This window comes from Terriglobales bacterium, assembly GCA_035567895.1.
GTDB lineage: Bacteria > Acidobacteriota > Terriglobia > Terriglobales > Acidobacteriaceae > Gp1-AA112.
Genome location: DATMPC010000058.1, coordinates 1 through 57,671, shown reverse-complemented (window position 1 = coordinate 57,671; position 57,671 = coordinate 1). Strand labels below are relative to the sequence as shown.

Below are 57,671 nucleotides of genomic sequence, written 5' to 3'. Positions count from 1 at the left end.
TAGCGGGCTGCCGTTCAGGGCTCCGCCAGCGTTGGGCAAGTTCAGTACGTCCTGGGAGTTGAAGTTGTTACTTAGCGAAGAGGAAGACGTCTCAACTGCTGCTCCGGCGGCAACAACTTCAACGACCTCTGTCGCTGCCCCCACCTGCAACTGCGCGTCGGCTGTATTGTCACGGTCCGCAAGCACGACAACGTCTTTCCGCACAAATCCGCGGAAACCCTGCGCCTCGACGCTGACCGAATATTTTCCCGGGAGCAGGCTGGGAACATTCCAGGTTCCGGCTGATGAGGTAACTGTATTGGAGACGACTCCGGTCTCCTGATTCGCAATCTTTATCTTCGCATTTGCGATGGTCGCGCCTTGTTGGTCCAGAACCTGTCCACGTAGTGTTCCGGTTGTGCTTTGTCCCAAAGCGATACTCGTCAGCAGCAACGATACGCAAGCAAGAACTGCGGAAGAATAGAGATATTGCCTGGAATTTCTGTTTCGCATCTTAAGTCGATTCACTTCGAACCTCCGTTTTTTCAACACCAACGCAATGCTGGAGACCAGCAAATAAAAGCAAGCTGAGGAGCCAGTAACCTCAGGATCTTGTTCATCAGCATTCCCATTTGGGGGATTGTGTCAGGACTATTCGACACGTGAAAGACATGTGACGGACGTGTATCGGACAAAAAGCGACAATCGTTTTCGGGAGCACCTTCGAAAACAGATCTGAAGAGAGGAGAAATTAGAACAAATCTGGGTTAGCGGCAATTCGACTGGCGGAGACGTCGTGTTCTGTTTCTTGAACGCTCAGCAACGCGAGGATGGCGATGTCTTTTTTTGTCCGGTAAAGGTCCAACGCATGTCTTTCGCCCATTTGCGGTCACTGCAACAATCGCTTTCAAGGAGAGGGATTTCGAATGTCCAATTCTGCAACCGCACTTCTTGTCGTTGACGTGCAGGAATCATTCCGTCATCGTCCCTACTGGCGCGACTCTGAGCTACCTTTCTTCGTTGAGTGCCTGCGATCTTTGATCGCCGGGGCCCAGTCCCGCAAAATCCCAGTCGTCCAGATTTTTCACGTCGAGGATTCCGGACCATTCTCTCTGGAGTCGGGTTACGTCGTTCCATTACGGGATTTGTCGTTCAAGCCGGATGCGGTTTTCAAAAAGCGCTGCCACAGCGCCCTCATTGGCAGCGGACTCGATGTCTGGCTTACCCAACATGGCATCCGGCGTGTCATCGTCTGCGGCATTCGGACGGAACAATGCTGCGAGACAACCACACGCCATGCTTCCGATCTGGGATATGAAGTTGACTACGTCACGGATGCAACATTGACATTCCCGATGACTGACCGCCACGGCAGAGAGTGGACGCCGGAGCAAATCAAATCAAGAACTGAACTGGTTCTGGAGACGCGCTTCGCACGAATAACCACTGTTGAAGAGGCGCTTGCGGCAGCATGAGACAACTTGTAGTCTCATTCAATGGATTAGCACCGCTCCCATCTAGTTGGTCGGAAATGTCCGGTGCAAACGTTATGAAGGAGTCGTTAATGCCGCCGACGAAAACCGCAGTATTCGGCGGTAAGGATGAAAGGCTCCTCCACCATGCCGCCCCAGCTTCGGGTTCTGATCAACCTCGCCGCATCCCGGTCTTCGTCGTAGTCCCACCACGCCTGCTTTTGCTCGATATCGCTGGTCCACTTGAAGTCTTGCGCCAAGCCAACCGCGTACAAAGCTCTGTACGTTTCGAGGTACGTTACATCGGGCCAACCTCTTCACTGCGAACTTCGATTGGCATCACTCTGGCAGGAATCGAACCGCTGCCCGCGGAATTGCCACCGCAGTCGTGGGTCGTGCTTGCCGGCGATGTCGAGCACATAATGCTGTGCGGAGGGGCACCTGGTCCGGGAAAGTCAGCCGATGATGAAGCGGCGGAAAGAGCCATCGTGACGTGGTTGAAAACCACCGTCCGTCCCGGCCATAAGTTGGTCTCTATCTGCACTGGAGCGTTGATCGCTGCCCGCGCTGGTCTTCTTGACGGATACTCCTGTACCACTCACTACCTGAGTTACGATGAGCTCCGTGCGATCACCCCGCGGGCTCGAATTCTGGAAAATCGTCTCTATGTTGAAGACGGTGCGCGGTACTCGAGCGCCGGCATCACTGCCGGCATCGACCTTATGCTGCACCTCGTTCATCAATCCACGGGACAATCCTCCGCAGTCGCAGTCGCGCGCTATCTCGTTGTCTATTTGCGCCGCAGTGGTTCCGACCCACAGCTCTCGCCCTGGCTGGAAGGTCGCAATCACATTCATCCGGCTGTACATCGTGTGCAGGATGCGATCGCCGCAGATCTTACCAAGCCCTGGAGTCTGAGGGCGCTCGCGCGCATCGCGGGCGCCAGCGACCGCCATCTTTCGCGCCTCTTCCACGAACACGTCGGGATGAGCATTCCCGAATACAGCAACCGTCTACGAGTGGCCTACGCACAGCAACTGCTTCGCGAGACCAGGTTCGACATGGAGCGCGTCGCCGAACAATCCGGATTCAGTTCGACGCGCCAGCTTCGCCGCGCCTGGGAAAGGATCCACAAAACGCCGCCACGCGAAGCTCGCATTCACTGGCACGCCAAGGCGGTTTCGACCCGCAACAATCACAATCCTGGCGTTTAGATCACTGTTGCGCAGCGGTGCATGTATTTCCTTTAGTTCGAGCCTTGGCGACCAACTGGTTCGATAGTTTTTTGCTTATCGATGGGAGAGGCAATCTGCTGCGCCGGCCATCATGGTCGTATGACGGGCCACTCGGAAACCAGCTGCGATCGTTCTGCATTAGTACAGCGGTCTGAAATGCGGGTGGTTCAGGGTGGTTAGAACACCTGGGTTTCGCGCAGTAGGCAGGGCGCGGACCTCTGTGTGGCACGTTTTAGGACCCAGACCTGAGAGATCAGATTTTCATTTTGGAGAATTTGAAGGTCGATGCGCTGACCTGGAATCAACAGTCCAAAATTGTGCTCGTAACTGCTTGAAAGACTTGGCTGCCCCCCAGGGATTCGAACCCCGATATGCTGATCCAGAGTCAGCTGTCCTACCATTGAACGAGGGGGCAGTGTCTTAGAACGACGAACTGCCGGAAACGGGATCAAGCCATCCCGTTCGGATGGAGCTATTCTGTTGATTCTATGATGCGTTCCTGGGCCGGTCAAATGGCTACTGCAAAGGGCGGCCATCGCCTGAATCTGCGCTCGAACTCTTTACCCGCACTACCACAATCTTCGAGAACCCTTCCTTGAATGAAGGCGGACGAAGCTTCTCGGCCATGCGGCGCATTACATCTTCCTGAACACTGCGCTCGCGGCGGCGGTTGCGTTCCAGGCAGACCTCGAGTGGAACGTCGAAGAACAGTGCCTGCACTTCGTAGCCGAAGCTGCGGGCCATCTTGATCCATTGACGGCGCTCGTGCGGAGAGAGGTTCGTCGCATCGACATAGTTCCATGGCATCTTGGCGATGAGGCGCGCACGCAATAGTGACCGCAAGGTGGAGAAAACCAACCCTTGATAGCGCTGCTCGGTAATGTCGTCGAACAGGATGCTTCGCAATAAGTCGCTCGAAAGAGGAGTGACGCCGCGGCGTTTGAACCACGTTGTTTTGCCCGATCCGGGAAGCCCAATTGCCAACACCACCACTCCCCGCGGCGCTCGTCTCTCCTGCGGCATTGCTGCCTGGCCGGGGCCGGCAGTCGGGACTGTGGGCTGTCGGAGAATCTCGTCAGCAGATGCTGGTGGAATCGATGGCGACTCGGGCTGAGTAACGATCTGCATGCGATCGTCCGAAAAGGATCGCGATTCAGTCCGTACAGTGGGCTTGTTTTCCGCACTTGACTCCGGTCCTGTGTAGTAGGAAGGTTGGAGGGGAGCCGGCTGATCGGCGGTCACCGGCGGCTTTTCCTGACCCACTTTGCCCGTGGATTCCGACTCGTTCTTTGCCTTCTTGCCTCTGCGGCGCATTTTATCGCGCACCCAATTGCGCATTCGAGGCTTGTAACACAATTTGCTGCGACGAGCAAACGGTGTGAATCCTTTTCACCACGGAGACACCGAGGACACGGAGGAAGTCATTGCAAAAAATGTATTGGGTTTACATCCTTCTACGGGTACCTTCGTGTCCTTTGTGGTTAGGGGTGTTCGTCTCGCCTCGTGTTCTTTGCCTCCTTGCGGAAATGAGTTTTGCGCCATTTCTCTTTGTGATTTACGATTTTTGTTTCATCTGTACATGCGATCTCAGCAAGAGCTGATCGCGGCGTCTTCATTCCACAATCAATCGCGTTCGCGTGCTCCGGCAGCGAACACTCGGAGAATTAATGGCAATTAAAGTTGGTATCAATGGATTCGGACGCATCGGTCGAAACGTCGTCCGGACCGCACTCAACCATCCAAATATTGAATTCGTTGCACTCAACGACCTCACAGACGCCAAAACGCTGGCGCACCTGCTGAAGTACGACTCCGTTCTCGGCAATCTTAAAGAGGATGTAAGCGCTACTGACAATACCATCAGCATCGGCAATAAGAAGATCAAGGTCTTTGCGGAAAAAGATCCGGCGAACCTCAACTGGGAGTCGGTAGGAGCACAGATAGTCGTAGAATCGACCGGCAGATTTACCGAAGCAGAAGCGGCGCGCAAGCATCTACGTGGAAGTGTGAAGAAGGTCATCATCTCGGCTCCGGCGAAAAATGAAGACATCACCATTGTGTTGGGCGTGAACGAAAGCAAATACGATCCGGCGAAGCATCACATCGTCTCCAACGCCTCCTGCACCACAAACTGCCTGGCTCCGCTGGCCAAGGTTGTGCACGACAAGTTCACGATTCAGAGCGGCACGATGACCACGATCCACTCCTACACCAACGATCAGGTGATCCTGGATTTCCCGCACAAGGACCTGCGTCGAGCTCGCGCCGCGGCACTGTCGATGATTCCAACGTCGACTGGAGCCGCCAAGGCTCTTCATCTTGTGATTCCGGAACTCAAAGGCAAGCTTGACGGCTTTGCCATGCGTGTACCGACTCCAATCGTGTCGGTTGTCGATCTGGTCGTGTTCACAGAAAAGAAGACCACGCCTGAAGAGGTGAACGCGGCGATGAAGGAAGCGGCGTCTGGGTCGCTAAAGGGTATCCTTGGAGTCGAAGATGGAGAGCTCGTGTCGTCTGACTTCCGCGGCGATTCCCGCTCTTCGATCGTCGATTCTCCGATGACGCGCGTGGTGAATGGCAATTGCGTCAAAGTAATTTCCTGGTACGACAATGAATGGGGGTACTCCTGCCGTGTCCGCGACCTCATTGAGTTCATGGCCAAGAAAGGTTTATAGACCGGAGCCAGTTATGCATAAGCTCTCGATCAAAGATCTGCCGCTTCGAGACAAACGAGTCTTCGTGCGCGTCGACTTCAACGTACCTCTTTCCGAAGAAGGACGTGTCACCGACGATACGAGAATTCGCGAGACTCTTCCCACATTGGAATACGCGATTCGCAATCGCGCTAAGCTGATCCTGGCATCGCACCTTGGACGTCCCAAGGGAAAGCCGAATGCCAAGATGAGTCTGAAGCCGGTTGCGGAGCGTCTGCGGATGCTGCTCGACAACGTCCTGGAGAGTAGCTGCAACGTCGGCTTCTCTCCGGACTGCGTGGGAATCGAGGCGGAGGAGCTTTCAACACGCCTCGAGAGCGGACAAACTCTGCTGCTCGAGAACCTGCGCTTCCATCCAGAAGAGGAAGCCAACGACGAGAGCTTCGCTCGTGCACTCGCCAAGCTGGCCGATTACTACGTAAATGACGCCTTCGGTGCCGCACACCGCGCACACGCATCCACCGCGGGCATCACGAAGTTCGTCGGCAAATCCGCGGCCGGATTCCTGATGCTGAAGGAACTCGACTATCTCGGGCAAGCCTTGCACGATCCCAAGCGTCCATTCATTGCGATCCTGGGTGGCGCGAAGGTCTCCGACAAGATCGGAGTGATTCGCAATCTGATGGGCAAAGTAGATGCGTTGCTCATTGGCGGAGCTATGGCCTACACCTTCCAGAAGGCTCAGGGACGCGATGTAGGCAAATCGCTGGTTGAGCACGACAAGCTCGGACTAGCAAACGAACTGCTGCATGAAGCCAATGAGCGCGGCGTCGCATTTCTACTTCCAATCGATGACGTCGTCGCCATGAAGATCGAGAACGACATACCCACCAAGACGATTGATAGCGATCAGCCGATTCCCGACGGCTACATGGGGCTGGACATAGGTCCTAAAACCATCAAGCTCTACGCGGAGCAAATCGCTGATGCCGGGACAATCGTCTGGAATGGTCCGATGGGGGTCTTTGAAACGCCCTCGTTCGCTCTGGGCACAAAGAAAATCGCACAAGCGATCGCTCGGAATGAAGACGCTACTTCGATCGTGGGCGGTGGAGATTCAGTCGCTGCCGTCCACCAGGCCGGCGTTGCTGACAAAATTTCACATATTTCTACGGGCGGAGGAGCATCGCTTGAGTTTCTCGAGGGCAAGAAGCTGCCGGGAGTTGAAGCACTCAACAACAAGTAACTATTGCTTCATGATGCGAGGATCGAGCTGGGCGGGTAAGTTTGATGCCAGCTTTTCGCTCAATAACTCTGCTGGCAGCACTTCATTCAGAGCCCATTCGATACGGTTTACGGCTTGTCCAATCGCGGTGACCGTTTTCGCATCGGATTGTTCGTCGGAGTAGAGGGAAATCACCTGAAGCGCATTGCGGATGTGGTGGTTCATCTCGGAGATCGTGTGCAGGCGTTCGCGAACGAATTCGCGGCGTTCGCGATCAAGGCGCCTGGCCTGCCAGAAGAAGGCACCAGCGACGATGCCGGTGAGCGAATTGGAAATTGCCATGAGGTCGTAGCGCGGAACGCCTTCGCGCAGTAGCAATCGATCGAATAGCAGTCCTACAACCGAAACGACGGATGCAGCGACGATAATCGTTGCCCAAGATCTGAACGTAGAGTCTTCCCCGGAACGATCACTCATCTTGAACCCAAAAATCGAGGAGAAATTGACGCGCATTCGATTCTAGCCCATGCGAAGAAAACTAATTGCAGCCAACTGGAAGATGTACAAGACGCCGGACGACGCACGAGCCTTCGTGCGTGAATTCAAGCCGCTGATTGCCGGGCATGACCGCGACGACGTAGCGCTTTGCCCTCCTTTTATTAGTATCCCCGCAACGCTGGAGGCCGTCGCCGGAACCCAGATTGAAGTGGGTGCCCAGAATATGCACTGGGAAAAGCAGGGCGCATTTACCGGGGAAGTTTCCGCCGAGATGCTGAGGTCCGTAGGCTGCAAACAGGTAATCATCGGCCACTCCGAACGAAGGCAGTATTTCGGCGAAACCGACATCGGAGTGAATCGGAAGCTCAGAGGCGCCCTGGCTGATGGTTTGAAAGGCATCGTCTGCGTCGGTGAACTGTTTGAAGAGCGCGAGTCCGGATTAACTGAGAATATCCTGCGACGCCAAGTCGGCGCAGCTCTACGTGAGATCTCCGGCGGGGACGTGGACAAGTTCTGCCTCGCTTACGAGCCGGTCTGGGCGATCGGCACCGGAAAAACTGCCACGCCTGAGATTGCCGCAAACGCTCATATCTTTATTCGTGGCGAAGCGGCAAAGGCGATCGGGTCAGACGCAGCCAAGAAACTGCGCATCATTTACGGCGGCAGCGTCAAACCTGAGAACGCCCACGCGCTCATGTCGCAGGAGGAAATTGATGGCGCCCTCGTAGGCGGAGCCAGCCTCGATCCAGAGTCGTTTGCCGCGATCGTAAAGTGGTAATGCCTTTGAGTCTGCGCGGCTCGAGGGCTTCCAAGCCTCTGCTATACTTCACGTAGCCTCGCGTCACCAGTGTGCGGAAGTGGTGAAATTGGCAGACACACCATCTTGAGGGGGTGGCGCCGAAAGGCATGGGGGTTCAAGTCCCCCCTTCCGCACCATAAATTCTGTCCCACCTTGCGGGATCCGCGCGGTAAACACCTCTCAGCCCTCAGGGATCGGCAATGATGGGAACATAAAGGCTTCGTTTAGAAAAATGATCTATCTGATTGTAGCTATTCACATTTTGGTTTGCATTTTCTTGGTCATTGTCGTGCTTCTGCAGAGCGGCAAGAGTGCCGACGTAGCAGCGGCCTTCGGTGGAATGGGTTCGCAGACTGCGTTTGGCCCGCGGTCAGCGGCTAACGTTCTAACCAAGGCGACCACGTGGTCGGCCGTGATCTTTATGGTCACCTCGATTACGCTCTCAGTGATGATGAGCCGAAGAACTGGCAATTCCGTGATGCAAGGTGTAAAGCCAGCTAGTCAGACTACGGCTCCGGCACAACCCGGAGCTCCGGCTAAGGGATCGAATACCGAACCTCAGCCTGTAACGAAGTAATTCCTCCTTTAGGATGGATTAAGTTCGCTTGTGAAAGCCTCCTCTCGGAGGCTTTCAGCTTTTTGAGGAGTGCGCTGTGATTCACGAAATCTTTCCTGTGGGAATGTTGGGATGCAATTGTTCGGTCATCGCCGACGAGAACACACGGGAAGCGTTGGTCATCGATCCTGGTGATGAGATCGACCGCATTTTAGAAATTCTCAAACGGCATCAGCTCAAGCTCAAACAGATTATCGTCACGCACGCCCATATCGACCACGTCGGCGGCGCGATGAAGCTGAAACGCGCAACCAATGCGCCAATCCTTCTGAACAAGAATGATTATGCGCTGCTAAAGATGCTGGACGTACAGGCGGCGTGGATTGGCACGCCACCTCCAGGCGCAGTAGAGATAGATCAAAGCCTGGAAGATCAAGAAACGATTCAGTGTGGCGCAATCCATGCCGTTGCCATGCATACACCCGGACATACGGAGGGAAGTACGTGCCTCTACTTCCCTTCTGAGCAAAAGCTCATAGCGGGCGATACCCTGTTTGCCGGCAGCATCGGACGCACAGATTTACCCGGTGGTTCGTTCAACAAGATCATTACTTCGCTGCACGATAGAGTGCTGGCTTTGCCGGATGAGACGGTCGTGGTTCCCGGTCACGGCCCTTTGACGACGATTGGCGAGGAACGGCAAAGCAATCCGTTTCTTGTAAAGCGCTAGTCGAAGTCAGCGCTGCGCCTAGCCGCCTTCGCGCCTTCTTTTCCCAAAGAGGTACGCGTGGATTTCGGCAGGTGTGCTGTGGTTCGTTTTCGTTTTGCTGCGTTGGCCGCCTTCTTGATATGCCAGTCTTACTGGTGCTTTTGTTTTGCTGCTGGCGATAGTTGTCTCCGATCAGTGGCGGCTTGAAATATTGAACTGCGCATTCATGAGCCTCGGCTTTCTCTTTCGAGGAGAACGTACCGAGATTGCGCCGTTTACCCGTCTTGGGATTCTTCTTTCGAGAGTACAGGCGATACTCTCCGGATTTCAGTTCGCGGATCATAGTTCGTAAGATTCTTCAGTTTTGAATTACGTGGTTTGGATTCCGTGGTTCCGTCCCCCCTCGGCCGAGGAACGTCAAAAGTCCGGCCGAGGGCGGCCGGAACCACGTTAAAGCTCCAAACTAAGCCACGATCTCCAGAACCGACAGGATTCCTTTTCGGAATTCTTCTTCGGGCGTAATCAGGCTCACGACAAGGTATCCGTCCCTCTGGAAGTCGTAGAAGTGGCCCGGATGGACAACAACTCCAGCGCGGCGTATTAGTTCGATTGCCACGTCTTCGTCGGACTCTCTCGCCGGGATCCGCAGCACGGCATACCACCCACCTTCCACCTTAAGCCGCTGGATACCTGCGGCCGACTTGAGCTGCTCATCGAGGAATTTTAGGTTGGCGCGTGTACGCTTCGCTAATTGCGGTTGAACTTGATGCCGCTGCGTGAGCAATTCCCTTAGCGCGAGCTGAATCGGCGCGTTTACGGAAAGATAGGTGTCGGCAATCATCTGAAGTCGGGCATGAGCCTGGGTGCGCAACTCAGCTGGGCCGTTTACAACAATCCACGCCAGCTTCATCTGCGGCAAACAGGAGATCTTGGACAATCCACTCAATGCAAACGACAGACACTCGCTCGAAAAGGCCGCGCTGACGTCAGCAACACCTTCGACCTCGTAATCCAGAAACACCTCATCAGAGATCAGAGCGAGATTGCGCGCCCGACAAAGAGTGGCGAGCTGCTCCAGCTCCCGGCGGCGAACAAATGATCCTGTGGGGTTGTTCGGATTAACCAACAAGATCGCCCGCGTTCGCGCTGTTATTGCCTTTTGCAATCCAGCTATGTCGATGTGCCACCCGTGGTCATAGAAGAGTTCGTAGGAACGGAGCTGCACATCCTCTATGTCTGCCAGAAACTCGAATAGCGGATAGCTTGGCTGTGGTGCGAGCACCTCGTCGCCGGGATCACACAGCAGCCGAAAGAGAAAGGAGTAGCCCTCGCTCGTACTTGTAGTAAGAAAGATTTGCTCGGGCGAAATTATGGGTGCGTTCGCGCGCAGCTTGCTCGCGTTGTAGTAGTCCGCGACGGCACTTCGCGCAGAGCGTAAACCTTGGGGATCCGGGTCGTAATTGAGTGATTCAACATGCGCAAGCGCGGACAAAATCGCTACTGAGTTAAGTTCGAAATTGCAATGCGTCGGATTAGATGCCGTGAGATCAATCAATCCTGTCCCCTCAGCACCCGCCTTACTCAGAGCAGCCGAATAGCGATTTTCTGCGAGCCTCCATCCCGTTCTGCGCGCAAACATGCGCGTTCACTGTAACAAATCGTGATTCAACGTGGATCGGTTTCTCAGCTCTTCATAACGCGAGCGAGGCGAAAAACGAAGAGCCACAGCCGAGCGTGGCTGTGCCACATTTCTAATTGGACTATTGGGCTGAGGCTCCCAAAGCGCTGCGCGCAGGCAATTGGATGATCACGGATTGGCTTAGTACCAGCACAATTCCCAAAATCTGCCATCCCCGGAGTCCCTCCCCCACGAAGCTCCCCGCAAGCACACTCGCAAACACGGGCTCCAGACAACTGGTGACAATCGCGCTGGTCGGATCCAGCAATCGCAATCCGCCAAGATACAGCGCGAACGGAATCAACATCGAGACCATTGCGAATCCGAAAAGGAACAACCATTCTCGGCTGGAGTAGTGCTGGGATAGGACTCTCCACGGTGGATTCACGATCAACCAGAAGATTGTCGCGGCCAGCAATGTGTAGAAGAGCACCAACCAACGCGAAGATCGCGCGAGTAGATCAGACCCGATCACGTTGTAAAACGAATAGGAGAACGCTGCGCCCAAGGCTGCGAGAATACCGATCGTGCTACTTCGGAACTGAGCTTGAGCACCGGTAAGCGCCACAAGTCCACATCCGAGGAAGGCGAGTATTACGGCAACGCTCCGCAGCCAAGTAGCTCGATCTCTCCCCACCATAACGCTGTATGCGTAAACCCATACTGGAGCGGTGTACTGAACCGTGATTGCCGTGGCAACCGTGCTTTTCGCGATAGCGTAGTAGTAGAAGAAGTTGGCGCCGCAAATCCCCAACACTCCCATGGCACCGCACATGACCAATGTGCGACGGCTTGCCTTGAGCACAGCCGGCCCGCGGGAGATGAAAACAATCGGGACAAGAACCAGCAGCGCGAAAGTTGAGCGTGTTTGCGAAAGAATCAGCGCATCGATGCCCGCCCCGCGCACCCAGTGCGTTCCATTGAAGACAGCCTTACCCACCGCTGCCGAGGCTCCGTAGCAGAATGCAGCGGCAGCGATGAGTAGATAGCCTTCTAACTTTCGGGCATCAAGGTTGAAGCATTTTTTCCAGCCGCTGCGGATCGAAGCCAATCATCACCTGTTCGCCAACGACAATTGTAGGAGTAGAGCGGCTCTGGTACTTCTCGACCAATTCCCTTGCGGCCGAAAAGCTGACGGAAACGTCGCGGACCTCAAATTCGATTCCTCTCTCCGAGAGGAAGGCCTCAGCAATGCGGCACGGTGGTCAGCCAGGCTGACTGAATACTACGACTTTGGGCTTATCCATATCTTTATTTGATTCATCCTCAATCGCCGTTGTTCACGAAAATCGCGAGCGCGACGACGGAGCTGCAACGCATCATCGCCGATTATCCGTCAGCGGTTCCGTATGGATCAGTACCTTAAAGAGTTCTGGAGCGGCTTGCTTGAAGCGAATTTCGAGCGCTGTCGAAATGTCATGAACCCGAGAGAGCGAGAGATCATCCGGCAGAGTCGTATGACAAGAAAGGTAAAGCCTGTCACGCACTCGCTTGAGCACTACTTCGTGCAAGTCGATGATTTCTGGAAATTCAGCAACGATCTTGCGCAGCTTGTGCTCGAGTGCCGTGTTGCGAAGTGTCGGGTCGCCCGGTTCGATAGTAGCGGAGTCGCTCTCAATATGCGTCAATATGGAATCGATCTCCGGCACTTCATCGCGTATCTCGGCTTCGAGCACAGTCACAAAGTCATGAGCATTTTTGAGCGAAAGGCGTTCATCGAGTTCCAGGTGTTGCTCGACGTGGAGCTTTCCATTCAGGTCCTGAACATTCACGTCATGCACACTCAGATTGTGGCGAGCCGCGACCGCGCGGATTCGGTCAAAGATACTTTCACCACCAGTCGCGCGTGGCAGAGCACGAATGGTGACATCGGCGTCGGGAAGAACACGGTGCACGGCGTCGGTCACGGAAGTAGACATGTGTTCGGAGTGCTGTAAGGTCGCATTGCGGTTTACGGCAACCTGCACTTCCGCGAAATAGCGATTGCCCGCACGGCGCACGCGGACTCGGTCTACATCGAGGATTCCAGCAATGCCTTCCACCTCGCGTACAATTTGGCCGCGAACGCCCCTTGGGGCAGCATCGAGCAATGCATCCACGGTCTGTCTTGCGAGCCGCGAGCTGACATACATGATCACGCCAGCGACGGCGAGAGCTGCAATCGGATCGGCCAGGCGTAACCAGGAAATCCCGAGCCGGTTCCCGATCCACACCAACCCAAGACCAACGGCAACGACTCCACTCGACCAAATATCCGTCGTGAAGTGAAGCGCATCCGCCTCGAGCGCCTGGCTGTCGTACCGAAGCGCCGTCTTGCCAAGCGCCCGCGAACGCCAGAAGTCTACCGCCATTGAAAGAAACAGCACTCCAAACGCGGTCACCGATGGCTCGATCACAGAGTGATGATGGAAAAAAAGCCGCCGGGTCGCTTCAGTCAGGATCCACACGCAGGTGATGAGTAACAGGCCTGTCTCAATGAAGGCCGAAAAGTTCTCGACTTTTCCGTGACCATACTGGTGATCAGCGTCCGCAGGTTTGTCCGATACGCCGACAGAAAAGAAAGTGATAACGGCCGCGATTAGATCAAGCGCGGAGTGCGCGGCTTCCGAGATGAGGCCAAGGCTCCCAGTCGCAAATCCGACGACGATCTTCAGACCGGTCATAGCGATCGCCGCCAGCACGGAGTTTCGCGCCACTGAGCGCTTCTCCAGCCGCATACTTTCCGGCGAAGAGATGTAGGAAGCAGCCATTAAATCTCTGTCATCATCTTATCGCGACTGCCCGAACTAGAATCTGAACACTCTCCCTTCATGTGCTAGCATCGAATGCTTCCCTGTTTTAATCTTTTGGAGGTATTTGTTGATTCGTTCCAAGCTATTCATCTTCTTTCTCCTGGCGGTTTCAAACGGTTCTGTGATCGGCGCGGCGCAGAGCGAACAGCCGTCCGCAAAGCCCGCACCTCCGAACACGGGTGCCGCTCAAGCTGCCCCGCCGGCAGCATCGTCGACTACGCCCGACTCGTCCGTTCCCGCCGATTCCCCGGTGATCACCATTAATGGCGTCTGCGATGTTTCGCTCAATGGTGTGCCCAAACCGGCACCCGGGCCTGCAGCCGCGGGAAAGGCGTCTGCGAGCGCGGCAGCTCCAGCGTCCCATCCCGACTGCAAAACCCAAATTACTCGGGCACAGTTTGAGAAGCTGCTGAAGACCGTCGCTGCCGGCGCTCCTCCCAACATGCGCCGCCAGGTCGCCGCCCAGTATGTGCAATTCATCACCGCCGCAAACGAAGGCGTAAAGCTGGGAGTCGATAAGGATCCAGATTTTTCTGAACAACTGGCGATCATGCGTTTGCGGTTGCTGGCGCAGGACGCAGAGCGCAAACTCCAAGCTGACGCGTCGAAGGTAAGCGATGGCGACATCAAGACCTACTACGATCAAAATCCCACAGCGTTTGAGGAAGTTACTCTCACACGAATCTTCGTTCCTCGCAGTTCAGCAGGGGCAACGCCAGCCCAGCCCGCACCCGACGCAAAGGCGATCGCCGACAAGGCTCGCGAGCAACTTGCGAGTGGTGGAGATCCTGAGACTATTCAGAAAGCAGTGTTCGAGCAATTAAAGAACTCGACTCCACCTCAAAGCACAAAGGTCGGCGCCAAGCGTCGCGGTACTCTGCCTCCTGCCCACGAGCAGAAGATTTTCTCTTTGAAACCGGGAGATATCTCCGACGTGATACAGGATTCCGTCGGATCTGTAATCTACAGAGTCGATGCAAAGCAGCAAGTGCCGTTGGAGCAGGTCAAGGAGCAAGTCAAACAGCGACTCACGCAGCAACGCATCGAAGACGCGCGGCAGAAGATCATGGGAGCTAGCAAGGCCGATTACAACGATGCCTACTTCGGCTCCGAAGCTTCCGGTGCGAAGCCCGGCCAGCCTGGAGGCGCTCCAACTCTGAAGCCGAAAGCTGAAGCGACTCCCAGTTCGTCGCCCGCGACTGGAACGAATCCATCACCTACTCAATCGGCAAACCCGAAAAAATAATGGCTTCGACGAAGCCCTCATTGCTGGTGACAGGTGTCTCCGGAAGTCTTGGCACGAGCCTGTTGCCCCTACTTGAGGGCTTCAATGTCATTGGACTCGACACTCGCCCCCCGGCGAATGCTTCAACCTCGATCCAGTTTGAAAGTGTTGACCTTGGGCAAGAGTCCTCCTGCTCGCGGATGACCGAAATTCTTCGTGAAACCAGGGCAGTCGGTGTAGTCCATTTGGCTTTCATCCTTGATCCCGTACGAACGGGTGTCCTTGATCGCGATCGAATGTGGCGAATTAACGTAGCTGGCACCGCTCGCGTGGTCGAAGCCGTTGCCGAAGTGAATCGCATGGGTGGACACGTTGCCAAGTTCATCCATCTCAGCAGCGTCGCAGTCTACGGACCCGATCTCAAACGTCCGGCGCGGGAAAACGATCCTCTTAACGCGCACACGCTGGCGTACGCCATTCACAAACGGGAGGCCGATCTCGCCGTGCAGGCGCGTGCGCGTGATTTGGGCCCATGCGAAGTCTACATTCTCCGGCCTCATATCTTCGCCGGAGCCGCTGTCCAGAACTACATGATCAATTGCGTGCGCGGCACGGCGTATGGTCGTGGGCGAATCGCGAAACGGCTGGAGCGCCGCGGAAAACGCCTGCCCATGCTCCTTCCAAGTGGGCGGGCGTATTTGCGAAACGAGTTGCAATTCGTGCATGTGGATGACGTGGCCAGAGTGATCGCCTGGGCACTGCGACGGCCGAAGTCGCGAGAAACTCTCACCGTCCTCAATGTAGCGGGAAGCGGTGAATCCCTGACCGTAGAACAATGCTCGAAACTTGCCGGGACTGGCTTGAAGCGTTTACCAAGCGCGGCTCTATGCCGAGCAGTGGTCAATTTCATGTGGAATTGGGGAGTAACCTCAATTCCACCAGACGCCTTTCCTTATCTCATCGGCTCCTACACCATGGATACTTCCAGACTGCGGACTCTCACAGGCAACGAATACGAGCACATCATTCGCTATTCGAGCGAGGCCGCGCTGACCGATAGCGTATCTGCCGTTCCCATGGAAGCCTCGCATGCGGAGACAGCCAGTTAGGAAAGTTCAGCCCATTTCGGGATGTGTAGTCCCGATCAACATCGCCGGCTCTCCATGAGCCGGTCACTTCGAAACTCACCTGCTATAATCTGAATTCTGCTCGTACTTTTTCCTCGATATGGTGGGTGTAGCTCAACTGGCAGAGCACCGGACTGTGGCTCCGGACGTTGTGGGTTCGATTCCCATCACCCACCCCAATTAATCAATTACTTAGCTAGTGTCCCGTGCCGTTTCCGTGCCGTTATTGTGGTATTGCTCTTGCTGCAACCTTCGCTGACGCTTCCCGCAACCCGTCACCAATAGCATCTCCATAGTTCATCGTTACGCGGATGTCTCCGTGACGCATGGCGCGTTGCTGTACAGTGATCGGCGTTCCCACTTCATCAAGCCACGCACGATAACTGTGCCGAAAGCTGTGAGGTGAAACGTGGACGAGGCCCGCGTCCTGACATGCGCGTCCCAATTTCTCCCAAAAAGATGTGTAGCCCCGTGGCAGCTTTCCATGCTTCTCGGGCGAAGCGAAGATCCAATCTTCCGGCTCGGTGAAGATGCTGTTCTGTCTATGTTGCTTGAGCAGGTCTAGAATTCGCGGGTCAAGTGCAAGTGGTTTGCTCGAGTGAACGGTCTTCACTTCGTCTTCAACTTGCTTCACAACTGCGCGTTGAAGTCTAAGCTCCCCGTTAATCCAATTTATGTCCTGCCACTTCAAGCCCACAAGTTCCGACCATCGAAGGCCGAGACATACGGCGACTGTTGCCATCGTTCGGTACGGCTCCGTGAGAACGGCAGAGAGCCGGTGAAACTCTTCAATGGTCATGGTTCGTGGTTTTCGTACCCGCTTAGACGCATTCCTGATTTGCACCAATTCCATCGGATTCCGCTGTGTGGCCACGTCCCCGCACCACATTGCGTAATCCCACAAAGTTTGAATGAGTCCCCGGATGTGGACCTTGGTTTTTGGGGCACGAGCGAGAGATTGAATCCACAATTCAACGGGCCGTGCTTGTAGCTCCGTAATCTGTGAATCTTGCCATTCAGGGAGAATGTAGTTGCGGATGAATGATTCGTATCCGCGCCTTGTGCTCGCCCGCTGTGGCATCTTCTCAACCCGGTATTGCTTAACCAATTCCCCTACCGTTATTGCGGATGGTTTGCTGAGCGCCGTAGCCTCCACCGCATCCCGGTATGGCTTCGCCGCCGCCCATGCCTTCGTTTTGGAAGGAAACCGGCCCAATGTCGTTGCGTGCCGTTTGCCGTTTTCCCACCAGTAAAAGCGCCAACACTTATCGCGCTTGTCCTGGTACAACACTTCCATTTCTCGTTCTGCTGCTCATTGAGTCCTCCCATGCTCGGCAGCAGATGGCGAGGCAAGCATAGCATCCAACTCGGAGCGGAGAAATCTCCAGGTCACGCGCTTTGAGCCGGACAGCGGGTGTGCGGGGATGCGGCCTTCCTTGGCCCACTTAAGAACTGTGCGGGTTTTGACGCGGATATGTTGGGCAGCTTCGGCTGCATTGAGCCATTGGAGTTCCACGGTTTTTGAATTCCATTTTCCGGGTGCTCCCCAACACCCTAGAGTGCTTAATAATGCGCTAGACGCTGATAACTGCTTTGTTTACGCCAATTTTTTTCGGATTCAATAGTTACCATTCATGTCGCAAAAACAGTTGCGGCGGTCTTTTACGAAACCGTCCTCAAGATTTGACCCGCCCCTCCCTCTTTGCCTCGGCTTGCTTAGCCTCTTCTGACCTACGAATCCCCTTGACCTTACGCCGTGCCTCATCCGCAGTAGCGGCAACACAGATGATGCGTTCATCCTCATCCAGACCAACCCACACATGCTTGCCGTTGCGACTGATGCTCTCGCCATATGGCACGGAGTCAGCCCGGACCTTGCGAAGTGTGGTCGGGCCCCGGTCCGGGGTGTGGCGGCTTATTCGGTTATCGTAAGTGGCAATGTGACCTCCAACATTCCGACGATCATCGCCGGGGATGCCATAGGCGGTTTAGTTGGTGGACCGCCTGGTGCTTTTGCAGGCGCAGTATTTGGCAGCTTGTTTGGAGTTGGCGGAACCGCGTCCTACGTACCGTCCACAAAAAGCCTGTATGCTGGGCCAACCCTGGTGTTTGCACCCGCACTTGGCGGAGGTAGCGGCTTTAGTGGAAACGTGGTTTCTGTTCCTGCTGGACAGAACCCAAATGCAATCGCAAACGGTTTGAGCTACTCCGTAACGTTCCAGCCTATGCCACTACTAGGCTCAACTGTCACCAAATCCCCGGGAAGCGGCCCGCCAGTGGTCGGTCCATCAGTGGGAACGCGTGTTCCGGTCTCATTTGGAGTGAGCTATAACGTTCGTGTGAAGAAGGGTAGCTGCGGATGATTAGCATTGTGGGTGCCTGCATTGCGGTAATCGTAGGTGTGCTGATGACGATCAACGCTGCTTTCATGCTGGCCTCGCCTCGCGCTTGGTTTCACTTGCCAGTCTGGCTAAGAGCGCAGGGGTCACTTACCGAGGACAGATACTCCAGCGGCTGGGGAGCCGTCCAAATTCGAGTGACAGGAGCACTCATTCTTGGAGCTAGAGCGTGGGTTCTCTACGACATGTTTTTGAGGCGGTAACAGAAATCCGAACGGCAAGGCTGGGCGTAGAACTTTGACTGCTAAATCAACCGCCGTGAAGTACCGACAATGCAAGTCGGTGAATCGCCTTCACTAGAACAAAGCGGTTGTGCGGAGGTAAGCACAACTAGTACTCACGCCCATCAGGTCAAACTGATAGGGCTCAGGTTCTTTAGTGAATTCGAGTGTGAAACGGTGCTCCCGCCCGCCCCGCCCGCAACTCCGTGACCGGCATACTTAGCAGCAGTCTTAGCAATCGCCTGATTCCGAAGACTCTTCTTGTGCTTAATCAGATTATTGTTGATGCGCTCTAACAGGTCATCCGCGGCCTTTTATTTAAAGACCGGGAGGATCACTGGTCGCAGTGATCCAGTCGGTAACTGATGCGTTTGGAAATCTGCAGTGTCCCGTGCCGTTTCCGTGCCGTTCACACTGCCTTAGATCTAAAACAGCGTATTTTGTGCCATCTGCTGCGCTTTAAGTTGTTCTATTTACGTTGCGAGTGAGATTCGATTCCCATCACCCACCCCAACCGACGGATGTAACCCATCCGGAAGAGAAAATACTGATTGGTTATTAATTCATTGGCGCCGTAAGCGGCCAAGTCTCGAATTCCTCCTAGTGCGAACGGAGGAACGCCGGTGTGACTGTCGTTGAAGGTCGTGCCGCCTGCAGCCGTAAAGAATAAGGAAGAGGGCTTACTGAGCCGCTTGAAAACGGCAATCTGCACTGGCAGTTTTGCCAGTTTCCCATTCTGGCGCCAAGGTGGTCCGCGATGCTCTGTCGGGTCCGGCGAAGGATCTCAGCCGAGATCCATCGCTGACATGTCGCTGCGGTTTAGTGAACGCACGGACTTCCAATCGTGGCGCTAAGTGCATTGTTCCTAGTAGGCCTTAGCTGCTGCAATGTGTTATTTGAAACCCATAGCGTATTTACGCAGCTTCAAATAAGCCCGTTTATTGTTTGTTCTGTTTGTTGAGGTCGTCGTCCTTGTAGTACTTCGTGCCTTGCAGCGTGAGCTGGAGGGCGAGACCCTTCTTCGTAATCTGGTAGACCCACACACCCGGTGCAACCTCAGCGGCTCCCGAGTATGCTCCACCAGCCTTGCTGGTCTTCGCAGCAGCGTCCGCTTGCGCCGAACCGGACCAGCCGGAGTCCAGGAAGTGTGTCAGCGCGTCATTGTTCTCGAACATGAAGATCACTCGATAATTTTTTACGCCAATGCCCAGACCGGCACCGGCCGAAATCATCTTCATGAAGGTCTCCTGCTTCGTCTTGGGGTTGACGGCGATCCCCGCGCCACGCGCTGTGCTCAACACAAACAGGTTCGTCCCCATGTTATTGAAGACAGCGTACCCAGCAGCGTTTTGGATAGCTCCCTGAGCAGTCGGCTGCAGCTTATATAGGTCTTGTAAGGTTTGGGATGCCATCTTTCGACTCTTCTCCCGCTTCTCGTCAGGGGAGTCGGCATTCGCCAGACCGGTAGCCAGCAAGATAATAACGATAACTCGTGTGATTGTTCTGGATTTCATCACCGTTCTCCTTACCACTGAATGCGGCCACGGTCACGAGGTCGAGAGCTGCCGCTCCGCTCCGATATTGGAACAGAGCGTGAGGCGACCATAACCTGTCAGAACTGTTAGTTGTTGTCGGATGCCGCCACCCATCTTCGCGGTTGAAGCATTGCCATTATGGAAGTTTCTTCGAAGCAGACTCCTGGCTTAGACCATGCCGAATCGGGCACGTTAGGCTGCTGCGTCCTCGGGGACCAAACAAAGGTAGCACCTTACTGTGTCGAAACCGGAAGCGTGGGTTGCGCGACTAGCGCGCAGCCGCTGCGCGCACCACCGCTGGTTCGGCGGCGCCAGCGAATGCTCCGTAGGCAACGCCGGCGATCGCTGCGCCCACAATGGGAGCGACCCAGAACATCCACAGTTGTGCCAGTGCCCAGCCTCCGACAAATAGCGCTGGTCCAGTACTCCGCGCGGGATTCACAGAAAGGTTCGTGACCGGGATACCGATAAGATGGATTAGCGTCAAGCCGAGTCCGATCGCGATTGGAGCAAACCCTTGCGGTGCGCGCTTGTCGGTTGAGCCGAGAATGATCATCAGGAAAAAGAACGTCAGCACTACCTCGGCGACCAGGGCGGCGAGCAAGGAATATCCCCCGGGCGAGTGAGCGCCGTAGCCATTCGACGCAAAACCTGCAGCAGTCGAAAATCCGTCCTTCCCGGAGGCGATCACGTACAAGACTCCAGAGCCCGCAATCGCTCCCAGCACCTGGGCGACAATGTACGGGATTAGCTCGGAAGCTGGGAAACGCTTGCCCATCCACAAGCCGACAGAAACGGCAGGATTGAGATGACACCCAGACACGTGTCCGATGGCGTAGGCCATTGTCAGAACTGTCAAGCCAAAGGCCAACGCAACTCCGAGTAATCCGATTCCCAATTGAGGAAATGCTGCAGCAAGGACCGCGCTGCCGCACCCGCCAAACACCAACCAAAAAGTACCCATGAACTCAGCGAACGCGCGCTTCGATAGAGGCATTGTGACCTCCCACTCCAAGATTTCTTGAAGACCTGGATTAAAGTTGCGACTCACTTGTAACATCGCTGCTGACGCCAGACAACCAGCAATATAGACAGGGCTTGAACGGCCGCCGAATAGCCGCCGACCCGACCTTATCGTTCTGCAAGCCGCGCTCTGTTTGACTAGCCCACGCTCAGCCTCCGAGTTCTCTCTTCACGCGCTTTCTTCTCATCTCTGTCGAAGCTGACAGTTTTCACAAGCCGTTCTCACCTCTACGATCTTGGTGCTGAAGCGAAGATGATATGCAGGCGCAAATAAGACTGATTTCACGTTTCGGAGAAATCATTCAAGGAATCATTCTGTTGATCGTTCTTCTTTTGGGTCTTGTTCCACGAGAATCAACAGCACAGTCGATCAGCCCAGAACCAGTGACCACGGCGCCCGAGACTCCAGTTAATTCTGGGCTTAACCACCTACCCAGTGCGACGAATGCCCGGAATAAAGACATATCCCAAACCTCCAAGTCAAAGGCAAAGTACGACATTTCGAGAATCGGAGATCGGGGTATCGGTCGTGGACTCGACTTCTACTCCGCGGAGCAGGAACGTCAACTTGGAGAAGAATTAGCAAATGCCATAGAAAGCTCGTCGCGATTAATTGCTGACCCGGTCGTGAATGAATACCTGAATCGCCTCGGTCTGAACGTAGTTCAGAATTCTGATTGCAAAATTCCATTCGTGATCAAAGTCCTCGACGACGACGATCTAAATGCATTTGCTTTGCCAGGGGGATTTCTCTATATAAATCGAGGACTGATTCTCGCGGCTGACAATGAAGCCGAATTGGTTGCAGCCATGGCGCACGAAGTTGGCCATGTTGCGGCTCGACACGGCACCAAGAATGCTACTCGCGCGCAGATCTTCGATGCGGCTTCGATGTCGCTCATTCTCGTCGGCGGTCCCGTGGGACTCGCTGTTCGGGGACTGGCAGGTCTTGCCCGTCCGATGACCTACATGAAATTCAGCCGCGATGCCGAACGCGAGGCTGATCTGCTCGGTTTGGAATATCAATACACGGCGGGATACGATCCGCAGGAGTTCATCGCGTTTTTCGAGACGATGGGCGCAGGAGAAACCCAAAAGCGCTCGTTGATGAATAAGGCATTCGCGACTCACCCAATGACAGTTGATCGAATCAAGCTTGCGCAGCATGAGATTGCTACGTACCTTCCAGACCGTGGTGAGTACATCATCGACACGAGCGAATTCCAGGAGATCAAGGCCCGCCTCAGCAGGGGAGAAGGACGCCTGCCAAAGTTGCGTCGCCGTTTGGACGGCATTAGATGAACTAGTCGCCCGTTGTAATCACTAGGCGCTTATGACGTGCGCGCGGATCGCGAAGACCATTAAATCAGAGTTGGTCCTCAAACCAAACTCGTCCATGATTCGATACTTATGGAAGGCGATGGTTCTCCGCGTGATGTGCAAGATGTCTGCTGCTTCCTTCATGTTCTTTCCTGTGGCCAGGAGCTGAAGAACCTCGCGCTGCCGCGGAGTAAGTTTAGCGGTGTGTTCGGGGCCTGGATCCCGAACGAAGTGATCGAGTAATTGCTGAGCCAGCTTGGGTGTGACGTACCAATTCCCTTTTAGCACTTCCCTGATTGCCTTGATCAACTCGGAAGCTCCCGATTTCTTAAAGACATAACCAGAAGCCCAGTGCCGCATGGCATCGCTGGCAATGTCGGTATCTTCCTTAGTTGCAAGCAGGATGAACTTAGTGCTGGGTAAACGGCTCTTTAACTCTTGCCCCGTGTGGAACCCGGCTCGAGCAGCCATTCTGATGTCTACGAGGATTACGTCTGGTCTCAGACTGGGAGCGATGCCAAACAGAGTATCGCCGTCCCCCGCCCTGGCCACCACTTCAAAGTGCGGTTCCAGGATCTTTTGGATCCGTTCGACCGTCAGCGCGTCGTCATCCAGGATCAGTATTCGCCGTCGCCCCATCCCCTACTCCCACGCTCGCAGACTGCCACAAACTATGGTCACAGTAGCTGCCCCTGATTGATGGTAAAACTGGCAAAAAATGCAGTTGTTCACTACCAATGGAGACGCACGAGAGCCGGCGGGACTTGACGGCCGCTTACATCGCAACGTGCGCCTCAGTGAGAGGCTTGTGCCCGTTCCCACGACCTAACCTTCAGCCGTGCGGCGTCGAAAATCCGCTCATAGTTCTCTTTACGAACCTTCGTGCTTGCCTCCTTGTTCAACAACTGCCACAACGGACCGTACTGGTAATAAACCCTCAGATACTTTTGTTGATCCTGCGGCGCAACTTCATCTGTTCCAAAAAGGAACCGGTCGGGATATCGGTTAATCAGGTCTACAGCTGTCCTGGTCGCTTCCGGGCTTGAGACGATATACTTGGCGACCTCATCCCACGAGATGTCAAAGTAAACGTGATTGAACTCGGGATCGGCCAGGATCTCTGCAATGTTCGCGGCATGATTCTTTATCGGGCGGACTATTCTGCCCATACCCGTGTGGGCCCAGATGATGGTTGTCTTTGGATGCCGCTTGAAAAGGGCCTTCATTTCGCCCAAGTACGCGGGCTGAGAGCCTTCCTTAGCGAATGGGACATCCATGTCGTTGTGCAGGAGTACGACAAGTCCGACTTCCGCACAAAAATCAAGAATCTTGTCGAGCGCCGGATCCCGGAGACTCGCGACTTCTCCTGCAATTTTTGCTGACACGAATTCTTTGTGGATCGAGAACTCTCCGATGCCCGAGAAGACGCCTGGAAAAGCCTGAAGCACGCGGCGGATATGGTCCACGGCATACATATCCGTAGGATTAAAGCCCGTAATCATGGGATCGAAGCGGGCCTGCTCGGCTGGTGTGAGGGATTTGTAAGCCGTCGCGATCCATGCGTCTGTGAACGAGTAGTAGTAGAGCGGAGCGTCCGTGTTCAAGTAGTAAGTGGGAGCGCGGTCGCCGTCGACTCGGTAAGACCATTGCTGCTGCAGCGGAATGCCGAACAATGCGACGCGCCCAACCTTGTTGCCCATGATCTCGAGAAATTTGTGAATGTCAGTTCCCTGCTGAACATAATTGGTGAGGTGAAAATGCGTATCGTTCAGTTCGAACTGAGTGGGCGTGGCTGGTGCCGATTGAGCTCTAACGTTGCTGCCGCACAGCAACATCAGCGCGATTACAGCGACAGTCACTTGAGAGATGAGACACTCCCGAAAATTCTGTTCGCTCTTCAACAGAGTCCTCACACCTTGTCTTCGCTCAGTTAATCTTCCGGTACTGGCGTCCAGGATTTATCAGGGTTATAGAGTTCCATCTTCTTGAATTGATCGAGGGTAGAGGGACCAAAGTCTTTCTGGTAAACCACGCCGTCGTAGCCGACCAGAAGAGTCATTATTCCTGTCTCGCCGTATTCGGCTGGAGCTGCCGCCAGTGCAAAACCGCCGATCATCGCGCCGTTCACTACAAAGTCCATCGCTCCGAGCGGCGCGGCTTGACCCTGACCCTTTAGAGTTTTGAAGAAATAGCCATGATAGGGCTCGCTCACGTCGGAATAACCTGCTTGGATAGCACGCGCAACGTTTTCGCCAGCCGGACCATGCCAGGTGCCATCCGGATCTTGCCAAGCCAGTCCATCCTGTTTTCCCGGAGTGCTGACGATGCGTTGGGCGAACTGATTTACGTCATACCCTTCGCGTGGCTTGAGGGCATATTCGTACTGTGCTTCTACGTAACCGCGACACACTTGAATCGCGTCGAGTTCGTCTGTGCCAATGCGGCGGGCAAGGAGTTCGTGGCGACCTGCTTTAGCATCAAACGACCATTTGTCGTTTTTCTTCACGATTGGCAGCGGGAAAGGCCAATCGTCTTTGCCGAGTAATAGGAACGCGCGGGTCTGCGTTGCTCGATCTACTGACACACTTTTCTTCTCACGCGCCAGGGCTGCGAACTCTTTGGCTCGCTGGCGATCTTGTACAAAATCGTGGGTAAGAATAAGGTCCGCATCCGCAGGACCAACAATTCCAATGAGAGTACCAACGTCGAATTTCTCGGCTGCATTCACTAGGGCATCTGCCGCCTGCTGTGGAGTTGCGAAGCTCGCGATACCCGACCCCTGGGCTTTCGAAGTAGTAGCCGCACTGGCCGACTGCGCTGAAATGCCAACGCCCGTGAACAAACATACGACAACGATCGCGGCCAAAATGCCGGCAACGATCCATGCGCACCGTAATAGAACTTCACTCGCGGATTTGGATCTCATGTCTTCGCTCCTATCACTGTGATTCCAATCTGCGTCCTCACCGACGTCTTCCTCCTCCTCGACCTCCGCCTCCGCCGCGGGAACCGCCACCGCCGCCTCCACGAGATCCCATACTGGAAGAGCCACGGCTGCCGCTGGAACGGGCACTTGAACCGCTGTAGCTTCCCGATCCTCCTCCAAATGCGCTTCGGTTCCCGCCGCCGCCGCTGCTACCTCGAGATACATCGCGGCTACCAATGCTGTCGGCGCCTCCGCCGCCTCCGCGGCTCCCGCCGGCGCTGCGATCGCTGACTCCTGCTCGGCTCCCGCCGGCACTGCGGTCACTGACTCCCGCTCCCCCGCCCCGATTCCCTGAGCTGACTCCTGACGCCCGATTTGAAACATTGCCCTGCTGGCGTCCTACTTGCTGTCGCGCGCTCGATTGGCGATTCGCTAACGAATCACCGCGCGTCGTCCCGCCGAATTTGTTAGCCGTGCCTCGGTCTCCATAAGGCGTGCCACCGCGATGACTGGGATTGTGCTGCCAGCTATTGCCACCCCGGTTGCCGTTACCGATGTTGGTGCGATTGCCGCCACTGACGTTCGTGTTTCGATTGAAGCTATTGTTGCGGTTAATCGTAATATCGTTGTTCCCGCCCCAACCGGCTCCCCAACCCCAACCTCCGCCCCAGGCGGCTCCCATAGCTATCCCAATACCAAATGAGATCGCCATTCCTGCTGCGTAATACCCTGCTGGTGGATAGTAGATTGGGGGATAAGGGTAGACTGGCGGACCATACACCACTGTTGGGTTATAGGACGGCACATACACCACTTGCGGCTGCGCCTGCTCCACCACGATTATTTGTTTGCTCTCGACAACCTTTGTTTCCACCTTCTGTTGTTCGCTTGACTTAAGATTGCCGGTATCCTGCGCTTTCTTTCGCATCCGCTGCACAGCGTCCATCACTTCGCTCTGCTGGGCCAGGAAGGCGTTTCCCAAATCAGTAGTCCACTGAACGTCATCCGTCAACCGTTTTACTACGTCAGGCAATGCGGCCATCGCCTGAACGGCCGGGTCCCAGGGCTGTTTGGAGACGGCGTCCAGCAGGGCTTTATCTTTCAAGCTCTTGTTCTTTGTTAACCACTGTTGGAGCTGGATGAGTTCGAGTGGATACGTTGACGCTGCCAGAGTCTGGGCAAGCATAGGATCCGGATAGAGAGCAATGGGCGCAACCAGCGAGTCCAACTGGTCTGGTGGAATTTTGGCGGCTGGTTGCGTTGTTGATGATGCCTGCGACGAAGTTGTCGGTTGGTAGGAACCATATGCAAATATCTCCCCCGGCGCCAAGAGAACGCAGCAAAGCAATGCCAGCAGACTGCGAATTATATTTCTGGAGACTATGTGTTTCGAATTCATTTACTGACTCACGGCCTTCCTGGCCGGTCTCCTCTCTGCCAAGCTAGCGCTATCTAAAAAGGCTCGGTAGTGTTAATTCTTGAGTCCGTCTCAGCCTGCGAAATACGCTCAGAAAGCGATTTCCCAATTCGAGTGAAAAGCCCATCCCTTACCGCCAAGTGTGAAAGGAATGGCGGTGTAACCTACGGGAGACTTGGCCATATAAATTACTTCGTTATTCCAGCGGACCACGCGGTTCTTAAATGGGAAGAAGTTCGTTCCAAGGCGCGTGTCCCACGGATCCCCGTGACTTCCAAAAATCTTTGACCCGGTGAGATAGACCTGCCACGTCCTCGGCACCACCATCGCGGATGTCTGCATCTGGAATCCGTGATCGAAGAAATTAGGAACTATCGAGGTGCCTGGCCCTTTGTAGTCGTCGAGCCAACGCATGAAATACTCGCCTTCCACCGCCTTGCCTTTGTACTTAAATCCGCCGTCGATTGTGCTCATGCGCAAGCGAACGTCAGTTACCGTTACCCCTGGGCCGAAAATATTATCTGTAAAGATGATGGTTCCATCCGTAAGCCGGATCTGAGTGTTTTCGAATGCATCCGTGGCCGGCTGGCTCTCTTTGTTCTCGTCGCTTCGCGTGAAGTGTATTCCGACTCTTGTGGCTAATTTCTGATGGTCTTCGTAATCGCCGAAGCCGGGTCCAAACTCGCCCGTGGTGGGCTCCCACACCACAGCGCTGGAAAAAGTATTGAACTTATTGTTGAACTGAGCGGCATTTACGCCAAGGGTGCTTAGATTGTTCCCCACCATCACGTGGTATCGAAGCTTGTCGGTGATATCTCCCTTTGCCCATACTCCCTGCGAGTATGAAGGTCGGAAAAACTCGTCGGCGCTCTCACGGGCGTCTACTGAGAGCCAGAACGGGAAATTGCCTTCGATGCTGCGTGTACCTGGAAGACCATTTAAGCCTCCCCACAGTGAGAAGTGCTTGTTGAAATTGAACCCTGTATAGCCTGCGAGCGCGATGTAAAAAGAACGCCCCATTGCAGCATTGTTCGTCCACGCATAAAGGAAGTACCTGAGCTTCTCGCTTAACAGCCAACCGAGAAACTTGAATTGCACCTTGTTCAGCTCTACGTCTTGACGTTGCTGGATGTTACTGACAGTGCCAAACGAATTTGTAGAAGTGGGGGCGAGCAGACGCTGGTTGAGATAGCGGACGTAGGCAAAAGTGCTGAGGTTTAGGTCCCCATATTCAGTATTTGCAAGCTTGAAGCCAAAGTTAGGAGTATAAGTGCCCCATTTCTTCTGCGCTTGTGGAGTAGTTTCTACACTTGCGGCGGCACTCGCTTGTCCATTGCTCGCCGCATCCCCTGCGTTGATATCCGGGCTCTTGGCGAGCACGTCGTGGGTCTCCGGTGTGCCGGCCTCGGGTTCCGCCTGCTTTTTAAGTAGTAGCCGCAAAGACTCGATTTGTTCCATCAGTTCTTGGTTTTGCGTTTCAAGTTTGCGGTTTTGCTCGATCACACGATCCAGATCTTTTAGTACTTCTGCAGAGACAATCTTCTCGGGAGCCGGTGAACTATCGGCGTTAAGAGCTGTTGCCTGGCAAATGCCGACACTCGAGAAGCTCTCGACGACCAGTAACAATACAAGGAATCTCAACGCTGCTCTCCAGATAGCTCGTTTCACGCGAATATCCTCATGTCATGCTTCTAGTCGACGGAGCAGCCAAGAAGCCTGCGTTGAGCCCAAAGAGCTCTCGCGTCAACTGTACTGACCTAAGAGCTCATGCGCCTCTTATTTGAGCCCCACAGAACTGGGTGAGTAGAGGTTGTAGTTAAGTCTCTGCGTCACATAATCAATTACTTTCTGCGCCTTCACGCTGTTCCCTGCCTCATCGAGCGGAGGAGCGAAGACGGCGATGGCGCCCTTGCCAGGGGCGATAGCCACTATGCCGCCACCAACTCCGCTCTTTGCGGGTAGGCCCACATGCCAGGCCCACCCGCCGGAACCGTCGTAGAGCCCAGCCATAGTCATGGTGGCGAGAATGTGAGGAATGTCTTCGGCCTTGATGACCCGTTCACCAGTGGCGGGATTAATGCCATTATTTGCGAGCATGGCTCCCATGCGTGCGAGTTGGAGCGCGTTCACGCCGACGGAGCATTGCTTGGTGTAGATGTCGACCGACTCGAACGGATCGGCATAAATTCGATCATATTTTGCGAGCAGGTAGGAAAGAGCCTTGTTGCCGGTGTTCGTGGCTGCTTCTGATTTGTACACCTCGTCGATCAGTTGCAGCTTCTCTCCTGCTGCTCTGCTATAGAAATCGAGGATCTTGTTCCACTTGGCCGTTGCATCGCTACCAGAAATCAAGCTCGTAGTTGCAATCGCCCCCGCATTCACAAGGGGGTTTCCAGTATGCGTTTGCATATCCACAACGGCCAGGGGTGAATTAAACGGACGGCCGGTAGGCTCAGAACCGACTTTCTCAAAAACCTTGTCTGATCCTAGTTCCTCCATCGCGAGTGCGAGAGTAAAGACCTTGGAAATCGACTGGATGGAGAACGAATACTTCACGTCGCCGATCGTTACGGACTGGTTATCGGTCGTTACGACCGCGATTCCGAATAGCTTGGAATCCACTTGAGCGAGGTACGGAATGTAGTCGGCATTTTTACCGTTGGTATCGGTGCTGAACTTCGCGTAAGCCTCTTTGACGACGGATTCGACTAACTCACGTCTGGGAGCGACTGGGCTCACTGCCCGTTGCGCGGCGACGTCGGTAGGGAAAATACTCGTTGGTATCAATGCCAGAACCGACAACAGTGTTACTAGCGCAATCTTCTTCACATTCATCTCTAAACTCCTTCTTTCACCATTTCACCCTCATTTGCTACCTAGAACTCTGGCGTTGAACGTGTATTTGAACGAGAACTGTAACCTGTAGTCTTCTGAGTTAAACCCATCTCTGGCGTTCGTACGCCGGCCCCACTGGAATTCGCCGCCGTACATAACGTTCTTGAAAGCCGCGTACAACAGGTTAATGCTCGAATATTGCCCCTCGTGATACGCGTTCGCGGCCTGCAGACTCGTATTCTGGATCTGCAAGTCCGAAAACCCGAGCGAGGTAGTTAACTTGTCTGACCAACTGTGATCGAGATATGCGACCATGCTCCACATGGGCAGAGGTTTTCCTTTGATGGGCCGCGTTGGATTTCCGGGATTGGGAATCGGAGCGACATCGAAGGGGGCGTCATTCATATAGTTTTCGATTCCGTTACCGACGGTATACTGTAGGTGGAGGGAATCTTTCTTTGCCTTCACCAAGGAACTTAGGCTAAAGCCCCACCCATTTATGCTCTGGTTGAGATTGAATGCGTCTGCCAAGGTATCGTCCAGCTTGACATTCCGCCAGATCGCTGATCCCTGGAGGTAACCCAACCTTCCGCTGTACCGGTATTGTCCAGTCAAGTCTGGAAATCGGAATCGCGCTTTTACGTTCTGCACCGGGTCGCGATCTGAAAGAAGGCCTTGATCACCGGATTGGCCAGGAGCTTCTAGGGCAATCCACAAATGCGTGTCTCCCTGGATCGGCATCCAGCGCAACTGCGGATTACGGAGAAACACCATTCCGTTTGGCCCCCAATACTCCACAGTGTTAGGAAAAACGTCGATATCCATGAACGCACTATTGGTTTGACCAGCCAGGAACTGGCCTAACTCGCCGTAGTAGTGACGTGGACGGATCGTAGTTACACCGGCATCCTTACCGACACCGAACATGTCAAATTCGAACACCGCTTTTAAGTCTCCCCAAGGTGTGGGCTGGACTCCTTTGACCCCGAATCGGCTCTGGCGTACGCTCCAATACGTGTTGCCGTTCTGCCCGAACTGACCAGGAAAGGATGGAAGCTTCCCGGGTCGAACGACATCGAACCAGGTGGGATCATTCGACTTGAAGGAGTAACCCGCATCCACCATTGCGAAACCATAGACATCGAGGGATTGTTCCGCCTGCGTTGGAGTGGACGCCGTTTGCGGAGCTGCGGCCGGCGTTGGTGCCGCAGCCACATTCGCGGTCGTGACTCCAGCGTCCGCCGTTGCGGCTTCCGAAGGCATCGGCTCAGTCGCCGCCGGAATTGCAAATGTGGCATTCCGAACTGAAGGCTTACGCGCTTCCTGAAGTGTCCTGACCTGATCTCTCAACTGCTCCATTTGCGCTTGCATCTCTGCCAATTGTTTCTTCAGTTGCACAACGTCCGAATTGGCCGTGTCACTTGACTGTCCTTGAGCTGACTGCACACACAACGCCGCAAATACACAAATGAGGAAAGCTGCGTAGCTAACTGATTTCGAAATAACCGTACAAGGAACGTTCATGAGATCCATTCTCCTTCTGCCATTTCTGCTGGATACTGCGGAGTTCCCATTGACCCTTTTGCTTCTGGACAACCATGTTCCCGGTGCGGTGTTCGCGACCTAGCCTGGACTTGCGATGCTGGTATTCACCACAAGATGGCCTTGTCGGTGTTGTGACTTTCGCGTGATATGAACGTACGGACAACTGTCAGTACGTACAGTTTCTGACAGGCAGGGATTCGCTTCACTTCATGCGATACCAACTCGGAACGAGATGGTTTTAGCGTGGGCTGCGCGCTCCGCAGTGATAGAGAACAATCGCAGTCAATGCGCAACATACTGGTTGGCCTTATCGGAAATAACAGCGGATGTCAGGCAGTTGTGTATGAAGCCTGGAGAGCCTGTCTTGGCGAACTGTATGTCGAGTACCGCGGTCTAAGTTGCGACATCCACTAGATTTGACAGTAGCTTTGGTACGACACGGCGCATAAAGTCAAACCACTTATTGCTGCTGTGCAGCGCTAACCGCCGCGAATTTTGTCTGCTCGCGTTGCACCACTTCGTGCCATTGCCGGCTTTCCGTGTCAGCAGTCAAGGGAGAGATCGTGTCAAAGGCGAGCATACTTCTGGCCGACGACAACCCCGAAGTTCTGAGCTTGGTTGCCGAGATCCTCGAATCTGACTACCACATTGTGGCTTCCGTGCTCAATGGTCGATCAGTCCTCGAAAACTGGTCGCGTCTCACGCCAGACGTCATTGTGCTCGATATCTCCATGGGCGAACCGAACGGTATCGACGTAGCGGTCGCCTTGCGTGACTCAGGATGTGAGGCCAAAATCGTCTTCCTCACCATTCACAGCGATCACGATTTCGTGCAGACGGCGATGGAGGTCGGTGGTTCAGGTTATGTCGTCAAATCGCAATTGCGCAGCGACCTGGCAGAGGCGCTGACGGCGGTGCTGAGCGAGAAGCGCTTTGTTTCACCATGTCTGCGATATCAGGAGTAGTAAGGGGAATCGCACTGTGCTGCGCGCCATTCGCGTGAGGATGAAGATTGGAAAAAGCATCCACAAGTATTGACGAACGTCTTCCCTTGACATCAGCCGGACGGTCGATTGGATGGGAGTGGAATGTCAAAAGCGGAGTGGTTCACTGGTTTGGTGATTTGCCAACCGTGCTTGGCATACCGTCGGAAGCATATTCCGCAGATGTCCAGGACTATCGCCGCCGCATACATCCGGAGGATAGAGAACGGGTGTGGGAAGCCATCTCAGAGGCGCGGAAGAAGAACAAATGCTACACGGCAGAATTCCGAGTACTCCGAGAAGACAATAGGGTGCGCTGCCTGAGGGTAAACGGGATATTTCTGTATTTCGATAACAGTGAGCCTGAGCGGATGCTGGGGGCGGCGGTCGATGTCACTGATGCAAAACTCGCCGAAGAAGCACTGGCTGCTGTTGGAAGCAGATTGATCGCGGCCAACGAAGGGGAGCGCACGTGGATCGCAAGAGAGTTGCACGATGACGTGAACCAGCAGATTGCTGTCATCGGCATCAGGTTGGATCGACTCAGGCAACACCTCTCCGAGTCCACGGTCGATGTCCAAAATGAGATTGCTGAAGTTTACAGGCGCGTATTGCAACTCGGAAAGAACGTTCAAGCGCTGTCTCATCGCCTGCACTCCTCCAAACTCGATTACCTCGGGATGGTGGCAGCAAGCCGTAGCTTTTGCGAAGAATTATCTGCGGAATATCACCTGGAGATTGATTTCCGCCATAAAGGTGTACCGCGCAAACTGCCTGCAGAGATTTCGCTTTGTTTATTTCGCGTCCTACAAGAATCGCTTCAGAATGTGGTGAAACACAGCGGCGTTCGAAGATTTAAAGTGGAACTAAATACAAATCAAGGTGAAATCCAACTCACGGTCGTCGACGAAGGTGTCGGCTTTGACTCGCAAAATGCCATTGCTAGTCGTGGTCTCGGCCTGATCAGCATGCGCGAAAGATTACAGCTCGTTAAGGGTCAACTTTCCATTCATTCGGAAAAGGGCCACGGCACCACCATCTGTGCGCGTGTGCCGATCCACGCGATTGACGCCAATCGATTAAAGAGTGCGTGAAACAAGAGTTTTGCTATTGAGCAATTGCACGATCGCTCGGAATCAGCAGCAGTCTTTCAGAGCTGAAATTGAATACGTGTCTGGAAGAATTGAGTATTGCCTTTGAGGTCGAAACGGTTGAGGCGTCCATAACCGTAGGCCATTTCCAGGCGCACGTGTTCGGATAGATACCAATTAGCCATCGGTGTAAACCTTACGAACCTGCCACCCTGCACTGGACCACTATTAAGATCGGTATGGGAAAGTCGAAAGACAAATTCCCAGGCTCCCGGGCCTCCCTTGAATACAGGCCTCTTAGGATCTATATCCAGGAAATATCCGCCGACCGTGTTATATGGGCGCGTCTCACCAGTGGCTAACCAGGTTACAACCACGTCTCCTCCATGAAATACGGGATCGCCCTTCGATTGTGAGGAAACTTTCTCCCACCAATACTCGCTTCCGAACAACCACGAACCTTTTCGGTAATAAACCTCAGGACCGGCCATGCGCGACGCTGTTGCGTCAAACGTCCCGGTATCGAGAAAGAAAGGTGCAGGAAAGGATTCTGGCCGTGACTTCAGGCGAAGTTTGTCATCTACCGGCTTTCCGTAACGCAAGTTCGCTCCGATGTGGAAAAGGGTACGCGTCTCTTCCGAGTGGATCGGAAGCCAGATGAGCCTTGCAACCTCCTGACTCGAATAGGAGGAAAACGACTGGCCTTTTGACATTATGTCGTTGAAGTAACCGAGATTCCAGCTGAAACCGTGTTTGGGTGAGTAACCGAGCCACTTGATGCCATCGGCCAGAAGAGGGACTGTGGCATCGTTCATCGTGGACCTCTCCATGGTCCAGCCATCGTATCCAGCCATAACTTTGTTGAGAGAAAATCCCTCTTTGGCACGACCAATAAAAAAGTTGCCCCACAGTTCTGGAACCGCAATCATGACTCCGGTTTGTCGCACGAACCACTTACCGGTGGGACCGTCGTACATGAACCCGGCGCACCATGTAACGGAACGATCGAACTGGGGAAATCTGCCTCGAAACAATAGACGTGAATCGCGAACCTTGAAGGCAGGCGACATGGAAAACTGTTGTTTACTCTCACTATCTTGAGAATACGCATCAGCCTCGTACAGAAAGCCGCCGCCTACTCTGATGGTGAAATACGGACCATGGTACTCGTTGAAATGCACAAGCTGGCGTCTGGGACCATCGTCGGACTCGGCTGCATCAACTGTATTCTCAAGAGTTGAGTCGGGAGATGCTTCGTGAGGGTCCTGTGCCTCGTTGGATCTGGTCGAGGCCTGGCCAGTACCATCTTGGGCCTTGGTTGGAACATCGGCAGATGCCGATTGATTTTGGGCATAACCTTCTTCAGGATTAAGAGCTAGAGGCGTTGCGACAGCTTCCTGCGCGAGCAAGAGTCGAGACGCGGCCGTAAGCACAATGAATCCCGCCACTAAGCGCAACGCCTTCATCACTGGGTCCGATCGCCAGAATCTCCGTGGCTCAGTAGCTATAGAACAGCTCTTGGATCTGAGAAACCGGACGTTGCTTCAGCAGCGCCAGTGACAGCAGAATTCGTGATTTCTGCGGATTAAGCTCATCGGAAGCGACGAAACCCATATCGTCGTCTTTTACTTCTACGTTGCGGCCCACCAACCCTAGCGCGACGCGGCTGCTGCGGACCACGATCACTCCTTTCTTAGCTGCTCTTTCTGCCGCTTCCAGCGAGGCTTTGTTCATATTCCCATTTCCTACACCGGCGATGACGATACCTTTCGCGCCGTTGTTCACGCTGGCGTCGATCAAGTCCGGCGACATATCGGCGCAGGCGAAAACAATGTCGACTCGCGGCAGCTTGGTCACATTCGCGACGTCAAATTCGCTCTTGGTCGTGTGCTTCCAGGGAGGCGCGTTGTAGTAATCGTTGTGGCCATATGCGGCCACGCCGACGAGTCCGCGCAAAGGCGACATGAAGGTTTGCACATCGGTCGTGCTTGTCTTGGTCAACGAGTGCGCCGCGTGGATCCAGTCGTTCATCACCACCAGCACGCCCAGGCCTCTCGATTTGGGATCAACGGCGACGCCGACTGCGTTATAGAGGTTCAGCGGACCATCAGCGCTGACCGCTGTGGATGGCCGCATGGATCCAACCAGAACCACCGGCTTGTCGCTCTTCACAACCAGGTTCAGGAAGTATGCCGTTTCCTCCATGGTGTCGGTGCCATGCGTAACGACAATTCCATCTACATCCTTTTTGGGAAGCAGTTCATTAATGCGCTTGGCCACCTTCAGCATGATGTCGAAAGACATGTCCTGCGATCCGACGTTGGCGACTTGTTCGCCCTTTATATTGGCCAGGTCCTTGACTCCCGGAACAGCATCCACCATGGCATCGATGGTTACCGCACCGGAGGTGTATGCAGATTGTGTGCCTGTTGCGCCGGCGCCTGCGATGGTTCCACCAGTCGCCAGAATGACGATGTTAGGTTTTTTGTTTTGATTCGAGGAAGCACTCTCGCAGCCGACGCTGACAATCAGTGAGAGGAATACTGCTACCGAAATTCTGTAGGATCGTTTCATGACATTTCCTTCCAGTAGTCGCGTGCGGGGCTTCCCTGCCCCGTCGCGCTACTTCCTTGCATATTTGCTTTTGTTGAGGTTCGTGAGCTTGGCCGGGTCGAGCAACTCTTTAATCTGCGGCTCAGTCAGGATCTTTTTCTCCCGGATGATCTCGAGTATGCCTTTGCCGCTCTTGTAAGCCTCTTGCGCCAACTCCGTGGACTTGTCGTAGCCCAGGATGGGATTGAGCGCAGTAACGATGCCAACGGTGGTCTCCATGTAGTGAGCCAGTACTTCTTCATTGACCGTGATTCCGTCAATGCACTTTGTCCGGAAAAGGATCGATGCGCGGTACAGCAGATGCTGTGATTCGAGCACCGACAAACCTTCGATCGGTTCGTAGGCGTTGAGTTGAAGCTGTCCACTGTGAGCAGCCAGCGTCGCAACATAGTCGTTGCCCATCACTCGAAAGGTGACTAGGTTCATCACTTCGGGAACAACCGGGTTTACCTTGCCAGGCATGATCGAAGAGCCAGGCTGCAAGGCCGGAAGGTCGATCTCCGAGAGTCCGGCGCGCGGTCCCGACGTCAGCAGGATGAGGTCACCTGAGATTTTTGAGAGCTTAATGGCGAGGCTTTTCAGCGCCGAGGAATAGACTATGAAGCCCTGCTGATCCCATGTAGCGGCCAGCATGTCGGTAGCCGGCACAATCGGCTTGCCGGTAAGCTTGGCGAGATGTGCGGCACACTTTTCCGCATATCCTTCCGGAGCGTTGATGCCGGTACCAATGGCGGTCGCCCCCATGTTCACGGCATAGAGCGACTTTTCCGCGTTCTTCAACAACTGTATTTCGCTTTCCAGCGATGCCGCGAAGGCATGGAACTCCTGTCCGACTGTCATGGGCACGGCGTCCTGCATTTCCGTGCGTCCCATTTTGACAATCTCTAAAAACGCATCGCCTTTCGTGCGGAATGACGCCACGAGTTTTTCAAGCTCAGCGACGAGCTTGTCGTTCCGCATGAGAATCGCCACCTTGATCGCCGTCGGATAGGAATCGTTCGTCGATTGCGACATGTTGAGATCGTCGTGCGGCTCAATGAACTGATACTCACCTTTCTTGTGACCGGATGCCTCCAGTGCGACGTTTGCAAGCACCTCGTTGGCATTCATGTTCGTCGACGTGCCGGCGCCACCCTGATACCAGTCCACCTGAAATTGATCGTGATATTTGCCGGCCATCACCTCTTTACAAGCCTTCTCGATCGCGTCAAGCCGCTCTTTCTTCATGGCACCTACGTCGGTGTTGGCTCGTGCAGCCGCGAGCTTGACTATGGCCCACGCTTCCACAAACCCGGGATAATGATTGATCGCCACGCCGGAGAGCTGGAAGTTCTCCAGTGCCCGCGCGGTCTGCACGCCGTAGTAGGCGTCGGCGGGAATTTCTTTTTCTCCGAGCAGATCCTTTTCAATTCGCGGCTTGGATTGCTGCGCACTTGCTGACACACCGACCAACAGCATGATGAGTGCAAGGGCGAGCGTGAGCGTTCGGCTAAGAAATAGATTCATAGTCATTGCATTACCTCACGCTCTTGCTCGCCCACTGGCCTCATCTCTTCGCACACGGGAGTGTGACCCTGATGTTTGCGCAGAAACCTGTCAGCTTGTGGTCGACACAAGAGTGATTTTTCAAATCCTCTCTTGACTTATATTCCGGCCTTGCCTTTTTTGAACTGTCAAAACTGCTGGAGGAAGGTGTACTCGGGCCCCTTACTTTCCATTAGGATCGGTTCGGAGATTTGCTATCTAGATCGGTGTTCGATAGGAGGTGTTCGATGAGGAAGATAAACGAACTAAATGTGATTCGCCTCCGGCCAATTTAGGATTTTGGTAGCGCGGCAGCACGAAGAGCCGGCAAAGTCCCTGGTGGTTCCTTGATAATTTTGTGAATCTTTCGCGAAATCAGGCCAAGCAATTGTGGTCGCAGAGCTTAGCCGAATTTGGTCAAAGTTCGCTGTTAATTCCCAGCCTGGGAGCGAAATTTGCCGATTTCCGGCAGAATTCCAAGCATTTTGCCGTTGCGGAGAATTTTCCCCTGTAAGTCTCCCTGTTTATCTTCGCTTTTGCATCCCTGTGGCCGACTGTTAATTCTGCGAGTAGGGCAAGCAAGCAGCACCAGTTAGGCTGACGCTCCGAGGTTTTGCCATGCCCCTAACTGGAAACCGTCCTCGCGTTCTGATAGCCGACGATCACACTCTGGTGGCCGAGCTATGCAAAAAAATGCTTGAGCCCGAATTTCAAGTTATTGGCACGGTGTGCGACGGGCGCGCTCTCGTGCAGGCGGCTGAGGAATTGAAGCCGGATGTAGTTGTCCTCGACATTGCAATGCCAATATTGAATGGCCTCGATGCCGGCAAACACGTAAAGAAGGTACTTCCCTGCGTCAAGCTCCTCTACTTGACTATGAGTCTCGATGCGCAGCTCGCAACCGACGCTTTCCGATGCGGAGCCTCTGGTTATCTCTTAAAAACCTGCGCTGCCTCCGAACTCGTCATCGCGGTAAGAGACGTATTGCGCGGTAAGCGTTACATGTCCGCTAGCATCGCCGAAGAGACGTCCAACCGATTGCGCTTTCAATCTCCAAAGCTGATCAGCGAAGAAGACCGGCTTACTCGCCGACAGCGCGAGGTTCTGCAACTGCTCGCGGAAGGAAAGGCGATGAAGGAAGTTGGCGATATCCTGCACTTGACTACGAGGACAGTCGCCTTCCACAAATACCGCATCATGGAAACCATTGGGGCGAAGAACAATGCCGACTTAGTCAAATACGCCATCAGAAATCACGTTTCTACCACCTAACTAAGCCGCGATACCAACGTGGTGTGTGCCTGTCATCTCTAACAGCTGTGCCGGTGTGATGAGAGGGTCACAATGACAGCCTGTCTTAATTGTCTACTGAAGTTATGCACTTCTGACAGTTCCTGCCGGATTGTGACGACTCCATAATCCGAGCGCGCCCTCAGTAATCCAAATTTCAAACCACTCAAAGCCAATCAACGCAGAATCAACCGATAACTAAACCCGAAAAGGAGAACGTAATGCCAGTTAACAATCCTAAGGAACTTTTTGTGCGGATGCTTAGCGATCTGCGCCAGGGTAGTGAGCGATCCACAAAGATCTTGCAGGAGATCGGCGATGCTGCCCAAAATCCAGAGGTCAAGGCGGCCCTGGAGGCACGGGCATTCGTCGCAGAAAAGACCCTTGCCACCATCGATGAGTGCTTCAGGCTGATCGGCGAAAAACCTGTGAAGGCCAGTGGACGTTTTTACGAGACATTTGTGGAGGACTTTCGCCGCGAGCTCGCCGAGATACAGCTTCCAGTGGCGAGACATCTATTTGTCCTGGCCAAGATGAGCCACCTAATTCACTTCCGGATTGGCGAGTACGTCGCTCTGATCGCAGCCGCCGATGTGACAGGGCATCCTGCCGTCGGAGTGCTGCTGGAGAGCGCACTTGCAGACAAACTCGCATTCCTCGAGCGAACCAAGCGGATGCTCCGGAACATTGTCCAGACCAAGATTGCTGAGAGAATAGCTGCATAACAGTAATGTAGTTCCATGGCCCGCTCCGGCCGAGCCTGAGCGGGCCCACCTTACAACAAGGAGATTACCGATGAGGCTTGGCCGGTACTTGCTCTTGATAGCTGCACTATTCGGCGCTCCTTATCTCATTGTGAGTTCCTTTTCACAATCAGATAACTCAGTGGTTGGCGACCTACAGAATAAGCAAGGCTCCTATTTCACTTCCAGAATCGAAAACTTAGGCGAGAAATTGAATTTGACCTCCGATCAACAAGCAAAGATGAGGCCGATTCTCGAACAGGAAATGGGACTTCTCGAACAGATCCGTGCTAATCCGGTGCTTTCGAAAAAGGACAAGGTGAAGAGACTGCAGGCCATCGTGGGCGGGTCAGACAACAAAATGAAGTCCTTTCTTTCCGCAGAACAATGGCAGAAGCTGCAAGCGTTGCGAAAGGATCAGAAGGCGGAATTAAAGAAGTACGCGGAGGCAAAGTAGGAAACGTAAAGGCTACTTCTGTAGTTCGTATGCAGATTCGAAAATATTCCGCCTGTGTAGTCATCATTTGCTGGACGCTACTTTTCGCAGCCAGCGGCACAGCCCGGGAACACGACTGGGACTACGGTACGTCGCACGGACCAGGCCACTGGGGCGACCTGAAACCGGAATATACTTTGTGCAAAAATGGGCATCGCCAGTCGCCGATTGACATCCGCAATCCTCAGAAGGCCGATCTTCCGCCGATCCAATTCGACTACAAACCTTCCTCACTGCACATAATCGATAACGGTCACACGATTATGGTGAATTACGAGCCAGGAAGTTCCATCTCGGTTAACGGGAGAAGCTATGCCTTAAAACAGTTCCATTTTCACCGGCCAAGCGAAGAGCGCATCAACGGCAAGGGTTATGAAATGGTGGTGCATCTGGTACATGCGGACGAGGAAGGAAGTCTCGCAGTAGTCGCGGTGCTCCTGCGGCAGGGAAAAGACAACGCCCTGGTGCACGAATTATGGAAAGATTTGCCAAAGGAAAAGGAAAAAGAAGAAGCGGTTACGAACGTCAGCGTCGACGCAGCCGGCCTGCTTCCGGTAGACCGGAGCTACTATACCTTTTCAGGATCGCTTACTACTCCGCCTTGCAGCGAGAATGTAACTTGGTTCGTCCTTAAGCACCCGGTAACCGTTTCTTCCGCCGAGATCGAGCAGTTTTCGAAATTGTACCGACACGACGCGCGACCGACTCAGCCGTTGTATGACCGCGTTGTGCTTGAAAGCAAGTGAGTACCGGAATAGACACACTCATTGACGGCGGTCAACTTATCACGAAGCGCTTCCTGATATGATCTAGAGAACGGCCATTTGATGATGGCCGATTTTTTGCTGGAGCGTGAGTTGCCGTTGTTGTTACGAAAGAGTTTTTTTGCGTGTTGCGTATTCCTCGTCGTTATTTCTTCTCCATCCCAGGCGACGGAGACTCCCTCTTCATCCGACGTCAGCTATCGGCTGCACTTGTTTCATACTCATACGGGGCAACGGCTCGACATCGTTTACCGGCATGGGAACTCATATGATCCTGAGGCTCTGGCGCAACTCAATCGTTATTTGCGCGATCATCGGACAGGCGACGTTCGTGAATACGATCCCCGGGTTTTCGACCTGCTGCACGACTTAACGGTGGCGCTAGGTCGTCCCAATTCTGAGATCAACGTTGTCTGCGGCTACCGTACGCCTTGGAGCAACCAATATCTCAGAACCCATGGTCATGGCGTAGCCAAGCACAGTCTGCACATGCAGGCGATGGCGATTGATATTCGCGTTCCGGGAGTCCGCACCTCCGAACTTCGCGATACCGCGCTGTCATTGCATCGCGGCGGCGTGGGCTACTACGCTGGCTCTGATTTTGTTCACGTAGATGTAGGCCGTGTGCGGCGCTGGTAACTCTAGTTCCCATTATGGGTAGGGATAACCCTTAGCTAACGCCTGAGCCAGCTTGGCGTCGTGTCCGTAAATATCTTGGTAGAAGTGCACTTCGTTGTTCTCGTAGGCGAGAGCCGTCCCATACACAATGAATACTGGCACGCGACGGCTTAGAGTCACGGTCACATTGTCCTTGCCATTCTGCATGCCTTGCTGCACCCGCTCGACGGTCCAACCGGGATTGTTGCGCAGTGCCCAGGCACCAAGTTCCGCGGGCTTTTCGACGCGAATGCAGCCGGCACTGAAATCGCGTCGAGTGCGCGAAAAGAGCTCCTGCGTGGGCGTGCTGTGCAGGTACACGGAATACTCGTTAGGAAACATCAATTTGATGAGACCCAGCGCATTCGTGGGCCCCGGCTTCTGTCGTATGGCAAGTTTTCCCGCCTGCAGCTGGGCCAGCACATCGTCGGAGACCGCTCCTGCAGTCACAACTCTGCCGTCGCGCGTGGTGATCTCAAAATTCTTGTTGGCCACATAGCTGCGATCTCGTGTGATCGCAGGCAGCACGCTTTGGCGGAAGAGTCCAGGAGGAACGTTCCAATAAGGACGCAGCACCACGAAGGTCATATCGCGCGAGAAAACCGGGGTTTGAGAGCGCATTGCTTTACCAACTACAACCACCATCTCGAGAGCAACGTCGTTGTGCTCATCAAGGGCGCGGAGGCGGAAGTCGGGAATATTGACGACGATGGGAGGTGCAGAGAATTCGCTCGGGAGCCAACGCCAGCGCTCGAGTGTAAGTTGCATCTGCCGGACTCGAGCCGACAAAGGGACGTTCAACTGCTTTACCGTGCCCGGACCCAGGCGACCATCCGCGTCAAGCCCGTGGCGGCGTTGGAACCGCTTTACCGCCTCGGCCAAAGCAGCATCATAAGTCGAAGAGTCTTGCGGCGTAGCGTCGGGCGGCAAGTCGCCGACGAGATGAAGTAGTCGCGTTAGTCGAGGCACGCCAGCATACTGTTGTCCGACCTCAACAGGCTTTGATGGAGTCGGAAGCTTCTCGCCATCGTCATCGCGAGCAAGTTGCATGTATCTTACGAGTGACTGCTGCGTTCGACGGTACCCTGCAAACGGAGGCTCCACGCTGTCGATCACGCCGGATACATCGGATGCAGCCAGCAACCGATCGCGCACAAACTGAGCCAAGTCGTATTTCTTCTCAGCAACACTCAGTCCGAATTGGAAATGCCGGGGATTGATGCGTCCGATGTGAAGGTCTGAGACATAGCGCATTGTGCAGACGGTAAGGGCTACATCGAAACCTGCCGGATCGGCAGCTTGATCTTTCAAGCCATGGAGACGGCCATCCCAGCGGGAAGCGTCATAGTCTTCAGGCTCCAACCCTTTTTGCGACGCGTTCCGAAACAGTTCGATCATCGCAAGAGCTTGCGCCGATGGAGTGCTCCCCTGGACCCACACTGGAGCATATCCGGCAGGCTCATAGAACTTCTGTAGCCAATTTCGATAGTCGCTGAAGTTCGACCAGCGCATGCCTTCGAGACTGCCCGCACTGACGAGCACCTGAATCCGCGAAGAAGCCTGTGCATGCCCTGGACAGCACATCGCCACGAAAACAAAAAAGTGCAGCCAGACAGAGCGATATCGTCCGAGCAGATGATGCAATTTCATTACTTTGCTCCGCGCGCAAGAGTCTTCAATGGGCCCGGTTGCGAAAGCGGAAGGTCGACACTGATCGGAGCGTGATCGGATAGCGGCTCCTCCAATGCTCCATTCAATTCGTTCATCGTGCGGGCAAAAGTTGGTGCAAAGCGATAAGACTCGGGAATATTCGTATCCTGTTCGAGATATCCCTTCACAAAGATCCAATCCAGCTTAAATTTCCCTTTCGCTCCAAGCGTTCTAGGCAAAGCAAAAGTCGTAACGAAACCTTTGCCGGCCCGCTCATTTGAATTTCCCAGTGTCCCTCGGCGACCACTCACCGATAATTCGGCATCACCACGAAAATCGACTCTTGTTCCGTCGTCAAAGCGAAAGTCATCCAGGTATTCGAAAAAACCTTTCTCAGGATTCGCGGCCAAGAAGGGCACTCCGGAGGTCGTAGGGTCAGCTTGAAACTTCGTGCTTTTGAAGGCAAAGCTCGCGATGTCCATGCCGATGCCTACTCCTGTCGCATACTTAATGCCTTTGGTGGTCCAGAACTGTGGATCCATCGCCTTTTTCTTAGCCAGAGACTTGATATCGCTGACCGATCCATCCTTGCCGGTTGTGTTCATGTCTCCCGCCACAACCACGGGATTGCTAATGGGACGGAGCAGTTCCAGCAGTTCTTCAGCTTCTTTGCGTCGGCCAGAGGGCGTGGTTCGGTTCTCCAGATGAGCTGCGACGACAGTGAGCTTTCCTTCGGGAAGATCGGGAACGTCCAGGGTTGCGATCAGGTTCGTGCGACCTCCGCGACGCACTTCCCTCAAAATCTCTTCCCCAAACGCCAGGCTTGCACCTTTGCGCTTTGTGGACTCGGTAGTTCCGTAGCCTTTTTCGCCCTTGTACCAGTCATAAGCCTGATATTTGAAGGGCAGGAGCTTGGCTTCCCGGATTGGATATCGCGAGAGAATTGCAGAGCCGTGCAGTCCCAGCACACGGTTTTGATCAACGCTGAACAGCTCCTCCAGCTCTTTGCGCTTGACTTCGTCCTTGACGTCAGCAAACGATTGACGGCCTAACACTTTGGGATCTACCTCGACAAACTCAACGCCATAAGCCCAATTCATGTTTAGAGCGTCGCCAAGCTCCTTCACCACGGCTCGGTACTCGGTCCGCTTCATGCCCCAATCGACTTCATTGAGCACGATTAGGTCGGCAGACTGCAGGATGTCGATTTGGGCGCCAAGCTTCTCCCTGTCAGCGGAGACTGCGCTCACCTGCGGTGCGTCCTTCTCTGCCGAACTTTTCGGTATTGCGTTAGACAGAAAGCCTGATTTGTTGGTGAAAGCAAGTTTGATTTCGTCCAGTTGGAGTCCTCTCTCGATATTCCAGGCAATCAGCCGGAGACATGGATTCTTCTGCCGACAGACCTGCCGGATCGGCTTGGCGCCACGATGAAACGCTTCGTTGTTCACAAATGGGGTAGTGAGGAGCGTTTGAAGTTTTTCGGCCAGTGTGGAATCGATTGGGTCTTGCTCGCTGAGCGTTACAAGTTCAGCGTAATTCAGCATTGGTGGACGGGAGTTACGCGTGTACTCCGTGCTCATGCCCTTCTGAGCGAACGCAAGCGAGAGAAAGACCGTCACCCAGATTGGTACCAAGGACGTGACTGCCTTGCGGAATGTGTACATTGGAATGCGCCGAATGGGTCACAGTATTTCTGCAAAACCCTTCAGAGACCACTGTCAGAATTTGCTGGTATGTGAATTATTGAATTCAAGGATTTCAGACCCCCCGTCTGGCAGAAGTACTAGTGGACTAAGGACTTCCTCGCAGTAACCTCAGGATAGGGTCGGTGTCCTCACGATGGCACCCGATCTAACACTTCGCGCTATGTCTGTGCCTCTTGCGGCCCAACTCCATCGCTTGAGTCACTTCATAACTAGATCTGAAAGATTTTGGAGCCGCTGGATGATTCAGACATCAAATTTCGCAATGAAACGCAGGTTGACAGGCGCTGTCGTTCTCGCTCTTTGCGCAACAGTTGCCTGGGCTCACGCAATCCTGGTGACGTCGAGCCCGGAAGCAAACTCCATTGTGGCTGGTCCCAAGATCGATATCACGCTGAGGTTTAATGTACGCGTTGATAGCACGCGATCGCTGGTACGGCTCCTGAGTGCTGACGGAACTACGAGGACGATTCCCCTGTTGCCGGAAAGAGTCTCCAATGTAATCGCAGCCACGGCTACTGATGTAAAGCCGGGAAAGTACAAGTTGGCCTGGCAGGTACTCGCCTCCGATGGGCACATCACTCGTGGAGAAGTCCCGTTCTCGGCCAAATGATCTTGCGGGATGTTGCTCGTGCAGAACTTACTCGACGTTTTCGGATTCCTATCTGTACTCCTGCGAGGGCTGACGCTCTCCTTTCAATCGTTACTATTGGGAGGAATTGCGTTTCGGGCACTTGTATGGAGTCGCATCCGAACGGAGTCACAATTCCAGTTGCTGCCGCCGATGATCTCGCTCATTCGGGTTGCGGCTCTCGGACTTACTGCAACTCAACTCGCATCCGTGTCAATGAGCTCAGCAATCCTCATGGACACGACCTCATTTCGCTTAAGGGACATCGCAGGCGCTAACTTCTTCATAGCGGGTGTAGTGTCCACTGTCTGCGCATTGCTGCTGATAATTTTTGTGACGGCTGACAGAGATTTCCCAACGATCTCTAGTCTGCTTGTTCTCGCTATCCTGTTGTGCAGCGTCGTAACCAGCCACGCCTGGGCACGGGTGGATCACCGTCTGCTTTCAGCAGGTTTCACCTTGATTCATTACTTGGCTGCCGGCATTTGGATTGGTGCCCTTCCGTTTTTACTGATTGCACTCAGACACTCACAGACTCTTCTGCTATCGAGCGCGATTGCCCGCACCTTCTCCTCCATGGCTGCTTCTTCCGTCGCTGTGGTTCTTCTTGCTGGAGGGGCTCTCACTTTTTTGTATATGGACTCGCCAAGTGCGTTATATGGCACCTCCTGGGGCGCAATGCTGGGAGCGAAGATTTGGCTGGTCGGGGGAATTCTGTGCATCGGTGCGTTGAATTTCTCGATTGTTCGCAACCTCGGCACAGATGCGGGCAAGGGTCTCCGTTGGCTGCGGTGGTTAGTCGAAGCCGAAATCGGTATTGGCTTTACGGCAATCGTCGCAGCTGCCTCGCTCGGGTCGCAACCGCCAGCCATCGATCTGCCCAACGGACGAGTAACCGCCCACGATCTGGTACAGCGGTTTACACCACGCTTTCCTCGCTTGTCGACACCGGCTCTAGGAGAGCTCAGCAAGTCTGACGAACTGTTGCTCAAGCAAGAAGCGGAGAACCAGGGAGTTGCATCCGCGTATATTCCGGGCACGCCTGCATTGCGTCCGAGTACTCCAGGAGACATCGCGTGGTCAGAATACAATCACCACTGGGCTGGCATTGTTGTTCTCTGCGTTGGTCTGCTGGCATTCGCGAGTCAATCGGGCAAAGCGGAATGGGCCAAGCACTGGCCTCTGCTCTTTCTCGCCTTGGCAGTCTTCCTGTTCATTCGCGCCGACGCCGAGAATTGGCCCTTGGGACCCAATGGATTTTGGGAAAGCTTTCGCGTAGCTGACGTTCTCCAGCATCGTTTTTTCACATTCCTGGTTCTGGGCTTTGCCATTCTTGAATGGCGGGTGAAAAATGGCCGCAACGCAGCTTGGTGGGCCCCGTACGTTTTCCCTGCCGTTTGCGCACTCGGCGGCGCCGTCCTACTGACCCATTCGCATTCAGTAACGAATGTGAAAGAAGCAACGTTGATCGACCTAAGCCATATTCCCATTGCAGTACTAGCAGTATTTGCCGGCTGGGCGCGATGGCTCGAAGTTCGTGCTCACCCAGTCAGCGTAAGGCTATTCTCATGGATCTGGCCACTGTGCTTTGTGGCTATTGGTACCACTCTCATGCTCTACCGTGAAGCGTGAGCTGGACGTGGCCTTCACGCTGCGCACCTGTCATTACTGACACTTCTGTATTCATTCCCCCAATCCTAAAGTTGATCTAAGACCTTCGCTAAGTCCTACGCAATGCGGACCCTCGCCAAATTAGCGCCATGAATAGGATCTACAGCCTGGTCATTTCCACTTGCGTTTTGTTACCAACCGTTAGTCCGCAAAATCTGCCGAACGCTCCCAGCACACAGAGAGTAAAGCTTTCCACAATCAGCAACGACACCGGATGGCCGCGCACGCTTAAAGATGGCACCCAGGAATTCGTGATTTATCAGCCACAAGTTGACAAATGGGACGGCAATCGCATTTACCTCTATTCGGCAGTCGAACTGAAAAAAAGCCCGCAAGCGGCTTCCCAATACGGAGTCGTTTGGTTCAGTGCCCGGACCGAAGTGGACAAGATCAACCGTCTCGTGACGCTCGACACTGTGGATGTCAGCAAAGTCCGCTTCCCGACCGCAGCCCATAAGGACGCCGATATCCTTGCGATGCTCAAGGCGAAGATGCCCGGGAAAACCAAGACCATCTCGCTCGATCGTCTTGAAGCCGGAGTGCGAGCAGCGAGTCCCCAGATTCAAGGTGTGACTGTAAAGAATGATCCCCCCAAGATCATCTTCAGCACGAAGCAGTCTGTGCTCGTCACGGTCGACGGCGAACCCAAACTGGCGCCGGTCAAGACTACTGACTTGCAGCGCGTGGTCAACACCAAATCCATCTTGCTCGTTGCCGACGAAAACAAAAAATACTACTTGCGGTTGACAGATTGGTGGCTCGAATCTTCGCAACTCGACGGACCATGGAAGTACGCGTCTAATCTTCCCGCCGACATGAAGAAAGCGGACCAATACATCGCGGAGCAGATGAGCACGCAAGGTCCACAACCTGATGCAGCATCGGGCCAGCCGTCCTCAACAAATAGCCAGGCAAAGCAGCCCTCATTGAAACATCCCGGCGAGGGAGCTGAGATCCCCGCCGTCTACGTCGTGTATGGACCAACTGAATTGGTTGAAACGAAGGGTGAGCCGCAGTACGCAGCCATTCCGGGCACTTCCATTGAATACATTTCAAATACCACCGGCACAGTTCTGCGTTATGGCGGCGAGTACTACGTCCTCATTTCGGGACGATGGTTCAAGAGTCCCTCGTTGAATACCAATTGGACGTTCGTTGATGGCGCCGCCATTCCAGCAGAGTTCGCGAAAATTCCGCCGGACAGTCCTAAAGCAAGCGCGCTGGCTTCGGTGCCGGCAACGCCGCAGGCCGAGGAGGGTCTAATCGCCAACTCGATTCCACAGACTGCAACCATCACCCGCTCACAAGCAAAACTGACTGTTGTCTACGATGGCGAAGCGACGTTCGTGCCCATCGAAGGCACGACGATGAAGTATGCGCGCAATACTTCCGCTCCCGTTATCAAAGTTGGAGAAAAGTACTATTCCGTGGAGGCCGGCGTCTGGTTCTGGGCGCCTACTCCTCAAGGACCCTGGAACGTCGCCGATAAAGTACCGGAAGAAATCTATACGATCCCCGCGAGTTCTCCGGTGCATTACGTCACGTATGCAAAGGTGTACGGGTCAACACCCGAGGTCGTTTACGTTGGCTACACACCTGGATACTACGGCACGGTCGTGTCATCAAGCACCACGACGGTTGTCTACGGAACCGGCTGGTACTATCCGCCTTATGTTGGCTCAGCTGTCTGGTATGGCTATCCGTACACTTATGGCGTCGGCGCAGGATTTACGTGGACTGACGAATCCGGCTGGAGCGTTGGATTCGGCTACGGATACTACTGGTATTACCCGTGGTACTCGCCCTGGTGGGGCCCGATGGGCTACTACCCATACGGCTGGTATCCGTACTACGGCTGGGGAGCTTGGGGCGGCGCTGCGGTCGCGAACGTTTATGGTCGCTGGGGCAATGCGGCATATTCGCGAACCGCTGCCGCGTGGGCAAATCCTTACACCGGAAACTATGGTGCGGCCAGCAGGGGTGGCGCCTACAACGCTCAGACTGGACGCGTCGCGGCTGGCGGACGCGGCTACAACACCAACATCTACACGGGAAACACGGTTGGATATCGCGGCGCTGCAGCTTACGACCCGAACACCGGCATCGTGGCGGGCGGAGGAGCGGGCTTTGCAGGCAATCGTTACACCGGCGAGGGCACGGCCGGCCGTGGCGGTTTCGTTTACAACACGAATACCAACGCGGGCATTGCCGCTGGAAAGAACAACATCTACGCCGGCAAGGATGGCTCTCTATATCGCTATGACCGTAACAGTGGCAGTTGGTCACAGAACACTGGAAACGGATGGCAAAGTGCGCAACGACCAGGCGGTACTCCGACGCCACAGTCGTCAATGCAGCGCCAGCAGGAAGCGCGGTCACAGGGAGCGCAGCGCTCTCAGAACTTTAATAGCATGCGTAGTTCGCCCAGTTATCGCTCCATGCCGCGGATGGGCGGCGGCCGGAGAAGGTAGGACGGCCCGAGAGTCCTTTGCCAACTTGGGAAGAGGAGCATTTTTTGATGCAATTTTTCATCCCCCCATGGCTGTTTGCTCTGCTGCTGTTTCTCGGCATGTTGATGATGCTGGAAGCGGGCCGGCGAATCGCTGTGAAGCGCCGTGCGAAGGAATCGGAAAGCGAGCGAGGCAGTCTGGGCATCGTTGAAGGCGCGGTTTTTGCCCTATTCGGGTTACTCATGGCATTCACGTTCTCGGGAGCATCTACGCGCTTTAACGAGAAAAGAATGTTGATCGCCGAGGAAGTCAACGCGATCGAAACCGCCTATCTGCGGGTTTACTTGGTACCGCGCGAAGCACAGGCTTCACTTCGGGAATTATTTCGCAAGTACGTGGATTCGCGGCTGGAGACCTATCGCAGACTGCCCAATATGCAAGCTGCGGAAACGGAGATGGCAGAATCCAAGAAACTCCAGCATGAAATCTGGACTCAGGCAGATGCAGCTACCCGACTCCCGGGCGCTCATCCCGATGCAGGAAAATTGCTGCTTCCGGCGTTAAACAACATGATCGATATGGCCACAACCCGGACGATGGCCCTGCAAAATCATCCGCCAGGCATTATTTACGTCCTTTTGTTCGGCCTGGGACTCATCTGTTCTGCGTTGGCCGGCTATAGGATGGCAGTCGGCCCAAACCGGAGTTGGCTCCACATTCTCGGTTTTTCAGTCATGACCGTGATTATTGTGTACGTCGTCCTCGACATCGAGTACCCGCGCGCCGGCCTAATTCGCCTTGCCCACAGCGATCAAATGCTGGTCGAGGTTCGCGAGAGCATGAATTAGAACGCGCTGCGTTTTCCCGCAACATCTTCCCCACCCCTGACAGTTTTGCTAGGTCTCAAACTCGAATCGCAGCGTTAGATTCTGTGATGACGTGCCAAAGGAGTCGCATGACCATGAAAAAGACATGCACGCTTATCTCTGTCGCCCTGATTTTCTGCTGCGCATCGTTGACCTCGGCGTACGCCCAAAATGAAACAGAAGTGAAGGGCCTGATCACCGGACGCTCAGGGGATAGCATCACCGTGCGAAACGCGGATGGTACTCAGGTCATCACCCTCACCGACGCAACGAAAGTCCAGACGCCCAAGGGGCTCGGCCTTCGCAAAAAGCAAATGTCCTGGGCAAGCCTCATTCCCGGGCTCAAAGTCGGCATTAAAGCCATCCCGGGTACGGACGGCAAGCTTCAGGCAAAGACGATTACTTTCAGCAAAGACGACTTGCAGACCGCCAGCATGATCCAGGCTGGTTTGGAGCCCACGCAGGAAAATGTGGAAGCAAACCGCCAGAACATTGCGGAAAACAAAGAAAACATCTCTGCCAACAAAGAAGACATATCGGTAAATCAGGCCAACATCGCCGCGAACAAGGCCGCGATCTCAGCAAACGACGAGGAGGTCAACCGGCGCTTCTCGGCGTTGTCAGATTACGACGTTAAACATGAGGCGGTAGTGTACTTCGCATCGGGCAAGTCCACGATCTCTAAGAAGGACGAAGCCGCTCTGTCAAAATTGGCGACTGACGCCGCACAACTTTCCGGCTACATCATTGAAGTGAAGGGATACGCGGATGCGACTGGAAATGCCTCTGGGAATCAGACCTTGAGCAAAGATCGCGCATACGCAGTAGTCAATTACCTGATGCAGCATGGCAACGTTCCACCTCGCCGCATCGTCTCTCCGGGTGCGATGGGCATCTCAAATCCGGTTGCTTCGAACGAAACCGCACAAGGACGATCGGAAAACCGTCGAGTTGAAGTGAAGGTGATGGTAAACAAGGGAGTCACAACTGCCACTAACTAACAAGAATTCTTTAGGCGAGTCGGTCACTCTGGACCAATCCGACGCGCCAACGGTCTCTCCTTTGTCATCCCACCTCGGGAAGAGCGCTCTTGCCAAACAGCTTAGTGCTCTTCCCTTCTCTCGTGTTTAGGCTTTCTGTTTCTAGCTCGCTTTGGCAACAGCCCGGCTCGTGCCCATCAGCGCAAAATTTCTCCAAAACTTTGCAAGACTCTCTGTGCCGCCGAAGAGGTGGTGGAGCAGGCCGTTCCAGGCCTGCCTTCAAAGCCCCATATAAGATGTCCGGGGCTTTAGCCGCTGCGGTTAGCTTGCTGAGGAGCTGAATAGCTCTGCGCATTAGAGACCTACAGTTTCACGTTGGGAAAAGCAGTTATTCCGGGGATAAAGCCCAGATACTTGAAATAGGACTTTGCACGCAGGCCTTCAAGGCAACCAGTCGGCCTGCTCCACGCAAAGGCAAACGGCTACGCGCAGCCGGCGCGGTCCCGCTTCAGAACGAATAGATGAGCGCCAACTGTCCGACCCGCGGATTCACTGCTGTAGCGCTGATCACACCGAAGGTAGACGATGCGAAATTGGTGTCGGGATTCGCGAACTGGGGATGATTGAGTGCGTTGTAAAACTCCGCCCGAAATTGAAGTTTGCTTTTTTCGTGTAGCCTGTTCAGTGGCACGGTCTTGGAAGCCGCGATGTCAAGGTTTGCTTGCCCAGGACCGTCTACGATTCCCGTCGCGCTGTTGCCAAAGCCGGTGCCGATGCCATCCGCACCGATAATCGGCGGTTTTGTGAAGCAGGCCGCATTAAAGTAGCCACCGAGCTTTGACTGCACCGAGCCGCCCTTCACCACTTGACTCGTCAAACATGTGGGGCTCAGTTGCGCACGGTCCTGGCTGATGCCGAAAACATTGGTGGAGTTTGTATTGGCGATCGTAAGAGCCGTACCCGACTGAATGGTTACGATTGCCGAGCCAGACCAGTTGCCCAGGATCGCTCGCAAGAGGCCGCGAGGCGGCGTTGGCGTTATCCACGTGCTGCTAAAAACAAAACGATGCGTGCGATCGAAACTCGCTCTTCCCCATCTCTGGTGAGGAGAATTTTGGTCTCCAAGTGTCAGGGCATTGCCTGTGGAGGTTGAGTTAACATCCGCACCATCGGTGTCCAGGACTTTTGAGAAAGTGTAAGAAGCCAGGAATTGAAGGCCGTGGCTTAAGCGTTTTGTCAGACTTGTCTCAAAGCCGTTGTACCAGGAGCTGCCCTCAGATTCCTGCTCACGAAGAGAGTCAGCTCGTATTCCTGGAATGGGAACTCGTAATTGGATGTTGGACAACGTGTTAGAGATTGCGCCATTGATCGGATTGCCAGGGGAGGCATTCAGCGCCTGATTCAAGGAAAGAAAGCGTTGCAGGTGTATTCCCCGCGTACCAACGTATCCGGTCTCAAGCAGCCAACCATCATGCAATTCTGCCTGGAGGTTTACGGAAAACTGTTGAATCACTGCAGGGCGAAAGTGGGGTGACAGAACAGAGACCGCTCCGGCGGTGTTCGGAGAATACGGTACAAACAGCGGAAAAGAAGCCGGAGTTGGAAAGGGCTGGGCGAACGGTGCTTGAAATGTCGCTCCTGCATTCGCGGGTCCGGAGACGAATCGAGTTAAGGCAAAGGGCGCGGCTAGAATGGACTGACCAGCCGTCTGGCCGATCGGACGAGAGTAATAGGTGCCATACCCTCCCCTCAGAGTGAACCGACTGGTGCTTGGCAGGATCTGCCATGCAAAACCGATTCGAGGTGCGATGGCGTTTTGCCCCTCACCATACGTTCCAAAGGTGTTGTTAACCTGAGTGACTCCCACAGGTACAGCGCCCGGAAAATTGGAGGGAACGATGTAGCCATCGAGAGTTCCACTGGTTGGTGGGTTTCGATTGGCCTTGCTGACATCGAAGCTCGAGTTCCGACCCAGCTTATCTCCGAATTGCCCGATTCGTTCGTAGCGCAAACCGACGTTTAAAGTGAGTGCTTTGGTAATCCGAAAGTCGTCCTGTGCGAACGCAGAGCCTTCCCACACCCTGAACTCGCGATTAAAGAGACCAAAAGCATCGGAAGACGCAGAGACATTGCTGAAAGTTCCGGTGCCGTTGCTGTTTCCATCGAGGCCGAGGAGAAAGTCCGGCCAGCTGAGAAACTGGACAAAGGAGCCGAAACCCGCAAAGTCAAGGTTAGTCTGCAATCGCGTAAGTCCCCCCCCGAATTTCAAGGCGTGGGGCCCTTTCAATAGGCTAAAAACGTCGCTAACCACGAAGCTGTTCTGCGTATAAGTTCGAGGAAGCACGCTGGCCATGCTGACGGAACCGAGAATACTCAAGCTCGGCAGTTGGTCATTTCCATTCATGGCACTTTCCAACACGCCGACGTCCGACCATTTGAATGGAGCATCGGCCCCCGTTTTGGTGCTTATGCGAACGAAACCAATTCTGGCCTCGTTTAACATGGCGTTACTCAGGATGTAGGTGTGAGCCAGCGAGGAAACAACAAAATCGGAATTGCCCGGACTAGTGAATCCCCGAATGTTCCCCATCGGGTTCAGAGCCCCGCCGGGAAACGTAACCGACTGGTTGCTGTGTGCAATAAAAAAACGCCCGGCAAGTCGGCTCTTCTCCGAAATGATGGAATCTATATTTCCTAATCCCTGGTCTTCCACGTAATCGCAGGGTTGTGCGAAGGTTGAAAAGCCACTGCTTGCAAATGGCTTCGAGGGGTTTACCGTCTGTGGTGTCGGAATCAGGAAGGTGCCATCAGGAAGTTTGAAATTCAACAGTGCCAAGGCTGCGGGGTTGATATTTGAGCCGTCTGGCATGAGCGCCACACCTCCCAAGGCCCCCTTCATTCCACCGAATAATTTTCCCAGGGCTGCCCGCGATCTGTCATCGGTTATAGGCGGCTCGCTTAAACTTGCGGTACAGGCGATCCTGGTTTGACCAGAGGCTAGGCCGTTAACCTGCCGCATTCCCTGGTAGGATGCGAAGAAAAACAGTTTGTCTTTTTGAATCGGCCCACCAATTGCGCTCCCGAACTGGTTCTGCTTGAGCTCCGGACGCCGCTGACCGGTTTTGTTCAAAAAGAAATCGTTCGCGTTTAGAAAATCGTTGCGCAGGAACTCGAAGATCTTGCCGTGGTAACCGTTGGTGCCCGTCTTCGTGATCACGCTGACATTGGCCCCCACTCCGCGCCCGAATGCCGCATCGTAGAGCGCAGTTTGCACCTTGAACTCTTCCAGAGTGTCGGGGTTCGGAATCGGGATGCCGCCGCTTATTGCGCCCGCGCCTTGGACGTCGCTGACGCTGATCCCGTCTAATTGCCAGTTGTTGTCATAGGACCGTGCTCCGTGCACGTAAACCCCGTCGGTAGACTTTCCCAGTTGTGAAAGGGCGGTTCCCCCATTCCCAAGTTCTCCGGCGTTGTAAACACCGACGTTAACTCCCGGAGACAGTCCGGTTATCTGAGTGAAGTTTCTTGTGACCAATGGCAGGCTGCTGATTGCTGTGTGGTCGAGCAGTCGTCCTAGCGCAGAAGTATCCGTCTGGACCACCGCTGAGTTGGCAGATACTTCGACACGCTCGATGCGTCGAGCGACATACATGCGGACTTGAACTCGAAGTGTTTCCGTTACGACTATGGGAAGGTTGGAGAGTGTCAGCGGTTCGAAATTGGATTTCTCAGCTTTTAGATCGTAGGCGCCCGGAGAGAGTAGGAGGACTCCAAATCTTCCTTCGTCGTCAGAAGTGGCCGATCTCATTTCGCCACTATTTTCCCTGGTTAACGTGATGTTCACATCCGGCAAGATCGCACCGGATGAGTCCGACGTGATTCCAGTGACTGCGCCGGTGGATGCGGTCTGGCAGCGGCCTGGCGCCGCGAGCGCAAAGGTGATAACGGTCACAGCAACGCAAAGACAAAAATGCTTCCATGGGAGTCGCAGACTGAAGCCCTCGTTCATCTCGTCTCACTCTGACCGCCGGGCGGTGCTGTCCCGCAAGTTCGTGCAGTCGGGGGACTTGAAATATCGATTCAGTAAGTTCCGAAAGAAGGTACCTTATCGGATTCACCACAAAGCACACACCCGTCAATTTTGACAGGTGGGGATGCCAGACTGGGAAGTATGAAATTAGGGATTTCGATGTGAACAGCACCTCTTCGCAATTCTTAAACTGTTACTGTCTAAAATTGTGGTAAAACGAATAACCTTCAATTTTTGACAGGTTGAAAAGGCAAACTGAGTAACGCGAATCTGTTTTGTCGCGCTTAAGAGATCGCAGCAATAGAATCGCGCGGCCCTGAAACTGCGGAGCACTGCCAAGATGTACGGATGTCGATTTCAACGGCGGGCCCAACGCTGGGTGCGAACGAATCATGGTCTCGCCTCGCCCACTCAAGTTTCGAATGAAGCGCTCGTAAACTTGAGACTGGTATCGCTGCTTCTTGGAATCTTTTTACTCCTGCAAAGCGCTGCCGCAGCCCAGACTAAACCAATCCGTCGGATTCTAGTTCTGAACGAGACGGGTACTTCGTCTCCTGGTATCAACCTTATCGACCAGGGGATCCGTACAAGTTTTGACAATTCACCATACAAGATCGAGTTCTATCTCGAGTACATGGAGACGACGCTGTTCCCCGATCCAGCGGACCAGCGGCGATTTCGCGAGTTCTACCTTCGTAAGTATGCAAATCGCAGACCAGACGTGATCATCACCGTCGGGCCGGCTCCACTGCGCTTCATGATCGAAGCACACCAGAGATCCTTTCCCGGTGTTCCAGTCGTTTTTTGCCTGCCTAATAACGTCGTGCCTGGGCGTCCCGAAGTGGGTTCTGATTTTACGGGGGTCGAGGGTGCTATCGAACCCCTTGAGACCCTGGACGCGGCAACGCGCCTCAACCCCGCCACAAGGCGTGTCGTCGTGGTTGCGGGCACTTCCCCTTTTGATAAAGAAATGCTATTGGCAGTCAAAGAACGACTGCGCAGTTATACGGGCCCCCTTGAATTTTCATACCTTACAGACCTCGATATGCCCACTCTACTGGAGCGCCTGAAGCATCTGTCGGGTCAAACTATCGTCCTCCAACTTGGTGTGGCACGGGATGCAGCAGGCACACGGTTCGCTAGCGGGACCGAATCGGCCCCGATGATTGCCGCGGCGGCCACTGTCCCGGTGTTTAGTTTGGTTGATGTCTTCTTCAATCATGGCGAAGTAGGAGGTAAGATCTTCAGCCTCGCTGAGGACGGAAAAGTCGCCGGAGGCTTGGCGCTGAGAATACTGAATGGCGAAAGGCCTCAAGAGATTCCCATTGTTCAGGGCGGAAGTAGATATATGTTCGATTGGCGAGCCCTCAAACGTTGGGGCTTGAAAGAGAAGAACCTTCCGCCCGGCAGCATCGTAATCAATAGGCCGCTCTCGGTTTGGGAAGCATACAAGTGGTACATCATCGCCGGCATTTCTCTTTTCCTATTACAGACTCTGCTAATCGTGGCGCTCCTGTGGCATCGTAAGAAGAGGAAAAGAGCGGAGGCAGTCTTGCGCGAAAGCGAAGGGCGCTTTCGTCGGGTAGCGAACTCCGCTCCTGTGTTCATCTGGATGGCTGGTCCCGACCAATCGTGTACCTATGTCAACCAACAGTGGCTTGACTTCACCGGTCGGAAGGAGGAAGAGGAGGTTGGCACAGGGTGGGCGGATGGAATTCACACCGACGATTTGGAGAATGCTCTGGCTACCTATAGTGAAGCCTTCCACCGGCGGCAGCCATTCACCATGGAGTATCGCTTGCGCCGCCACGACGGCGTGTATCGCTGGATATTGGATACTGGAGCACCGATCGTCAATCCAGACGGCTCGTTTTCCGGCTATATCGGTTCGGCGATCGACGTTACAGGGCGCAAGCTGGCGGAAGAAGCTCTGGCGAGTATCGGTGGGCGCCTGATCGCGGCACAGGAAGAAGAGCGGACTCGAATTGCGCGCGAACTGCACGACGACATCAACCAGCAAATGGCATTCTTGGCGATCTCACTCGATGAAACCAGGCTGCATCCGCCCGACTCTGCTGTTGAAATGCGCAAGCGCAGTGAAACTTTCTTAAAACAGGCCTCTGACATATCAAAGAGTATTCAGGCTCTTTCTCACCGGCTGCATTCTTCCAAGCTTGAGTACTTTGGCCTGGTGAATGCCATGCAGGGATTCAGCCACGAGTTTTCTGATCAGCATCACGTTGAAATCAGGTTCTCACATGAACAAGTGCCGGATTCTGTGCCGAGGGAAGTCTCGCTATGCCTGTTTCGGGTGATGCAGGCTGCCTTGTCGAATGCGATGAAACACAGCGGCGTAAAA

The 57,671-nt window shown here is 54.3% G+C and carries 47 protein-coding genes and 3 tRNA genes (1 of these 50 running past the window's edge); 27 read left to right on the top strand and 23 right to left on the bottom strand.

The features are described from left to right. Positions 1-507 carry the 5' portion of a TonB-dependent receptor gene (locus VNX88_11240; protein ID HWY69233.1) on the bottom strand. Its footprint begins 2,904 nt before the window's first position, so 507 of the gene's 3,411 nt are visible here — the first part of the coding sequence; its start codon is at positions 505-507; its stop codon lies off the left edge, out of view. A 398-nt stretch (positions 508-905) separates the two neighbouring features. On the opposite strand from VNX88_11240, the gene VNX88_11235 reads away from it, so the two are divergent. Together VNX88_11235 and VNX88_11230 are read left to right on the top strand one after the other, a co-directional pair. Next, complete coding sequence (locus tag VNX88_11235; protein HWY69232.1) at positions 906-1,454, top strand: isochorismatase family protein; 549 nt, start codon at positions 906-908, stop codon at positions 1,452-1,454. Between the two features lie 89 nt (positions 1,455-1,543). Next, a complete protein-coding gene (locus VNX88_11230) occupies positions 1,544-2,665 on the top strand; it encodes a helix-turn-helix domain-containing protein (protein HWY69231.1) in 1,122 nt (373 codons plus the stop codon). A 362-nt stretch (positions 2,666-3,027) separates the two neighbouring features. Here VNX88_11230 and VNX88_11225 read toward each other — a convergent pair. Beyond that, a tRNA-Gln gene (locus VNX88_11225) sits at positions 3,028-3,101 on the bottom strand. A 101-nt stretch (positions 3,102-3,202) separates the two neighbouring features. Continuing rightward, a complete protein-coding gene (locus VNX88_11220; protein ID HWY69230.1) occupies positions 3,203-4,024 on the bottom strand; it encodes an ATP-binding protein in 822 nt (273 codons plus the stop codon). A 329-nt stretch (positions 4,025-4,353) separates the two neighbouring features. Between VNX88_11220 and gap the strand changes: the two genes are divergently transcribed. Both gap and VNX88_11210 read left to right on the top strand, forming a co-directional pair. After that, positions 4,354-5,361: a type I glyceraldehyde-3-phosphate dehydrogenase gene (gene gap / locus VNX88_11215; GenBank protein HWY69229.1), complete on the top strand. Its 1,008-nt coding sequence runs from the start codon at positions 4,354-4,356 to the stop codon at positions 5,359-5,361. Between the two features lie 13 nt (positions 5,362-5,374). Then, positions 5,375-6,586, top strand: coding sequence for a phosphoglycerate kinase (locus VNX88_11210; protein ID HWY69228.1), 1,212 nt, complete (start codon positions 5,375-5,377; stop codon positions 6,584-6,586). Here the strand turns inward: VNX88_11210 and VNX88_11205 are convergent, their stop codons facing one another. Further along, positions 6,587-7,078: a hypothetical protein gene (locus tag VNX88_11205; protein ID HWY69227.1), complete on the bottom strand. Its 492-nt coding sequence runs from the start codon at positions 7,076-7,078 to the stop codon at positions 6,587-6,589. 13 nt (positions 7,079-7,091) lie between these two features. On the opposite strand from VNX88_11205, the gene tpiA reads away from it, so the two are divergent. From tpiA to VNX88_11185, 4 genes are all read left to right on the top strand, one after another. Continuing rightward, positions 7,092-7,841, top strand: a complete 750-nt coding sequence (gene tpiA, locus VNX88_11200; GenBank protein ID HWY69226.1) for a triose-phosphate isomerase — start codon at positions 7,092-7,094, stop codon at positions 7,839-7,841. A 73-nt stretch (positions 7,842-7,914) separates the two neighbouring features. Continuing rightward, positions 7,915-7,999 (top strand) — tRNA-Leu (locus VNX88_11195). 95 nt (positions 8,000-8,094) lie between these two features. Then, on the top strand, positions 8,095-8,439 hold the full coding sequence (gene secG, locus VNX88_11190) for a preprotein translocase subunit SecG (GenBank protein ID HWY69225.1): 345 nt from the start codon (positions 8,095-8,097) through the stop codon (positions 8,437-8,439). A gap of 76 nt (positions 8,440-8,515) precedes the next feature. Then, positions 8,516-9,148 (top strand): MBL fold metallo-hydrolase, encoded by a 633-nt coding sequence (locus VNX88_11185; protein HWY69224.1) that lies wholly within the window; start codon positions 8,516-8,518, stop codon positions 9,146-9,148. Between the two features lie 442 nt (positions 9,149-9,590). Here the strand turns inward: VNX88_11185 and VNX88_11180 are convergent, their stop codons facing one another. From VNX88_11180 to VNX88_11170, 3 genes are all read right to left on the bottom strand, one after another. Then, a complete protein-coding gene (locus VNX88_11180; GenBank protein HWY69223.1) occupies positions 9,591-10,766 on the bottom strand; it encodes a pyridoxal phosphate-dependent aminotransferase in 1,176 nt (391 codons plus the stop codon). A gap of 121 nt (positions 10,767-10,887) precedes the next feature. After that, positions 10,888-11,856 carry a DMT family transporter gene (locus VNX88_11175; GenBank protein ID HWY69222.1) on the bottom strand — a complete coding sequence of 323 codons (969 nt, stop codon included), beginning with the start codon at positions 11,854-11,856 and terminating at the stop codon, positions 10,888-10,890. Between the two features lie 268 nt (positions 11,857-12,124). Beyond that, positions 12,125-13,555 (bottom strand): cation-efflux pump, encoded by a 1,431-nt coding sequence (locus tag VNX88_11170; GenBank protein HWY69221.1) that lies wholly within the window; start codon positions 13,553-13,555, stop codon positions 12,125-12,127. A gap of 109 nt (positions 13,556-13,664) precedes the next feature. Here VNX88_11170 and VNX88_11165 point away from each other — a divergent pair, with 109 nt between their 5' ends. The 3 genes from VNX88_11165 (at position 13,665) to VNX88_11155 (ending at position 16,128) form a co-directional block, all read left to right on the top strand. Further along, a complete protein-coding gene (locus tag VNX88_11165; GenBank protein ID HWY69220.1) occupies positions 13,665-14,843 on the top strand; it encodes a peptidylprolyl isomerase in 1,179 nt (392 codons plus the stop codon). After that, on the top strand, positions 14,843-15,931 hold the full coding sequence (locus VNX88_11160) for an NAD-dependent epimerase/dehydratase family protein (protein ID HWY69219.1): 1,089 nt from the start codon (positions 14,843-14,845) through the stop codon (positions 15,929-15,931). Before VNX88_11165 ends, VNX88_11160 begins: the two co-directional genes overlap by 1 nt. 121 nt (positions 15,932-16,052) lie before the next feature. Continuing rightward, positions 16,053-16,128: transfer RNA gene (locus VNX88_11155), tRNA-His, on the top strand. A gap of 44 nt (positions 16,129-16,172) precedes the next feature. On the opposite strand, the gene VNX88_11150 is transcribed toward VNX88_11155, so the two are convergent. Next, on the bottom strand, positions 16,173-17,246 hold the full coding sequence (locus tag VNX88_11150) for a site-specific integrase (GenBank protein ID HWY69218.1): 1,074 nt from the start codon (positions 17,244-17,246) through the stop codon (positions 16,173-16,175). A gap of 643 nt (positions 17,247-17,889) precedes the next feature. Here VNX88_11150 and VNX88_11145 point away from each other — a divergent pair. Together VNX88_11145 and VNX88_11140 are read left to right on the top strand one after the other, a co-directional pair. Next, a complete protein-coding gene (locus VNX88_11145; GenBank protein ID HWY69217.1) occupies positions 17,890-18,312 on the top strand; it encodes a hypothetical protein in 423 nt (140 codons plus the stop codon). Continuing rightward, positions 18,309-18,551 (top strand): hypothetical protein, encoded by a 243-nt coding sequence (locus VNX88_11140; GenBank protein ID HWY69216.1) that lies wholly within the window; start codon positions 18,309-18,311, stop codon positions 18,549-18,551. Before VNX88_11145 ends, VNX88_11140 begins: the two co-directional genes overlap by 4 nt. A gap of 956 nt (positions 18,552-19,507) precedes the next feature. On the opposite strand, the gene VNX88_11135 is transcribed toward VNX88_11140, so the two are convergent. Next, positions 19,508-20,083 (bottom strand): YSC84-related protein, encoded by a 576-nt coding sequence (locus VNX88_11135; GenBank protein HWY69215.1) that lies wholly within the window; start codon positions 20,081-20,083, stop codon positions 19,508-19,510. Between the two features lie 289 nt (positions 20,084-20,372). Then, positions 20,373-21,101, bottom strand: a complete 729-nt coding sequence (aqpZ, locus tag VNX88_11130) for an aquaporin Z (GenBank protein HWY69214.1) — start codon at positions 21,099-21,101, stop codon at positions 20,373-20,375. A 284-nt stretch (positions 21,102-21,385) separates the two neighbouring features. Between aqpZ and VNX88_11125 the strand changes: the two genes are divergently transcribed. Continuing rightward, the gene (locus VNX88_11125; GenBank protein HWY69213.1) at positions 21,386-22,429 is read left to right on the top strand and encodes a M48 family metallopeptidase; all 1,044 of its coding nucleotides are present in this window, start codon (positions 21,386-21,388) and stop codon (positions 22,427-22,429) included. 21 nt (positions 22,430-22,450) lie between these two features. On the opposite strand, the gene VNX88_11120 is transcribed toward VNX88_11125, so the two are convergent. From VNX88_11120 to VNX88_11090, 7 genes are all read right to left on the bottom strand, one after another. Continuing rightward, complete coding sequence (locus tag VNX88_11120) at positions 22,451-23,086, bottom strand: response regulator transcription factor (protein HWY69212.1); 636 nt, start codon at positions 23,084-23,086, stop codon at positions 22,451-22,453. A gap of 155 nt (positions 23,087-23,241) precedes the next feature. Continuing rightward, positions 23,242-24,348 (bottom strand): amidohydrolase family protein, encoded by a 1,107-nt coding sequence (locus VNX88_11115; GenBank protein ID HWY69211.1) that lies wholly within the window; start codon positions 24,346-24,348, stop codon positions 23,242-23,244. A gap of 29 nt (positions 24,349-24,377) precedes the next feature. Further along, the gene (locus VNX88_11110) at positions 24,378-25,373 is read right to left on the bottom strand and encodes a DUF2950 domain-containing protein (protein HWY69210.1); all 996 of its coding nucleotides are present in this window, start codon (positions 25,371-25,373) and stop codon (positions 24,378-24,380) included. A 37-nt stretch (positions 25,374-25,410) separates the two neighbouring features. After that, positions 25,411-26,772: a DUF3300 domain-containing protein gene (locus VNX88_11105; protein ID HWY69209.1), complete on the bottom strand. Its 1,362-nt coding sequence runs from the start codon at positions 26,770-26,772 to the stop codon at positions 25,411-25,413. Positions 26,773-26,880: 108 nt separating this feature from the next. After that, positions 26,881-28,458, bottom strand: coding sequence for a hypothetical protein (locus VNX88_11100; protein HWY69208.1), 1,578 nt, complete (start codon positions 28,456-28,458; stop codon positions 26,881-26,883). A gap of 108 nt (positions 28,459-28,566) precedes the next feature. Further along, entirely contained in the window at positions 28,567-29,625 is a 1,059-nt protein-coding gene (gene glsA, locus VNX88_11095; GenBank protein HWY69207.1) for a glutaminase A, read from the bottom strand. 30 nt (positions 29,626-29,655) lie between these two features. Then, positions 29,656-31,071, bottom strand: coding sequence for a DcaP family trimeric outer membrane transporter (locus VNX88_11090; GenBank protein ID HWY69206.1), 1,416 nt, complete (start codon positions 31,069-31,071; stop codon positions 29,656-29,658). A 662-nt stretch (positions 31,072-31,733) separates the two neighbouring features. Here VNX88_11090 and VNX88_11085 point away from each other — a divergent pair. Together VNX88_11085 and VNX88_11080 are read left to right on the top strand one after the other, a co-directional pair. Further along, a complete protein-coding gene (locus VNX88_11085) occupies positions 31,734-32,135 on the top strand; it encodes a response regulator transcription factor (GenBank protein ID HWY69205.1) in 402 nt (133 codons plus the stop codon). A 461-nt stretch (positions 32,136-32,596) separates the two neighbouring features. After that, positions 32,597-33,247 (top strand): sensor histidine kinase, encoded by a 651-nt coding sequence (locus VNX88_11080; GenBank protein HWY69204.1) that lies wholly within the window; start codon positions 32,597-32,599, stop codon positions 33,245-33,247. A 56-nt stretch (positions 33,248-33,303) separates the two neighbouring features. On the opposite strand, the gene VNX88_11075 is transcribed toward VNX88_11080, so the two are convergent. Genes VNX88_11075 through VNX88_11065 form a run of 3 tightly spaced genes read right to left on the bottom strand, consistent with a single transcriptional unit; the run spans position 33,304 to position 37,369 of the window. Next, a complete protein-coding gene (locus tag VNX88_11075) occupies positions 33,304-34,710 on the bottom strand; it encodes a porin (GenBank protein ID HWY69203.1) in 1,407 nt (468 codons plus the stop codon). 31 nt (positions 34,711-34,741) lie between these two features. After that, complete coding sequence (locus VNX88_11070; protein HWY69202.1) at positions 34,742-35,818, bottom strand: type II asparaginase; 1,077 nt, start codon at positions 35,816-35,818, stop codon at positions 34,742-34,744. Positions 35,819-35,866: 48 nt separating this feature from the next. Then, positions 35,867-37,369, bottom strand: a complete 1,503-nt coding sequence (locus VNX88_11065; protein ID HWY69201.1) for an aspartate ammonia-lyase — start codon at positions 37,367-37,369, stop codon at positions 35,867-35,869. Positions 37,370-37,999: 630 nt separating this feature from the next. Here VNX88_11065 and VNX88_11060 point away from each other — a divergent pair. From VNX88_11060 to VNX88_11040, 5 genes are all read left to right on the top strand, one after another. Beyond that, positions 38,000-38,653, top strand: coding sequence for a response regulator transcription factor (locus tag VNX88_11060; GenBank protein HWY69200.1), 654 nt, complete (start codon positions 38,000-38,002; stop codon positions 38,651-38,653). A 239-nt stretch (positions 38,654-38,892) separates the two neighbouring features. Beyond that, the gene (locus VNX88_11055; protein ID HWY69199.1) at positions 38,893-39,396 is read left to right on the top strand and encodes a DUF892 family protein; all 504 of its coding nucleotides are present in this window, start codon (positions 38,893-38,895) and stop codon (positions 39,394-39,396) included. A gap of 70 nt (positions 39,397-39,466) precedes the next feature. Next, a complete protein-coding gene (locus VNX88_11050; GenBank protein HWY69198.1) occupies positions 39,467-39,871 on the top strand; it encodes a hypothetical protein in 405 nt (134 codons plus the stop codon). Further along, complete coding sequence (locus tag VNX88_11045; protein ID HWY69197.1) at positions 39,802-40,656, top strand: carbonic anhydrase; 855 nt, start codon at positions 39,802-39,804, stop codon at positions 40,654-40,656. The genes VNX88_11050 and VNX88_11045 overlap by 70 nt, the downstream gene beginning before the upstream one ends. Positions 40,657-40,737: 81 nt before the next feature. Next, on the top strand, positions 40,738-41,313 hold the full coding sequence (locus VNX88_11040; protein ID HWY69196.1) for a DUF882 domain-containing protein: 576 nt from the start codon (positions 40,738-40,740) through the stop codon (positions 41,311-41,313). A gap of 12 nt (positions 41,314-41,325) precedes the next feature. On the opposite strand, the gene VNX88_11035 is transcribed toward VNX88_11040, so the two are convergent. Beyond that, positions 41,326-42,981, bottom strand: a complete 1,656-nt coding sequence (locus VNX88_11035) for a L,D-transpeptidase family protein (GenBank protein ID HWY69195.1) — start codon at positions 42,979-42,981, stop codon at positions 41,326-41,328. After that, positions 42,981-44,645, bottom strand: coding sequence for an endonuclease/exonuclease/phosphatase family protein (locus tag VNX88_11030; protein HWY69194.1), 1,665 nt, complete (start codon positions 44,643-44,645; stop codon positions 42,981-42,983). Before VNX88_11030 ends, VNX88_11035 begins: the two co-directional genes overlap by 1 nt. Before the next feature lie 280 nt (positions 44,646-44,925). Here VNX88_11030 and VNX88_11025 point away from each other — a divergent pair, with 280 nt between their 5' ends. The 5 genes from VNX88_11025 (at position 44,926) to VNX88_11005 (ending at position 51,303) form a co-directional block, all read left to right on the top strand. Beyond that, complete coding sequence (locus VNX88_11025; GenBank protein HWY69193.1) at positions 44,926-45,297, top strand: copper resistance CopC family protein; 372 nt, start codon at positions 44,926-44,928, stop codon at positions 45,295-45,297. An 18-nt stretch (positions 45,298-45,315) separates the two neighbouring features. Then, entirely contained in the window at positions 45,316-46,947 is a 1,632-nt protein-coding gene (locus VNX88_11020) for a CopD family protein (GenBank protein HWY69192.1), read from the top strand. Between the two features lie 128 nt (positions 46,948-47,075). Continuing rightward, entirely contained in the window at positions 47,076-49,457 is a 2,382-nt protein-coding gene (locus tag VNX88_11015) for a hypothetical protein (GenBank protein HWY69191.1), read from the top strand. A gap of 47 nt (positions 49,458-49,504) precedes the next feature. After that, positions 49,505-50,284, top strand: a complete 780-nt coding sequence (locus tag VNX88_11010; protein ID HWY69190.1) for a hypothetical protein — start codon at positions 49,505-49,507, stop codon at positions 50,282-50,284. A 113-nt stretch (positions 50,285-50,397) separates the two neighbouring features. After that, complete coding sequence (locus VNX88_11005) at positions 50,398-51,303, top strand: OmpA family protein (GenBank protein HWY69189.1); 906 nt, start codon at positions 50,398-50,400, stop codon at positions 51,301-51,303. A gap of 487 nt (positions 51,304-51,790) precedes the next feature. Here the strand turns inward: VNX88_11005 and VNX88_11000 are convergent, their stop codons facing one another. Continuing rightward, the gene (locus VNX88_11000) at positions 51,791-55,291 is read right to left on the bottom strand and encodes a TonB-dependent receptor (protein ID HWY69188.1); all 3,501 of its coding nucleotides are present in this window, start codon (positions 55,289-55,291) and stop codon (positions 51,791-51,793) included. A 460-nt stretch (positions 55,292-55,751) separates the two neighbouring features. On the opposite strand from VNX88_11000, the gene VNX88_10995 reads away from it, so the two are divergent. Then, the coding region (locus tag VNX88_10995) for a PAS domain S-box protein (protein HWY69187.1) at positions 55,752-57,671 on the top strand (1,920 nt) is incomplete at its 3' end.

Coding starts and splice junctions, on each gene's coding strand:
- VNX88_11045 (HWY69197.1), top strand. CDS start 39,802: ATGGCAGAAGCTGCAAGCGTTGCGAAAGGATCAGAAGGCGGAATTAAA.
- VNX88_11150 (HWY69218.1), bottom strand. CDS start 17,246: ATGGAAGTGTTGTACCAGGACAAGCGCGATAAGTGTTGGCGCTTTTAC.
- secG (HWY69225.1), top strand. CDS start 8,095: ATGATCTATCTGATTGTAGCTATTCACATTTTGGTTTGCATTTTCTTG.
- VNX88_11135 (HWY69215.1), bottom strand. CDS start 20,083: ATGAAATCCAGAACAATCACACGAGTTATCGTTATTATCTTGCTGGCT.
- VNX88_11065 (HWY69201.1), bottom strand. CDS start 37,369: ATGACTATGAATCTATTTCTTAGCCGAACGCTCACGCTCGCCCTTGCA.
- gap (HWY69229.1), top strand. CDS start 4,354: ATGGCAATTAAAGTTGGTATCAATGGATTCGGACGCATCGGTCGAAAC.
- VNX88_11005 (HWY69189.1), top strand. CDS start 50,398: ATGAAAAAGACATGCACGCTTATCTCTGTCGCCCTGATTTTCTGCTGC.
- VNX88_11105 (HWY69209.1), bottom strand. CDS start 26,772: ATGAATTCGAAACACATAGTCTCCAGAAATATAATTCGCAGTCTGCTG.
- VNX88_11035 (HWY69195.1), bottom strand. CDS start 42,981: ATGAAATTGCATCATCTGCTCGGACGATATCGCTCTGTCTGGCTGCAC.
- VNX88_11040 (HWY69196.1), top strand. CDS start 40,738: ATGATGGCCGATTTTTTGCTGGAGCGTGAGTTGCCGTTGTTGTTACGA.
- VNX88_11010 (HWY69190.1), top strand. CDS start 49,505: ATGCAATTTTTCATCCCCCCATGGCTGTTTGCTCTGCTGCTGTTTCTC.
- VNX88_11180 (HWY69223.1), bottom strand. CDS start 10,766: ATGTTTGCGCGCAGAACGGGATGGAGGCTCGCAGAAAATCGCTATTCG.
- VNX88_11210 (HWY69228.1), top strand. CDS start 5,375: ATGCATAAGCTCTCGATCAAAGATCTGCCGCTTCGAGACAAACGAGTC.
- VNX88_11000 (HWY69188.1), bottom strand. CDS start 55,291: ATGAACGAGGGCTTCAGTCTGCGACTCCCATGGAAGCATTTTTGTCTT.
- VNX88_11120 (HWY69212.1), bottom strand. CDS start 23,086: ATGGGGCGACGGCGAATACTGATCCTGGATGACGACGCGCTGACGGTC.
- VNX88_11055 (HWY69199.1), top strand. CDS start 38,893: ATGCCAGTTAACAATCCTAAGGAACTTTTTGTGCGGATGCTTAGCGAT.
- VNX88_11110 (HWY69210.1), bottom strand. CDS start 25,373: ATGAGATCCAAATCCGCGAGTGAAGTTCTATTACGGTGCGCATGGATC.
- VNX88_11050 (HWY69198.1), top strand. CDS start 39,467: ATGAGGCTTGGCCGGTACTTGCTCTTGATAGCTGCACTATTCGGCGCT.
- VNX88_11015 (HWY69191.1), top strand. CDS start 47,076: ATGAATAGGATCTACAGCCTGGTCATTTCCACTTGCGTTTTGTTACCA.
- VNX88_11140 (HWY69216.1), top strand. CDS start 18,309: ATGATTAGCATTGTGGGTGCCTGCATTGCGGTAATCGTAGGTGTGCTG.
- VNX88_11070 (HWY69202.1), bottom strand. CDS start 35,818: ATGAAACGATCCTACAGAATTTCGGTAGCAGTATTCCTCTCACTGATT.
- VNX88_11170 (HWY69221.1), bottom strand. CDS start 13,555: ATGGCTGCTTCCTACATCTCTTCGCCGGAAAGTATGCGGCTGGAGAAG.
- VNX88_11205 (HWY69227.1), bottom strand. CDS start 7,078: ATGCGCGTCAATTTCTCCTCGATTTTTGGGTTCAAGATGAGTGATCGT.
- VNX88_11030 (HWY69194.1), bottom strand. CDS start 44,645: ATGTACACATTCCGCAAGGCAGTCACGTCCTTGGTACCAATCTGGGTG.
- glsA (HWY69207.1), bottom strand. CDS start 29,625: ATGAATGTGAAGAAGATTGCGCTAGTAACACTGTTGTCGGTTCTGGCA.
- VNX88_11060 (HWY69200.1), top strand. CDS start 38,000: ATGCCCCTAACTGGAAACCGTCCTCGCGTTCTGATAGCCGACGATCAC.
- VNX88_11160 (HWY69219.1), top strand. CDS start 14,843: ATGGCTTCGACGAAGCCCTCATTGCTGGTGACAGGTGTCTCCGGAAGT.
- VNX88_11220 (HWY69230.1), bottom strand. CDS start 4,024: ATGCGCAATTGGGTGCGCGATAAAATGCGCCGCAGAGGCAAGAAGGCA.
- aqpZ (HWY69214.1), bottom strand. CDS start 21,101: ATGCCTCTATCGAAGCGCGCGTTCGCTGAGTTCATGGGTACTTTTTGG.
- VNX88_11230 (HWY69231.1), top strand. CDS start 1,544: ATGCCGCCGACGAAAACCGCAGTATTCGGCGGTAAGGATGAAAGGCTC.
- VNX88_11075 (HWY69203.1), bottom strand. CDS start 34,710: ATGAAGGCGTTGCGCTTAGTGGCGGGATTCATTGTGCTTACGGCCGCG.
- VNX88_11025 (HWY69193.1), top strand. CDS start 44,926: ATGATTCAGACATCAAATTTCGCAATGAAACGCAGGTTGACAGGCGCT.
- VNX88_11125 (HWY69213.1), top strand. CDS start 21,386: ATGCAGGCGCAAATAAGACTGATTTCACGTTTCGGAGAAATCATTCAA.
- tpiA (HWY69226.1), top strand. CDS start 7,092: ATGCGAAGAAAACTAATTGCAGCCAACTGGAAGATGTACAAGACGCCG.
- VNX88_11235 (HWY69232.1), top strand. CDS start 906: ATGTCCAATTCTGCAACCGCACTTCTTGTCGTTGACGTGCAGGAATCA.